Origin of the sequence: Lysobacter hankyongensis, from assembly GCF_039543145.1 — a bacterium.
GTDB classification, from domain to species: domain Bacteria; phylum Pseudomonadota; class Gammaproteobacteria; order Xanthomonadales; family Xanthomonadaceae; genus Lysobacter_I; species Lysobacter_I hankyongensis.
The window spans coordinates 57672-113776 of the sequence record NZ_BAABJE010000017.1 but is presented as its reverse complement, the minus strand read 5'-3'; the positions used below and the strand labels follow the sequence as shown (position 1 = coordinate 113776).

Below are 56105 nucleotides of genomic sequence, written 5' to 3'. Positions count from 1 at the left end.
GACGCTGGTCGACATGTTGTCGCCGACCATGATCGCGTCGGAAGACGCCGCGCCGCTCGTGGCCCGGCTGACAGACCTGCGCGCGCATCCAGATCCGCAAGTGCGGGCCGCGAGCGTCCTGCAGACCTCGCAGTGGGATCGCGGCGACGGGCTGGAGAACGTACTGCACGAGGCCATGCGCGACCCCGACGAGCGGGTGAGGCTGGCGGCCATCGGCGGCATTACCGCCGAGCGCGTGCGTTCGGATCGGCTGAAGGAGATCCTGCTGGCGATCGCCAGCGATCCGCGGACCGGCGGCGAGGAGCGGAATCGCGCGCTGTTCGCCCTGGAAGGCTTCGCGTTGAATCGGGCCGAATACGAGATCTATCGGCAGGCCGCGCAGCTTGGCACGCCCGGCGACGGGCATGGGCATTGAGCGCACGCGGATCGGCGTTGGGGGTGTTCCCGTGAATCGCTCCCGGGGAAAGCGCAGGTCGGGTCCGCGGGTCTGGCCGGATTTCGGGCAGCGGTGCGTATTGGCTGGAACGGAATGAGGAGGCGTCGCGCATGGCGAAGATCACGCTGATCAACAGGACCGACGAGATGGTGCGCCTGGCGCTGTTCATTGCGCCGGTGCTCAATCCCAATCTGGCCGCCATCGCATGGAAGATCGTGTCGCCGCCTCCGGGCGGTTCGACGACGGTGAACATTCCTCCCGATTTCGCGGTGCAGGCCCGCTATGCCGGCGATCCATCCAGACCCTCCGAACTGGATACCACGACGGCGACCGTCGCCTTCGCCGAGACCACCGCCGCGTTCTCGATCGACAGCATCACGTCCGAGGATCGGCAGGCCACCGGCGCGGTCATCCACCAGATCTTCACGGATCTGGTGGTGAACGAGGTGCGCATCGCCAACCGCTTTCCGATCGGTGTCGAAGTGTCGATCCTCAAGGGCGGCGATCCGATCTATCCGCCGCAGGTGGTCTGGCCCGGTGGGATTCTGATGGAGGACGTCCGCGGATCGATCTCCGTCGCCGTGGTGTCGCAGTTCGCGACCAGGGGCCAGCGGCTGGTGCAGGAGGAAATCAGCCTGAGCCGGACCGAGGTGATCGATGGCGGGACGCTGCAGGTCACGGGATCGCAGTGGACGGGATACGCGCTGATGGCGTTGTAGCCGTCAAGCAGAAAGACCCGCTCTGCGAAAGGCGACGGCCGAAATGAAGATCATTTGTGCGCAGAACGTAAGAAATGAATCGATGATCGAATTCGTTTCGGATGATGTGTCCTTGCACGATTCTCCGGAAAGGTTCTATGCGGCCGCAATGCGCGCCCTGTTCCGTGGCACGGACTCGGATGAGAACTTTGAAAAATATCTATCGAGCGCCAGACAGAAGTCGCGCAGTGCTGCAGAACTCCGATCGGCGATTGCTCAACTCCTGAAGATCACGCCAATGCCGGACTACACGCCGGAGCTTGGCGACGTATCTTCGGTCTGCTCATTCAGAACCGAATGGAATGCGGAAGCGTATGTCTGGAGATCGGGTCAGCTGTATTGGCTGGTGTGTTGGGGGACTGCTGCCTAGTGCGCCGGGGCGACTGTATTGTGGCGATGGCGCGCACAGGGTAGGCTCGCAAGGTGGCGATGAGCACGGCGAACTCCGCCAGGATCACGTAAACGGCGGTAATACTTCGAGGTGCTGATGATTCAACTGGACAAGGCGCCGCCGTATTACCCGAGCGGCCATCGCGACTGTCTCGCCTTCAAGTTGTCTCACGGGGATATGGTTCGCCGCTTCGGTGAGGCGCATCGACGGATGGATGCGGAAGACGGCGAGCCGGGTCCATGCGAGTACTGGGGATATCGTGTCGATGACCATGATGTGCTGATCGTGTTTCATTTCGCGATTCCGGATGGGCCGGAGGCCATTGTCGAATCGGCGATGACGGACATCGACCGGCTGATCGATGTTCTGGATGTTCGTGAGATCGTTTCTTGGCGGCCCGACGCGGCGATGTGACCCGCGGGCTTGAATTCAGCCGATCGCGCGGTGTGGGTTGTGGGGTGGTATCGAATGCAGCGCCATGTCGTTCCGCACGGTGCTGACCGCCATTCGAGAGGGCTTACTGATCCAGCGCGTGATGGATCAGGGTCACGCATTGCGACGCGAACAGCATCGTCGGTCCCAGCGTGATCTTCTTCGCGCCCATGCGTTCGAGGCCGGGGATGATCTTCTTCGGCATCGGGATATGGTCGGTGAGCAGGAAGCACGGGTTGTCCGCGAACGCGACGTCGCGGATCGGCGTGCCCTTGCGGTCCATCAGGAACAGCTGGTGGTCTTCGGCCAGCGTCTGCACCAGTTTTTCGAAGCTCAGCGTCCGCACGTCGACGCCCGATTCCACCGGGCGGGTCTCTTCCTTGCCCATGCCCCGCGATGCATCCAGCGCCTTGGCCACCTTGCTCAGCAGGGCGCGCTCGTCGAAGCCGCCGAGCTCATGCATGGCGTTGATCTCGAACCGGATCGTGCGCGAGAAGTCGCGGGTGCTTTCCAGCACGAGGTAGACGACGACATCCGGGCGATGCGACTGGGCGATGAAGAGCGCGTTCATCAGCGTATGCGCCAGGATCTCGGTGTGGGCCTCTCCGCCGACCGATTCCCACAGTTTCTGGCTCTCGGTCGGTGCCGCCCGTGCCCTGAGTACGAAAGTCCGCATGTCTGTTCGCCGCCGTCCGATCCTGCGCGGCACCGCGCGTGCCGTGCGGCCATTGTCGCGCGAAACGGCGCCTGCGGTCATGCCACGGGGTGGCCGGCGCAACCCCTCGGGAACGCGCGCGCCCGAGCGCTATTCCGTGTATCCCAGTTCGATCGCCAACTGCTGGGTTTCCGGTTCGAGCTTGTCCCACAGATGCGCATGCCGCTTCCATTCGCCCGCGCGCGAGGACTCGATCTTGCCGGCCATGAAGATCTGGTTCGGGTCGCCGATCTCCCAGTTCCAGAACGCGCCCAGGATCGATCCGATCGTATCCGGCGCCTTCTTGCGTTCGTAGGCATCGATGGCCTTGCGCGGGTCCGCGTCGATGCCGAGAAACGCGTACAGCGCGGCCAGGGTGCCTTCCGGATCCCGCACCAGCGATTCGAACGCGTAGACGAACTTCCGGTCTTCCGGGATCCGCTTCAGGTACTCGACCGTCCGCCGGTTCTCGTACAGCCACCACGATTCCAGGATCTTGAACTTGTCGAAGTCGTACTTGACCTGCGCTTCCATCTTGTAGTCCTGGAATTCCTTGAAGGCTTCGCGCTTCGCGAACGCCATCGCGAACAGTCCGATCTCGCCGCGCTTGTGCTTCTCCTGCGCCTGCATCCCGAACTTCCGGAACCGCGCATCGGACAGCGAGTCGAGCTGCGTCTTCTGCGACTGGATCACCGACAGCGGATGGCGATAGACGTAGATGTACTTCGCTTTCGGATAGCGCTGCAGGAACAATTCGTCCGACAGGTACGACAGATAAAACGGCGTCTTGTCGATGAAGACGGGCGCCGCACGGGCCTGCAGGTAGGCGTAGAGGTCGGCGGTGGTGCGGTCCTGTCGTTCCGCGTCCTTCATCTTCGCGTATCCGGCGGCCAGCGAGGTGCGATCGGCGCGGGAGAGCGCCTGCGCGAGCCCCATCCGCACCGCCTTGTAGATGGTCTGCTCCAGCATGTCCTTGCGCTGGCGCAGCGTGTCGTACGTCGCCAGGTAGAGTTCCGGCGGGCTGGTGATGCCGTCGGTGTAATCGAGCAGGATCGAGGACAGCGTGGTGCCGCTTCTGGGCGAGCCCAGCAGGAAGCAGAGGGTCTTGTCGTCCGCGGCGGCGGCCGCGGGCTCGAACCGGCTGGACGAACGCTTGAACAGCGCGCCGATCTCCAGAAAAGGGCGTTTGACCAGATTGTGGAACACCAATGCGTTCAGGATCGACGAACTGAACTTGATCAACGCCTGCTTCATCCCTGCCCCGGCTGTCCTTGTGGTCCGGACAGTGTAAGGGGGAACCCCGTACCGGGGAATCGCGGTGGGGGCGTGGGTGCTCTCCCGCGGCCCCGGAGCCGAGAGCCCGCACGCGGGAGGCGCATCCGCGAAGCGTCGTTTTGCCATGCGATGGCGCACGATCGCATGCTCCGATGCCGGGGCATGTCTCTTCCGCATGCCGCCGTACGGGCATCATCGGAGGGCCTGTTCATCTTCATCGTTCGCATGTCGGGCGACGCGCTGCGTTCGGGAATCCCACGGCGATCGCATGAACGACGGGGGCCGATATCGCGTGCACGATGCGATGTCGTCCGAAACGCCACGGCGATGTTCAAGTGCTTGTGCGCATCGTCGACTGTGTCCGTTCAGTTTTGCTGCCTGGCGTGTGTCGATGCCTGTCGTCGTCGGATAAGCGCATCATTTCCGTGCGTGCGTTCACACCTTGACGTGCGCGCGCGACGCGGCTGTTGGCGATGCGCATCACGTCGAAGGATAATGCGCGCACTGGCGCTGCCCATGTGCATGTGCTCGGCCATCGATGGCATCAATGCGCGATGACGGTCCGGGTCTTCGTGGTGCGCATTCGCCGGAACCTGCGCAAAACCGTCGTTGGCCCGTTGGCCACCCGTTTCCGCCTTTGTTCACGACACCTCTCTTTTTTCCACTTCTGCTGTCAACCGCGCGTCCTGCGGGGCGTTCCATTGCGATGGCGTTCCGCGACGCCGCCGACGCACCGTAGACATGGCGATACCGACCCGAATCATGCGTTCCAGCGAATATTCTTCGATCCTGCGTTTTGTGTCCGCCACCATCCCGTGGATGTCGATCCTCGCGGTCGCCGCGGTGTTGTTCGGTCTGCGCGCGACACTGGTTTCGATTCCGCTCTCGGAAGAAATCAGCTGCGATGGCTGTCTGGTGACACTGCAACTGATGGAAGACCTGCCGCTGGTCCTGCTGGCGCTGTGGGCGTACGCGCTGTCCCGATTCGTCGGGACGCGGGCATGGGTCGTGCTGCTGCGGCTTTTCGCGCTCGCCATCGCGATCGTCTATCTGCTGGATGTGGCGATCTACCGCAACTTCTTCGTGCGCCTCGATCTGCGCGATGTGGTCGTCTACGGCCAGCAATTCGACGTGGTGTGGAGACAGTTGCTGCATGCCGCCGGTCGGCCGGTCGTTTACGGCGCTGGCGCGATGCTGGCGGCGATCGTCCTCGGCTGCGTGCTGATCGGGCCTGCGCGAAACGTCGCGGCGAAGCGGGTGGTCGTGGTCCTGACGGTGGCGCTGCCGGTCGCGCAGACGGTCAGGGTGATGGTGCCCTACGAATCGCCCAGCATCTGGGCGATCCGCAACGTGATCGCCCACAACATGACGGAGGGCGCTTCGACCGCGTACTCGGACGACATGCGGGCGCAGATCGAGCGGCAAGTGGCCGGCGGCCCCGCGAGTTGCCTCGCCGGCAGCGCGCGGCGGCCCAACATCGTCGTTCTGATCGCGGAGTCGTGGTCGACGTATCACAGCCGATTGTTTTCGGGCCTCAACGACTGGACGCCGCGACTGGACGATCTGGCTCGTCAGGGGCGTTACTACCCGAACTTCCATGCGGGCGGTTCGAATACCAATGCGGGACTCGTCTCGCTGCTGCTCGGGCGTCCGATCTACTCGCCGATCAAGGCACCGCTGCAGTTGGGGCCGTTCGAAGGCGCGTGGTCTCCGGATTCGAGTCTGCCGAGGATCCTCGGCATTCTCGGCTACGAGACCGTGTTCATGACCAACGGAAACCTGGCGTTTTCCGACAAGGGCAAGTGGCTGGCCTCGATCGGCTTCTCCGACATCAGCGGACACGACGCGCCGGAATACGAGGGGCTGCCCCGTTTGGCGTTCGATGCGCCGGCGGACGATCATCTTTATCGCAAGGCGCTCGCGATGCTGCAGCGGGATGGCGACAAGCCGCGCCTGTTGGTGGTGGAGAACGTCTCCACGCACCATCCGTACGTGCATCCCTACACGCTGGAGAGCAGCGAAAAGGCCGTCTTCGACTACATGGATCAGTCGATGAGCGAGTTCGTCCGGCGATTGGCGCAAAGCGGGTTTCTGGACGAGAACGTGCTGGTGGTCGTTTCCGATCATCGGGCGATGACGCTGCTCACCGGCGCCGAGCAGCGGATGTTCGGCATGGCGGCGGGCGCGCGGATCCCGGCTTTCGTGCTGTCGGGACTGGTCCCCGCCGGCCGCGACGACACGCCCTTCCATCAGGCCGATCTGTTGCCGAGTCTTGCGGCCCTCGTGTCCGACGGTGCCTGCACGCCGCGCCGGACCGCGGACCTCTTCGGCTTCACGCCGCCGTCGGCGCGATGCCTGTTCCACGCGCCGATGTCGGACTGGAATTCGGTGCATGCCTACTGCGGCCGCGCGCAGGCCAGAATCCGGCTCAAGGGCGACGATTCCCGGGTCGAGTGGGTGGTGGGGCGCGATGCGCAGGCCGATCTGTTGATGGAGACCGCGATGCGGCGGCTGTCGACGAAGTATTCCGATGTCTCGCCCGGCACGCGTCGGTCTGCGACGGCCGCGCCTCCCGCCGCGCCGCTGGTCCTGCGCCCCTGGACGCCGGATGCCGCGCGTGCGCATGGAGGCGCGACGGCTGTCGATGCGCTGCCTTCGCGCAGACATCGTGAGTGCAACATCGAGTTCATCAACGGCAGGCCGATGGAAGGCGCGATTCCGGAACTGGATCCCTTCGCCGATCCCGTCGTTGCGGGCTGGGTGTCCGACCCGAAGGCGAAGACTTCGGCGCCCGATGCCCGGCTGCTGCTGCGCGAGCGGAGCACGGGCAGACTGTGGCGCTTGCCCGCGCTGCAGCGGTCGCCGCGCCCGGATGTCGTGGATGCGCGGAATGCGCCATGGCTGTCGGATTCGGGATTCCTGGCGCGTGTTCCGCGGGAACTTCTCACCGCGGGCGAATACGCGTTGACGCTCGCCCATGGCGACGGCGCGCATGCGGCGGCCTGCGGCGAGGTGGCCTTCCGACTGTTGGCGCCGGCCCGACCGGCGGCCGTCGTCGAATAGCCGCACCGGACGTCCCGCATCGCCGCCCATTCCATTCCCCGTGGCGACCGGGGAAAATGGCGGCGCCGTATTTTTCCACAGGGGACATTCCGATGACGATCCGCAAGGCGTTCGTGCGCCTTTCCTTCCTGCTCGCGTTCGCGAGCGTTCCGCTGCAGGCCCTGGCCGGCACGCCCAAGGCCACGCTGGTGGCGCCGTCCTTCGACGGCCCGACCCAGATCGAGTTCTCCACCGACCAGGTCTCGAAGTGGACCGATCTGCCGCTCGGCACCTACCGCGTGCCCAACAGCGATCTGATCATTTCCGGCCACCAGAAGGGCGGCGCCGCGCCGATGCTGCTGTTCGGACTGGTCGGCGTGGCCGTGCAGAGCGGGATCAATGCGAGCCAGGGCAAGAATGCGATGGCCTCGGCCGAGCAGGCGCTGACCTTCTCGATCGACGAGGAAGCGAAGGCGAAGCTGCTGGCAGCGATGGCGGATCCGGCATACGCCGGCAAATTCACCGCCGACGCGACCGCCGGCCGCAAGTTCGAAGTCACCGGCGCGGTGGTCATGAGTTTCGCCAACGAGCAGGACGTGCTGCCCTACGTCACCCTGCGCGTGAAGCTGATGGGCAACGAAGGCAAGTCGAAGCTGTGGACCACGCGTTACATCGCGTCCACCGGCGCGCGTCGCCCGCTGGTGGGCGAGGGCAGTTGGACCGAGAACGACGGCGCTGCGCTGCGCCCGCAGGTGAGCAGGCTGCTCGATCTCGCGATCGGGACGATGCTGAAGGACATCGCCAATCCGTATCCGCGCGAGGAAGCGTCGCTCACCAACGTCCACGGTTATTTCGTGCACGTCAACAAGCCGCTGCAGGTCGTGGGTTACAAGCTGGCCGAGGAAGAGGGGCGCATGCTGTTCCTGCCGAAGTTGGGCACCACCATCGTGTTCGCGGGCGTGAACATCATCGATACCGATTCCGTGTGGCAGCAGCCGGCCGGCAAGAAGGACAAGCCGCTGAAGCTGCTGAAGCCCGACGACCCGACCCTCGCGGCCATCGCGCCCAGAACGCCCGCGCCTGCCGCGCCCGTCGTCGCGGAGGCCGCGACCGCCGATGCCGCCGCTATGCCCGCAGCGGTCGAAGCGGTTGAGGCGGAGGCTCCCGTGGCCGAGGTTCCGGAAACGGCGCCGCCGGCAGCGGAGACCACGGGCGAAACCCCGGACAAGGGCACGCCGTAACCGCATCGATCCGCAGGGCGGGCCCGTGCCCGCCCTGCGGTCCGCTGTCGATGGTTCGCCGCGGATGACGATCCGCCGAAGTTCAGATTTCGGCGAACATCAGCTCCATCATCTTCTTCTCGACCTCGTAGAGCAGCTTGAGGAAGGTGTAGATCAGCGAGGGATCGACTTCCATCACGTCGATCGAGACCATCGCCCGCTCGGGCAGGATGGTGAGGGTCATGTTCAACTGCACCATCGATGGCACGAACATCGCCCACTGCACCAGCGGCGCGGTCACGACGATCGGCGCGATGTCGGAGCCCCCGCGCGGGCCCGCGCCGGCGACGAGGTACATGGTGTTCATGTAGACGTACACGCCGGCGGCGAACGCGCCGGCGCCGAGACTGCCGTCGGGATTCTTCGGCTGCGCGACGACGCAGAGCGTGGCGTTGCTGCCGCCGACCATCATCTGCCAGAGATTCTGGGTGGACTGCGGCGTCATCTGGGCGGGATTCGGGGCGCCGTTGTTGTTCAGCGGCGTGAGCGCACGGATGGGGCCACCGTAGCCCTGCGTGTTCACCCAGTCCTGGCCCGGCGGCAATTCCGGAATCGCGGACATGTTCGTGATCACGATGCTGCGGTTCAATCCGGCCGGCAATTCCAGCATCAGCAGGGTTTCGCCGGGATTGTCGGCGGGTGTCGGCAGATGGTCGGTGGTGCCGCTGCCGGCGGGGAACGTCTGCGAGAAGTAGCTCGATGCGAACGACGGCGTCATCAGCAGCGCGACGTAGAGCGCTGCGGCCTGGTTCACCTGCAGGGCGAACGTGCCGTCGGTCGCGATGTCGACCAGCCAGGCGCTGTTGCCGGTGTACTCGCCGCGCGCTTCCACCGCGAACAGCGCGACCTTGTACTGCGATGGATCCGCGAAGCCGATGACCTCGCCGTTGACCGTGCGCGGCGTCGACAGCGCGGTCCACGGGCCATAGGGGAGGTTCTCGAAAACGACGGTGGGCTGCTGGCTGGAGAACCCCGAGCCGTTGGCGACGCCGTTGAGGCTGATGACGGTCTGGACCTGTTGCGACATGAAGGGCGTTCCCTGCGATTTCGCGCGATCTTGCGCCGGACGAGCATACGCACGCCTGCGCTGACGACCGGTGCGCATGACGATCCGCTTCGGTGTCGCTGCATGCCGGTGCGTTTCGACCGCGATGCTGGCAGGATGGGGCGCATGCCTTCCGTCCCGATTCGTCCTTCGCAGCCCGCATCCATTCCGGTGTCCGGCATTCAGATGTACGGGATGGCATGAGCGATCGTCATCGGATTCTGGCGGACGCCGAATTCTGGCTTGCGCTGGAGTTCCGCCTTTGCGGCTGGTTCCGATCGGACGGAGGGGCTTCGCTCGGCGGTTTCTGGTGCGATGGTTTCCTGCCGCACTCGGCGCACGATACGAAGTCGGGTGTCGAGATACGCGGAAACGCATGGATCGTCGACGAGCGACAAGGGCAGCGTCAGTACGCGTTCGCGGTCGCGGTGCCGCAGCGAATGCTCCATCGTCGACGCGATGATGTCGCACTCAGGGATGTCGAAATCGACGTGGCGCATGCGACCATCCGGTTCGCCATCGAGCCGGGGACGGACGCGCAGATCAGCCGTCCCTGATCCGCTGCACGCGCTCGCGATACGCCGAGACGTTGTCGCCTTCGACGCGCGACCGCTGGGTGCCGGTGATCTCGTCGACCTTCTCGTCCGACCCGGTCACTGGCTTCGCGTCGACTTTCGTCTCGCGCTCGAAACCGTGCGACTTGTCGGTGTTGCGGTAGTACCGGTACAGGGTCCAGTACAGCGCGGTCGCGCCGACCGGGCCGGCCAGCAGCAGCCAGAGTCCGCCGTCGTCGCTCATGAGGAACCTGCCAGGATCGCGATGGCGATGCTTTCGATGATGGTGCCGGTGGTGAGCGCTGCCAGCAACAGCTTCCACTGCTGCACCGGGACGCTGCCCATGGTTTCGCCGGTGCGGCCGTTGACCGCGATGTAGTGCAGCATGCCGCCGTTGGCGCCGGGCTGGTGGTACGAATACAGCCAGACCGGCAGATACATCGAGACCCAGCGCGTGCCGTGGACGTCGAGCCTTTCCTGCTCCCAGCGCACGCCGCGGTCGTAGCGGCGTACCGACGCCTCGACCTGCGCGCGGGCGATCGACAGCAGTTGGTCTTCCAGCCGCGGCTGCAGCTGGTCGACGTTGCTGTTGCGCTTTTCCGAGGTGAAGCCGGACAGATACGACGCGTTCCACTTCACCGCGTTCTTGGTGTCGAACGGCAGGATGGTGTTGATGATGTTGTTGGTGTTGACCCGGGTGTCGAGATTGCCGCGCTCGGTGGACGACTCCAGCGGCAGGTCGTCGACGGTGAAGTCCACATGACGCTGAACATGGTAGATGTCGGCGTCGTAGTAGGTCTTCTTGTTGTTGTCGGTGCCGCGGGTGTATTCGCGGGTCTTGATCTCGCCCTTGCCGGCGACGTCGGCGCTGGCGTTGCCGTCGACGATCATGTAGGGCAGATAGACGCCGACGACGTTCTCCGGCGTGAACTGTTCCTTGAATTCCTTCAGCGCGAACAGCCGCCGCTTGTCGACGAACTGGCGGATGCGCGCGACCGCGTCGTCCTTCCTGATGTGGAAGGGCAGGACCGCGTCGGGCACCGCGCCGTTGGGCACCTGTTCGTTCACGCCGAAAACGTGGCGGCACCAGTGGCAGCGCGCGGTCATCGCGCTCTCGGTGTTGACCGTGACCTCGGCGCCGCAGCCGCTGCACTTGAAGGTCTTCAGCACCGCGACATCGGCGTCGATGTCGCGCGCGCCGGATGCGACGACCGTCCCGCGGAGCTGGTCGATGCCTTCGCCGAAGCCGAACAATTCCTCGACCCGCGTGCCGTCCCATTCGTTGCGGCAATACAGGCACACGAGCCGATCGGTGCCGCCCCGGTGGCGAATGTCCGTCGACCCGCATTTCGGGCAGCGGTGCATGCCGTCGGCGAGTTCGGCCGAGGCGGTGTCGATGGCGACCGGATCGGGCGCTTCGAGTTCCTCGCGGATCGCGTCGGGCAACTTCGACGTGTCGATCGGATGCGTGCCGGGCAGCGGCGGGACGTCCCGGGGCGAACCGGGACCGTCCACGGGCGGCAGCGGCGGCGGCGTCTTGGGGTCGGACATGATCGCTGCGCGCCCGGCGCTTACAGACCCAGCGCCTTGGCCTTGAGCGCGTCGTAGTCGTCCTGGGTGATCAGGCCGAGGTCGAGCATCTCCTTGGCCTTCTTCAGCTTGGCGACCGGATCCTCCGCGGCCGGTGCGGCCGGCGCCACCGGCTGCTGCAGGCCGGCGATGCCGCCGGTCATGCCGGTGGCCATGCCGATGCCGACGAGGCCTGCGGCGCCGCTGTGTTCGCCCGCCGACTGGATGCCCTGCGCCACGCTGGCCTGCAGGTTCGCGTTGCCGCGCGCGCCGGACAGCGCGTCGGCGCGCTGCACGGTCTTCAGCAGTTCGCGGGTATTGGCGTCGTACTCGATCGAGACGATGGCGGTCTTGACGATCGCCAGGCCACGGTCGGATTTCCACTGGTAACCCTGTTCGACCGCATCGGACAGGCTCTTCGCGAAGCCGATCGAGTCCTGCTGGATCTTGGTGATGCGGTTGCCCTTGCTCGGATCGTTCGTGTACAGGCTGAACGCCGGGGCGAGCGAGCCGACCACTTCGTTGAACAACTGGCTGGCCGCGGCGTTGTCGAGATCGGTGAAATCGAAGACCTTGCCCGGCTGCAGGTAGCTGGCCGGCACGAAGTTCTTCACGAACAGGATCGGGTCGACGATCTTCAGCGTGTACGAGCCGCGCGTGACCGCGCCGACCTGGGTGTTGAGGAAGCCGTCGTCCCAGTAGATCTCGGACTGCGTGCCGAAGCGGTTGTCCGGCAGCTCCTTCAGCGAGACGAAGAACGCGGCCTGCTGCGAGCCCGGCTGGCCGCCGAACTTGAAGCGCTCCCAGCTCTGCTTGATCAGCGGGCTGACGATGCCGTCGCCGGCGAAGATGGACTGCGAGTTGAGGTCGTCCGATCGCCACTCGTAACCGCCCGGTTCGGCGACGAACGCGGTGATCTTGCCGTCCTGGAACAGCAGCAGGCCGTAGCCTTCGGGGACGACGATCTTCGAACCGTTGGTGATGATGTTGGAGGAGCCGCTGGTGTTCGACCCGCGTCCGGCATTGGTGCCCTGCGGCACGGCCGCGAACAGCGCCGCCGTCGACGGCAGGCCGGCCGGCACCGTGTAGAAGTCTTTCCACTGGTCCGCCAACATGCCGCCGACCGCACCCGTGACCGCCTGTACAAGACCCATGATTGCTCTCCGCGATTCGTGGCCGGGCGCCATGCCCGCCATGCCGACGAACTATACACGCGCGTCGCGGGCGCGAACGGCCATGCATGACCGATGGCGGGATGGCGCGTCGGCGGATCAAACTCTCCGGCATGGGCTGGTGCCCGGCATGCGAGGCGACGCATGCGGCGCGGCGTTTGCCGCGCCCCGTCGGCGAGGCGCGCATCGTTTTCGCGGACGCTCACCCGCGCCGCGCGGCCTCGATCGCGGCGATGTCGATCCTGCCCATCGTCATCATCGCGTCGAATGCGCGCTTGGCCGCGGCGCGGTCGGGATCGGTATAGGCTTCGATCAGCGCGCGCGGCGTGATCTGCCACGACAGGCCCCATCGGTCCTTGCACCAGCCGCAGGCGCTTTCCTGGCCGCCGTTGTCGACGATCGCGTTCCACAGGCGATCGGTTTCGGCCTGGTCTTCGGTCGCGACCTGGAACGAGAAGGCTTCGCTGTGCGGCCTGCCCGGGCCGCCGTTCATGCCGAGGCAGGGGATGCCCAGCACGGTGAACTCGACCGTCAGCACGTCGCCCTGTTGGCCCGACGGATAGTCGCCGGGGGCGTGGTGCACGGCCTTCACCGCGCTGTCGGAGAAGGTCTCGGCGTAGAAGGTCGCGGCGTCGAGCGCGGTGCCGTCGAACCAGAGGCAGACCGCATTCCTGGGAATCGTATGGCTGGGGGGCATGTCGTTGGTCATGAGGGTCTCCGGGCAAGGTGTATCGTGAAGGATGCGGCCTGTCTTCCTCGACGCTCGAAGAGCCCGGGAATCGACAGACGCCGCGCAGAAGGAAGCCTGGCCCGGTGCAGGGCGACGGACGACGGCCCGTGAAGGCACTTCGCGCCCGCTTCACGGAACCCCCGTCGTGGGCTCACCTGTCCGGCCGACCCTGACGGCCACCCCTCTTCCGGAGACCGTGCCATGCCCGACCACGCCGCCAGCGGCAACGACCGCCCCGGGAACCGGCTGCGACCCTTCATCTGGAGCGCGGCATGCCTGCTCCTGCTGCTGCCGGCGGTGGCGATGCAGTTCACCCGCGAGGTCCAGTGGACCACTCTCGACTTCGTCGTCATGGGCGCGATGCTGGCGACGGCCTGCGCACTGTACGAACTGGGCACGTGGTTGAGCGACCAGTTCGCGTACCGCGTCGGCTTCGGGCTCGCGACCGCGACCGGCTTTCTTACGGTCTGGGTGACTCTGGCGGTGGGCATGCTTGGCGACGAGACCGATGCGATCAATCTGATGTTCGCAGCGGTGCTGTGCGTCGCGGCGGCCGGGGCCGTCTTCGCCCGCTTCCGCGCGCGCGGCATGGCACATGCGATGTTCGCGACGGCGGTCGCGCAAGTCTTGGCGGTGGGCGTCGCGTTGCCGATGGGTTTCGCGTCGCTCGAACTCGCGCTGACGGCGATGTTCGCGCTGCCGTGGCTGGCGTCTGGGCTGCTGTTCCGTCTTGCGGCACGGCGCCGGGAAACGTCGGGCACCGCGTCGGCGTGATCCCGGAAGGGATCGCGGCGCGGGCCTGTCGCGGCGATCATCGAGCAGGATCCTGCATGCACAATTGTGGCATGCACGATACGAGGCGCGGCATGCGCAATGCACGAAAAGTCGGCGCTTTTTCGCGCGCATCGCAATCGGGCGTGAACCCTTCGCGGCTCTTCGTGCCGGTTCATCCGGCGGCCAGAAGCGATGCCCACACTCGTCCTCCAAATCATCGGGAGATCGAGTGCCATGTCGGACAATGGAACCTTCGGTGCGCAACGCGTTTCGACCCTGCCGAGGACGGATGCGTCGGCGCGCGTCGATGTCGGCCGCGCACTGGCCGCGGCGAAGGCGCATTTCGTGGCCCGGGGGTGGCGCCCGCTCGCGATCCAGCCACCGTCGCTGCGCGAGCGATGCGAGGACGTCATGGTCTCTCTACTGATGAGCGATGCGGGCGAGACGCTCTGGCTCAGTAGCCGCGACTGGTCGGCGTTGCCGCATCCGCAGGATGCCTTCCGCCGGGAGATGGCCTGTGTGCGAGAGGCGCGAGTGGACCAGACGATCCTGGTCCATGACGGCGATTTTCCGGACGGCGTGGTGGAGGCCGCCGCGCATACGCCGCGGCTCAGACTGATCGATGCCGCGATCCTGCGTGAGATGCCGGCCGCCGGGCCTTCCCGGAACGCCGCGGGCGCTGCGATCGCCGCCGCCACCGGTGCGCCGGCATCGGCGGTTCCCGCGGCGACGTATCGGCAACGCCTCGCGCAGCCCGCACGGAGGGCGGCGCGCTATCTGTCGCAGGTGGTCGACGCGCGCCCGGTGGCGGCCGCGGAGCGCTATTTCCACGACACGTTCGCGCGCAGGTTGCGCCAGGTCGACGGCGAACGTCGTCGCCTGAAAACGCTGGGCACCGCGGCGCTGATGGCGATCGGCGCTTCGATCGGATTCTTCGCGTTCAATCTGGTGTGGTTGAAGCATGCGCCCGAAGGCGACGACAACGCGTCGCTGCGCGTGGCCCAGGCCGAGACCCGGCCGCTGCCGCAACCGCTGCCGCCGCCCCAGGGGTATGTCGCACAGGCGGCCGGCGTGTCTTCGCCCATGCAGCGCACCATGCCCGCCCATGCGGCGTTCGGCGGGGAGGCTTATCCCTCCAACGCGACGCGGTCGGCGACCGCATCGGTCGCGCCGGTGCAGGCGACCATGGTCGCGATGGCCGGCGATGCGGGCACCGCGCACGTGCAGTACCCGCTCGATGTCGGCGAAGCGCGGCGCCGCGCGGACGAGGCCATCGACGTGATCGCGTCGTCGACGCCCGAAGTCCGTGGATCGTATCCATCCGTGGCTCCGGCGCCGGACGCCGTCGACATGGACCCTGTGGCCTTGCCGGAGGATCCCGCCCGGGTCGACTGAACCTGCGCCGTGCGCGGCTTCGACGAACGGACCGTCGCGGCCTCGGACACAGGTTTGATACCCTTCCCGGCCTTCGTCGCCTGGGCCGATGGCCGGTGTCCCGCATGGTGTGGTTCCGCGTCGCCCCGATCCTGCTGCTGATCGTGGCCAATACTCTCGTCCATGCCCTGCCGTTGCTGGCGGTGGCGGTGGTCAAGGCCCTCCTGCCGTTCAAGCGGGCGCGGCTGGCCTGCAATCCGGTGCTGATCGGCTTCGCGGAAGGCTGGATCGCGGTCAACAGCCGGATGATCGATCACCTGACACGCACCCGGTTCCGGGTCGAGATGCCGCCGTCGCTGCAGGCGGACGGCCACTATCTCGTGCTGGCCAACCACCAGAGCTGGGTGGACATCGTGGTGCTGCAGAAGATCTTCAACCGGCGCATTCCGTTCCTGCGCTTCTTCCTGAAGCGGCAGTTGTTCTGGGTGCCGGTGCTCGGCCTGTGCTGGTGGGCGCTGGATTTCCCGTTCATGGGCCGCTACACGCGCAAGCAGATCGCGAAGAATCCGGAGCTGGGCCGCCGCGACATGGAGGCCACGCGCCGCGCCTGCGAGAAGTTCCTCGACATTCCGGTGTCGGTGATGAATTTCGTCGAAGGCACGCGTTTCACGCCGCAGAAACATGCCACGCAGGCGTCGCCGTATCGCCATCTGCTCAAGCCGAAGTCCGGCGGCGTGGCGTTCGTGATCGGCGCGATGGGCCAGAGCCTGCAGGCCGTGCTGGACGTGACCATCGTCTATCCCGGCGGCCGGCCGACGATCGTGGATCTGATCGGCGGGCGCATCCCGGAAGTGCGGGTGATCGTGCGCCAGCGTCCGATCCCCGAGGCGCTGATCGACGGCGATTATCAGGAAGACCGCGCGTTCCGCGCACGATTCCAGCAGTGGATGAACGGGCTGTGGGACGAGAAGGACGCGGAGATCGAACGCCAGCAGGGATGACGCCGGCGAGTCTCGTTCGACGGTTTCAGCGCCGCATCGCCAGCACGCCGTCCAATGCCGGCTCCGCCCTGAATCCGGCCTTTTCAAGTCGCTTCGCGACTTCGCGCGGCACGTCGCGGCCGCTGGTCAGCGCGTTCGGCGTGCCGGTGTAGTGGAACAGGCGTCCGCCGCGGCGCAGCACGCGCGCGAGCTGGTCGTAGAACGCCTGCGAATACAGTTCGCCGGCGATGCCGAAGCGCGGCGGGTCGTGGAGCAGGGCATCCACGGACGCGTCCGGGATCTGCGCGATCGCCTGCGAGACATCGCCATGCGTCAGTTGCAGGCGGCCGCCGTGTTCGGGCGCGTCGGGATCGGGCGACCACGGATTGAGCGTGCGCAGCCAGAGCACGTCGGCATTTTTCTCGAACGACAGGATGCGCGCCGCGCCGGCGTCGAGACAGCAGGCGGCGAAATAGCCGAGGCCGCCGCAGGTATCGAGCACGGTCCTGCCCTGCGGCTGCACCAGCGCGACCTTGCGCCGCGCGTCGTCGATCGGCGAGGCCTTCGCGGTGGGCAGCATCTTGATGCCGTCGATCTCGAAGGTCGGCGCGCCCCATTCGGTGGGCACCAGCTTGATCAGCGCGCCGTCGTAGCGCGAGACCGCCGAGAACGCCTCGCCGTCCCAGTGGTGGATCGTGCGGTCCTTGAGCTTGCCCGGATAGGGATAGCGCTGCCCGCGCCAGGTCCATGCGTCGGCGTCGAGCGACACATCCTCGGTGGAACGGCCGAGATCCAGCGAGCCGCGCCAGGTTGGCGCACCGGCATCGCGTGCGGCGATCAGCGCCTCCGCGAGCGGGCGGGTGAGCAGCGGGCCTGGTTTGTGCGGGCCTGGTTCGTGCGGCATGACGGGCGAAGCTCGGGACGGGCGAGCAGAGTACCGGTTGCGCCGTCGGCATGCGCGCCGCCGGCGGGCATGGGCCCGTGCGGCGGCGAGGTCTTCCGGTGGGGACGTTCCCCGCGGATCTCGGGTCAGCGGTTGAATGCGGGTCCGTTCACGCCCGCATACCCGCTGGCGCAGCCGGTGGTGCAGGTGGTCGCGAGCATGTTGTAGACGATCCGTCCGGCGTTGGTCTTCGAGCGAAAATGGCCGACGCCGCTGCTGGTGTCGCCGCCGCCGGCGTTGTACGGACTGCCGTCGGCCCAGTCCCAGTCGTAGGCGTAGGCGCTGCTGCCGAAGCCGATGTCCACCTGCGCCTTCACGTTCGTGCCGGCGTTGAACAGCGCGCCGTTGCTGCAGCCGCTGCTGTAGCTGGTGGTGAAGCAGTGGACCTGGTCGTAGAGGCCGGCGGTGATCGTGTAGAAACCGATGCCGGTGTAGCTCGCCGGGGTCGCGCGCAGGCTGGTGCTGCCGCTGCCGGTCCAGCGGTTGTAGCCGTAGAAGCTCACGCCGGTGCTGGGGTAGTAGCCGAAGGTGTAGTAGTCGTAGGGCCAGACGTAGGCCTCGGCGTTGCAGGTGGGCGCGTAGGGCGACTGGTAGCCGGTGGCGTAGCAGGTGTTGAGCCCGCGCAGGCCGCCGCCGATGTTGATAAAGCGGCGCACGCTGCCCTGGTAGCCGTAGTAACGCACCATCGCCAGCGCCATGCTCGATCCCATCGAGTGCGCGACGATGTCCACCTGGCTGCGGCCGGTGTGGGTCTTCACCGCGTCGATGAAGGTCTTGAGGATCTGGTACTTCGCCGGGCTGTGATAGTTGTTCTGCGGCGACCCGCGCTCGCTGGCGTCGAGATAGGTCACGCCGAACAGTTCGCAGTCCTTGTAGCCGCGCGACTTGAGTTCGTCGTAGATCGAGTACGTCGGCGTGGCGTAGCCGCTGACGGCGCCGGGCGGCATGTCGAAGCTGATCGCGCTGTCGCCGTTGCCGTGGATGTAGACCACCGGCGTGCGCGTGGGCGTGCAGGCGGCGGCGCCGCCGAACCCGCCGCTGCCGACGCCCGGATTGAAGCCGCCGGCGTACTGCGTGGCGGTGCCGGTGCAGGTGAAGCCGTTGTTGGTGCCGCAGTCCAGCGCCTGCGCGCGGCCGGGCAGCAGCAGGGCTGCGGTGCCCAGCACGGGCAGGGCGAGCGCGAACAGGGCGGTGGATGCGGTGGACAACAGAGCCGGAATGACGCGGAGCGTGCGGCGGTGCATGGGTATCCTCCCCGGAGAGTCGGTGCGACAGATGCGAAGACCGATCTTCCGAGCATGCGCCCGGGTCGCAGGGGCAGCCATTGCACGAAAGGGCATGATGCGGTGCGTCATGCCGGCGGCGATGGTGATGGCTGTCGCAGTGTCGGGGCTATACTCGCGCGTCCCCATGCGCAGACGGTCCATGAAGTACGACGACGCCGAGTATTACTTCCTCGATTTCGAAACCGATCTGCCGAACGAGAACGGCGGGCGGCACATCGGGCTGTTCCTGGAATGGGCGATCCGGCGCGGACTGGCGAACGACGAGCTGATGGCAGAGGCCGATGCCCTGCGCAGCGGGCAGACCACCGGCCTCGACCTGCTGTTCGACCATTGCGACGGCAAGCTGTTCGACGACGACCTCAACGAAGAGGGCAATGCGTTCGCGGCCGATGTCTACGAGCGTTTCCACATGGCCGATTTCATCGCGGCGATGAACCTGAAGCCGAACGCTTCGGTCGACGAGATCTTCGGCGCGGAACTGACCGCGCAGCGGCATGCGCGGGTGCTGTGGCAACTGGATCGCCGCTATTCCGACTGGCGGCGAACATTCGGCCTGCCCGACAGGCAGACGCTGCTCGACCGCTGCCTCGACACGCTCCAGCCCGCGATCGAAGCCGCCGGATTCCGGCGCGTGGAGGCCAGCGTCCTGGGCTCGCACGAAGTGCATGCCACTTTCGAGCGACGCGGCCCGTGGGGCTATCAGCGACTGGGCATCGTGGCGGTCGACAATCCGGAATGGTTCTACGGCGTGCGCGTCGAATGCAGCGTGCACATCAACGGCTTTTACGATCTGCTGTGCGCCGAGAAGGAGCTGGACCTGGGCCTCGGCGTCAGCGCGCTGCAGAATTCGGCCGAGATCCCGTTCGCGCGCGTGGCGGAGGGATGGTCGGGGCCGATGAACGACTACGGCGCGAACGACTGCGGTTTCTGGATCTTCCGCGAAGACGACATCGCGCCGCTGGTCGCGTGGCTGGTGCCGCGCCTGCGCGATTTCGTGCTGCCGCTGCTGCGCGATCTCGATGGTGTCGATGCGCTGGCGCTCGCCTACGGGACCCGACCGATGTCGGCGTCGCCGATCTACCGTTCCCATGACCCCTATGCGGCGCTGCTCTCGGCCGAGCGGGCCAGGCATCCGCGGCTCGGCGCGATGCTCGACGACACCGAGGCGATGATCCGCGGGCTTCCGCCGCGCATGCAGAGCCAGAATCAGCGCGGCGCGATCGATCTCATCGCGCGCATCCGCCAGCGCGCGAAGGGCTGGATCGGTTGACGCGCTGCAGCGTGCGGTCGCGATGACCGCAGGCGTTCCCGGGGCATGCGCCGGAGATGCGGGGCCCGGGGACGATTGACCCTGTCGCAGCGGCCATGCTGTGATGCGTCCGGGGCGACCGCATCCGCCGCAGTCGCACGACTCCGAAAAGGATTTGGAAGATGACCCATGCCACCCGAGCCGGGCGCATCGCCCGCGCCGCCGTCGTTCTGACGCTCGCCTGGACCGCGCATGCCGCAGCGCAGCAGACGTTGACGCCGATCAACTACATCTCGGCGTCGCCGCAGTCCTCCGGTGTGTTCGTGACCGCCAACTACAACGGCCAGTGCCCGTCGCGCCCGATCCGCGCGCAGTTGTTCCTGGTGTCCGGCGGCGTCGCCACCTATCAGTCCACCTGCTTCATCAACCCCGCGTGGAACAGCTACGACAACAGCACCATCGCCGATGCGAACGTCGGCTTCTGCCCCTATCGCGTGCCCAGGACCCAGAATCCCGCGAACACGACCCTGCTGCGGCTGTGGCGTTCGACCGCCGATTGCAACCTGTATGCCGATCAGGCCGGACGGCTCGATCCAGGCGCCTATCAGGACGTATGGGTGAACGGCTATTCGCCTTCGACCTACTTCTACGGGCTCAACGCCGGCAGCCTGATCACCGTCGACAAACCCGCGTATCGGCTGAAGATGGATCGCAACGGCGGCGCCACCTACGAGTTCTACAGCAAGCGCGCCCGTCTCAACGGCGTGCCGTTCGAGGCCAATGCGCTGTTGCCGGACGTGGGCGCCGCGCTGCAGGTGGCGCTGCATCACAACATCCAGAACGGCGGCGGCATCGGCATCGGCAGTTGCGATCCCGGGCAGGGCTACTGGAACCCGACCCAGGCCGGCAATTTCTGCGCGTCGGGCGGCGGCCTCGGCGCCGCGCAGCCGGCGGCCTCGGTGATCTGCGACGGCGTCAACGCCCCGGCCTGCACCACGGCGAACGCCAGCGTCCAGCTCGGCGCCCAGGTCGTGCGCAACTGGGACTACGGCACGCAGTATCCAGGGCCGGTGAATCCCGGAGACACCCTGCGGCTGTCGCAGACCCTCACCGCCACCGACCACTACGCGATGTACGACGTCACCATCACCCATGTCGGCACCGGCACGAGGACGGGCGCGTTCATCGAAATGCCGACGTTCTATTTCAACGGCGACTACCGGCGCTGGACGGTGTCGCGCGGCGGTACGAGGATCGTGCATACCGTGCCGGACCGGCTCGGCAACCTGCCGCTCACGCCGCAGCAGCTGGGCCTGACCCTGGCGGACTTCAATCCGAACGATCGCTTCAACCACGAGGACGTGTCCTGGGTCGGTTTTGAGAACGTCCGCGGCACCACCAGCGATGCGTACACGATCGCGTGGTTCTACAAGCCCGTGTTCCGCGCCGATGTGGCGCATCCGCGCTATGCCTACACCATCAGCGAGACCGAGGTGTATCGCAACATCAAGTTCTCGAACGTACCGACGTTCAATCTGGCGCCGGGCAAGGCCTATCCGTTCCGTTACGTGGTGTTTCCGTACCGTCACGATGCGGTGATCTCCGGGCCCTACGGCGCGAACATCACCGTCGAGGAGACCATCGCGCGGATGAAGGCGGATTACGAACGCTGATCGGCGTCCACACGGGCGGTAGCGTCGGTCACGCTGTCGCGCGGTCGATCAGGCGAGGCAATGTTCGGTCGCGCGCGTGGTCCCGACGTCGGCTTCGAGCGTTCGGAGCCGCGCATCGAGCATCCGCCAGCGCGGCGTACCGCGCCGCGCCAGCACCGTGGCGGAATGCGCGCGGAAGCCGGCATCGCCGATACGCAGGTCCGGCAGGTCGATGCCTGGGTAGAGTGTTTGCAGCGCGCTGGCGAGCGCGTCTTCGCCGCGCATGAGCGCATCGAAGTCGATCTCCACCGCGGCCGGTTCCGACAGGGCGTCGCGGGCCTGCAGCAGACCCGACAGCAGGCGGTCGATGTCGTGTTCGCCGGTCGCCGCGGCGCGCGCGGGATAGCGCCAGCCCGCTTCCAGCATCGACCACGCGACATCCGCGAGCGGGCGCCGCACGCGCAGCACGCGCGGCGCATGTCCACGCATCTGTGCCTGCGCGAGCCAGCGTGCGCAGACGAACGGCTGCACCACGTCCTTGTAGGCGCGGCCGTGCGGCTGCACGACATCGTCGAGGAATCGCGTCCAGTGTTCGAAACGCGCGACCTCGTGCGCGGTCGTGAAGCGATCGCCGTCGTCCTCGCGCGCGAGCATGCGCCAGCGCCCGCTGTTGAGGATCTCGCCGGCGCTGGTCCACACCGGAGCGGCCAGCGACAGCGCCGAGCGCGCGCGTTCGAAGATCGCGGTCGACAGCGACCGCGGCAGGGCGACGACGAACAGCGACGGCGTCGTCGATCCGGCAGCGGAGTCGTCGGGCATCGCGTTCATGTCGGCACCGCGTCGCGGCGTGCGGCCAGTGCGGCAAGATCCCGACGCACCTGCAGCAGCGGCGTGGACCAGTCGCCGGGCGTCGTCTGCCGATACAGGCGCATCGACGGATACCACGGCGAGTCGTCGCGCCCGCATTGCCAGCGCCAGTCGCAGGGCGTCGACAGCAGGGTCCAGACCGGATGCCCGAGCGCGCCGCACAGGTGCGCCATCGCGGTATCGACGGTGATCACCAGATCCATCGCCCGGACGATCGCCGCGGTCTGCGCGAAATCGCCCAGCATCGGCGCGAGATCGACGATCGGCCAGTCCTGCGCACGCACCACCGCGCTGGCGTCGGCGCCGAACTGCAGGCTGTGCAGCGCGACCTGCGGAACGTCCGACAGCGCGCGCAGCTGCGGCAGCGGGCAATCGCGTCGCGTCGCCGCGGGATGATCGGCACGGCTGGCGAACACCACGCCGACGCGCAGGCCGCCCGCGTCGGCGGGCAATCGCGCCGCGTCCGCAGATGGCGTGTCCACGGACAGATAGGGTGCGCGCGGGATGTCCGGCACGGTGGTGCGCAGGGCATGCGGCAGGCTCAGCAGCGGGATCTGCAGATCGAAGCCCGCGGGGACTTCGCCTTCGTCGACGAAGCGCTCGACCGCGCCCAGCGAAGCCAGCAGCGGTTGCAGCACCCGTGGCGCCTGCAGCCAGACCCGCCCGCCCGCGGCGGCGATCGCCGGCAGATAGCGGCAGAACTGCAGTTGATCGCCGAGCCCCTGTTCCAGCCAGACCATCACGATCTCGCCCCGCAGCGGGCGGCCATCCCACACCGGCGCATCGGTGCCGGGATAGGCCGGCACCTGTCCGCCGTGGCCGAAGCGCCAGTCGTAATCGCGCCAGCCGTCCGCATGGTCGCCGTGCTGCAGCCGCGTTTCCGCGAGCGCGACCCGCGCCGCCGCATCGGCGGGATCGCGCGTCGTCGCGTCGAGCAGCAGCGCGATCGCATCGGCGGTGCGGCCGCGATCGCGCCACAGCCGCGCCAGATTCAGCCGCGGGGCATTCCACGGTCCCGCGCAGGCGACTGCGCGTTCGAGCGCGGCCGTCGCCTTCAGGGAATCGACGCCTTCCAGCAGACAACCGAGGCGATTGAGCGCCTGCGCCCAGTCGTCGCGCAGGGCCACGGCCGTGGCCGCGGCGTCGATCGCCTGCGCATGATCGCCGGTCCGGTGCAGCAGGCCAGCGAGCCGATGCCATCCTTCCGCCGATCGCGGCGCATGGGCGACGAAACCGCGCAGCGCGGCGATGGCGTCCATCGTCGCGCCGGTCGCTTCCAGCAGATCGGCGAGCGCCGATGCGAGCGGCCAGCAGGCGGGGGACTCCTGCAGGTGCGGTTGGATCGTCGCGATGGCGTCGTCCCATCTGCCCGCGCGCGCCAGCGAGGCGGCCGTGGCCAACACCTCGGGCGCAGGCGATGCATCGGCGGCGCGCGCATCCGGGGGAAGAGCGCTCGCCGGCACGATGGTCGACCGTTGTGGATCGGCAGTCATGGGGGACATCGATGCGGCGACTGGGGCGGAGGAAGGCCGACATCGCCGACCTTCCCGCCCGTCGTCGGGGCCGACCGGCTTACTTCTGGTTCGCGAAGACGAAGGTCTGCGGATGATTCGGGCCGGCCGGGAAGGCCATCCAGAACGTCACCATCGCGTCGTTGCTGTCCACCATCACCGGCTGGGCCTGGTACGAATGGTTCACGTAGCCCAGGGTCACCTTGTACGGGCCGTTGCCGGTCGCGGTGGCGTCGATGCTCTGGTAATGGCCCGCGGCGACTTCGCCGCTCAGCGTGCTCTTGGAGCCGCTGACGCTGTAGGAAATGGCGCGGAAGTTGAATTCGACGAGCTGGTTGGACGTGACCTGGCCGTCCGCGATCGAATTGATGATCATGAAAACGCTCCCTGTTGATCCGGCGCTGGGAAGAATCGGGGCGCGCGACCCGGAATCGCCCCGCGCTGGATGATACGCGCCGCGTTTTGCGTCTGGCGCAGATGGCAGCCTGTTACAACTGACAGGTGTCGCCGCATGCCCGTCCGTGTTTCGCATGTGCGGGCGTCTCGCCGCTGCACGGCGGTTCCTGCGAGAATATGCGCCCGGTCCGGGCGTTCGCGCCGCGACCTTCGTCCAGGCATTCATGAAGACCCCCACCGCGCTGCAGGCGCTGATCGACGACGGCGTGATCGACGAGGTCCTGCGTCCCCTCAAGAGCGGCAAGGAAGCGGCGGTCTACGTGGTCCGCAGCGGCGACGACGTGCGCTGCGCGAAGGTCTACAAGGACATGGCGCAGCGCAGTTTCCAGCAGCGCGTGCAGTATCAGGAAGGCCGCAAGGTCCGCGGCAGCCGTGAGGCCCGCGCGATCGGCAAGGCCACGAAATACGGCCGGAAGCAGCAGGAGACGGCCTGGAAGAACGCCGAGGTCGATGCCCTCTATCTGCTGCGCGACGCCGGCGTGCGCGTGCCCGAGCCGTACGGCTACTACCACGGCGTCCTCGTGATGGAACTGGTGACCGACGCCGACGGCTTCTCGGCCCCGCGACTGGGCGAAGTCGAACTGACGCCTGAACAGGCGCGCGAATTCCACGCCGTGCTGATGCGCCAGGTCGTGCGCATGCTGTGCTGCGGCCTGATCCACGGCGACCTGTCGCAGTACAACGTGCTGGTCGGACCGGACGGCCCCATCGTCATCGATTTTCCGCAGGTGGTCAGCGCCGCCGGCAACAACGCCGCGCGGCGGATGCTGCTGCGCGACGTCAACAACCTCACCGCGAGCCTCGGGCGCTCGGCGCCGGAGCTGCTCGAGACCTGGTACGGCGAGGAGATGTGGGCGATCTTCGAAGCCGGCGCGCTGCTGCCGGACACCCCGTTGACCGGTGCATTAGAGCACGACGAACGCGAGGCCGATCTCGACAGCGTCCGCGACGCGATCAACGACGCGCGCCAGGAAGCGCTGATCCGGCAGCAGGGACGCGAGGCCGCGGCGCAGGACGATTGATCCGGCGCCGCCCGGCGCATGTACAGTGTCCGGTACGCTCCAGGCGTGTCGAACCTCCGAACCTTTGAACTTCCGACCTCAGGCGTGCCCCGTACTCCATGATCAACAACGATGTGCTGCGCAGCATCCGCTACATGCTCGATCTGGGCGACGGCAAGGTCGTCGCGATCGCGAAGCTGGTGGACCCCGCCTTGCCGTTCGAAAAGGAAGAGGTGCGGGATTTCGTGCGCAGGGAAGACGATCCCGAGTACGTGGCCTGCAGTGATCGCGTCCTCGCGCACTTCCTCGATGGGCTGGTGATCCACTGCCGCGGCCGCAACGACAGCCTGCCGCCGCGGCCGGTGCCGACGCGCATCACCAACAATCTTGTGTTGAAGAAGTTGCGCGTCGCGTTCGAACTGAAAGACGTCGATCTGCATGCGATCTTCGCCGCGGCCGGTTTCCCGATCTCGAAACCCGAGCTGAGCGCACTGTTCCGCCAGCCCGGACATCACAATTACCGGGCCTGCGGCGACCAGCTGCTGCGCAATTTCCTCAAGGGCCTGACCCTGCGCATCCGCGGCGAGTGAGCGGATGCCGGCGGGCTCGGGTCGAACGTCGGCGTCGCGGGCATCGGCGCGTTCGTTCCCGGTGACGCGGTCAGAACTTCTCGCCCACCGGCAGGTAACGCCATTCGCCCACCGGCAGCTTGCCCAGCGGAATCCGGCCGATGCGCAGGCGCCGCATCGCGACCACCCGCAGCCCCACCTGCGCGCACATGTCGCGGACCTGCCCGGGCTGCACGGCCTTGATCGCGAAACGCAGCCGGAATTCGTTCTGCCAGCTGACCTTGCACGGCGGCAGCGCCTGTCCGCGGAAACTGAGGCCGTGGTTCAGGCGGTTCAGGCCGTAGGGCGCGATCTCGCCGTCGACCTCGACGACGTATTCGTGTTCGATCTGCTCGGCATCCTCGGTCAGCCGCCGCCACACGCGGCCGTCCTGGGTCAGCACCATCAGGCCGCTGGCCTCGGTGTCGAGCGGCACCAGCGGGGTCAGCCGCACGAAATGCCGCTGCAGCAGGCGCAGGCCGCTGGGATCGTCCGCCCAGCGCGAGGCCGGTGCGACCAGCGCGGCGGCCGGTTTCCGGCCGCCGATCGCGTCGAATCCCACCGGCTTGTGCAGCAGCACGGTCGCGGGTTCCGGCGTTTCCAGCACCGCGGCAGGATCGAGTTCGACGCGCTCGGTCGAGACCATCCGCTGCGGCGATTCGACGATGACGCCGTCCACCGACACCCAGCCGCCTTCGATGTAGCGCTCGGCATCGCCGCGCGAGCAGCGCGCGAGTTCTGACACGCGCCGGGAGAGTCGGATGGGTTCGGACATGGGCGGCCTCGGTCGGGGCGGTTACTGTGCACGAGAATCGCGGAAAAGGGGCGGGTTGGCGCATCGCGGCAGTACACTGCGCGCTTCCAGTACCGACCAGCAGCGAGCGACGCGATGAACGACACGGCCTCCTACCCGATCGGCACGCCAGGCCAGCCCTGGGGCCCCGCCGAAGTCCAGGCATGGCGCGCGCGGCAGGTCCGCCATCGCAGTTACGAGACCGACGTGGTGCGCGCGATCGAAGGTCTGCACGAACGCTTCGACGTGATCGAGTACGGCCGCCTGGAATACCCGCCGGATTTGTATCCGCTGTTCGCGATCCGCAGCCGCGACTGGAACGATGCGCTGCCGTGCATGCTGGTCACCGGCGGCGTCCACGGCTACGAGACCAGCGGCGTCCACGGCGCGCTGCGCTTCGTCGACCTGCACGCGGCGGACTATGCCGGCCGCGCGAACCTGCTGGTCGCGCCCTGCATCAGCCCATGGGCCTACGAGCGCATCCATCGCTGGAATCACGACGCGATCGATCCGAACCGTTCGTTCCGCGAGCCCAGCCCGGCGCAAGAGTCTGCGGCGCTGATGCGGCTGGTCGCGCCGCTGCGCGACCGCATCCTCATGCACATCGATCTGCACGAGACCACCGATACCGACGAATCCGAATTCCGGCCGGCGCTGGCCGCGCGCGACGGCAAACCCTTCGAGCCCGGCACGATTCCCGACGGGTTCTATCTGGTCGACGACACCGAACGTCCGCAGCCGGCGTTCCAGCAGGCGATCATCGCGGCGGTCGAACGGGTGACCCATATCGCGCCCGCCGACGAACGCGGCGAGATCATCGGTTCCACCGTCGTCGCGCCGGGCGTCATCCGCTATCCGCTGGCCGCGCTCGGCCTGTGCGCCGGCATGACCGGCGCGCGCTACGTCACCACCACCGAGGTCTATCCCGACAGCCCGCGCGCCACGCCCGAGCAGTGCAACGCCGCGCAGGCCGCGGCGGTGTGCGCGGCGATCGACCACGCGCTGGCGCATTCCTGATCGACCCTGCGCAGCCCCCGCACACGCAGGAGGTCCCCATGCGCGGTCTCGATTTCAGTTCCTGGCAATCGATGCTCTCGACGCTGGCCGCACTGGCGGCGATCACCCTGATCGGCGTCGGCATCCGCCTGATCGTGATGCAGACGGTGCAGCAGCGGCGTGAGCGCGAAAACCGCCAGATCAACGAGCGTCTGCGCACGCTGATCGCGGCCTACAAGACGCTCGGCGGTTCGTTCACCGGCGATCTCGCGGTCGATCCCACCCACCTGCGCGACCTGCGCCGGCGCGGCGTTTCCGCCGATGCCGGCATGGTCGTGGACGATGCCCTCGAACGCGATGCGAACAGTTCCGACCGCTCGCGGCGCATCCGCGATGCGGTCGAAGCGGCATTGTCGGACATCCTGCTGCTCGGCACCGACGAACAGGTGCGGCTCGCCGCGCGCGCGGCGACCGAACTGGCCGAAGGCCGCCCGGTGCGCACCGCCGAACTGGTGGTCTCGCTGCGCGACTTCATCCGCCGCGTGCTCGATCTGGAACCGGTGCCGGCTGATCTGTCGATTCCGATGCAGGGACCGACGCGCCCGCCCGGCGGCGCGAAAGGCAAGGGCGAGAGCGGCGGCCGCGACGGCCAGGGCGGCGGTGCTCGCAGCGGTGGCGGTGGTGGCGCCATGGGCGCGGGCGGCGGTGCCGCCGCCGGCATCGGCGTCGGCGGCATGCTCGCGGACAACGACGAGCGCACGCCCGCTCCCTGAACGGACGCGCGTGTACCGCCCCGCGGCGACGGGTTGACCCGTTCCGCCGCCTTCCGTAGCGTTGGACGGTCGAATCGTCGACAGGGAGTGCGTCGCATGACTTTCCGGTACCTGTTCGCTGCACTTTGTCTATCGGCCTCGTTCTGTCTGATGACGCCCAGACCCTTGCAAGCGGCCAAGCCCGCGTTCGACGGCGCCTGGTCCGTACGCTTTTGCGACAAGGCGGCCCCGTCACGCGATTGCGGTGGTTTCTGGTTGTATCTGGTGCAGGACGGCGACCGTCTATGCGGAGACTTCTATGCTGCTACGCCCGGACTTTCGCGAGTCGACGAAGGCGGCGGACGCTGGGTGCTCGGCGTCTCCACCGGCAATGTCGCCAGCGTCGTCATCGAGAGCACGCGAAACAACGCCACTTATCTGGCGACTGCGCAGAAGAAAGGTGGCCGTCTCGAATGGCGCCTCATTGGCCCGATCGAAGCTGGTTCGATGCAGGAGGCGCCAGTTATCCCCCTTAAAGCGACCATGATGCGCGATACGGGCGCGACATCGTCCGAGCGGATGCGTCAGATCAGGGATGCACCCTGCGCGTGGCCGAGTGACGCCGAAGGATGATTTGCATCGGCTGCGTTGCCGCGTCTCGCATGCCGCGCCACCAGAGGAAAGGAGAATCCAATGCCGATTGACTATCATGATCTTGCCGACCAGGAATATCGCCGTCGCGCCAGTATCCTGATCCAGAATTTCGAGGGTTACCGGGCTGCGCCCTATGACGCCAACGACAACATGGCGACGATCGGCTTCGGTTACACCTTCAACCGCGCCAACAACGTCGAACTTTGGGACCGGGCAGGCGTCCAGCTTTCGCCGGCAGAGCGTCGGCAACTGGCCGCCATCGACGCGGCGCCGCCGGAGCAGCGTACGGCGATGGGACTCGCGTTCCCGGTGCAGATCACTCGCGAAGAAGCCCGCAGCCTGCTGGAGAATGCCAGTCTGCCCCGTTATGAGGGTCCGGCCGACAACTTGGGTTTGCCTTCATCGGATGAGCGCGCAGCCGTTGTATCAGTGACCTACAACCGCGGCACTGGTCGGATGGCGACTCACATGCAGGGATTCAACGACGCAATCGCTGATGGCGACCGCGCCGAAGCTTGGTACCAGCTCCGTTACAACAGCCGCGGCACGAACCCGGACCCCGACGTTGAGTTCGGCTTGCGTGCGCGCAGAAACATGGAAGCGCAGGCCTTCGGACTGTACGACGATCCGCGGAATGTCACTGCTGAAGAAGCGCGCAGCGTCTATCGCATGTTCCAATTGCACCGGGACGATATCCAGCAGAACGAACGCAACTGGGGCGTCGATTTCGATGGTACGCAGGCGGCACGGAACCGCAACGCGATAGCGCAGGCCAACGGAAACTGGCCTGATCTCGTCCAGGAATACGGCCGGGTACCGACCATCGCCGCTGCCTTGGAGCCCGCGCGTCAGCGCCTGCTGACCGATCTGCGGGCGGAGCATCCTGATCTTGCAGACCGCTTGCGCGACCAGGACTTTGCTACCACAGCGATCTATCTCGACCCCGGGCGCGATCTGCGGGCCGGAAATGGTTTGCGTGCGGATCAGCGCAATAACACCACCCAGGACGTCGATCCCGATCACGCCGCCACCATCGATTCGCGGCGCACCACCCGCGGCAACAATCCGCGCGAGATCGACAGCAACGACCTGCTGATCGGCGAGGGCGGCAACGACACCCTGCGCGCCCATCGCGGCGACGACATCCTGATCGGCGGCGCCGGTCGCGATCGCATGGAAGGCGGCGTCGGTCGCGACACCTACGTCGTCGGCGCCGGCGATACCGTGATGGACAGCGACGGCCGCGGCGAACTGCGCTGGAACGGCCGCGTGCTCACCGGCGGCACCCGCACCGACGCCGATCCGGCGAACACCTGGCGCAGCGCGGACGGCAACGACACCTATGCCTTGAACGGCAGCACCCTGACGATCACCAATCGTCAGGGCGAATCGATGCAGGTCGAGAACTACGCCCGCGGCGATCTCGGCCTGCGCCTGCAGGACCCGCCCGCGCGCGCGACGCCCGGCAACGGCGACGCACGGCCCGAGGATCGCGCCGGCCAGGCGCAGGACCCGCTGTCGATCGAACGCCTGAGCCCGCAGGACCGCGCGCTGTACGATCGCATGCACGCGGCGGTGCAGGCCCGCGGCGGCTACACCGCGGAACAGGCGCAGAACATCGCCGCCGCCGGCCTCGCCGAATATCACCGGCGCGACAGTCTCGTGCGCGAACCGCAGGAGGTCGGGATCTACGGCGACCGCCTGTTCACCGCCTATTTTCCGAACGGACAGGGCCGCGAACCGAACTTCCATGCCAACGTTCGCCTGGACGACGTCGCCAACACCCCGGCGCGCGAAAGCCTGCAGCAGATCGACGCGCAGAACCGCGAACGCGCGATCGCGGCCCCGACGCAGCAGCAGGATCCGCAGAACCAAAGGCAGGATCAGGAGGGGCCGACGCGCGGCGGTCGCTGACGGATGCGGGCGGGATGATCCTGTTCGCGGCCCGATGCCGCTGACTGGATGGCAGAGCCGGCGCGTCGCGCCGTTCGCGTATATTCCCGATCGCCCGCTCACCCACGGTGCCACGATGCCCGACATGTCGTTCGTTCCCATCCGCTTCGCGCTGGTCCCGCTGCTGTCGTTCGGCCTGGCGGCCTGTTCGGAGGCGGGCCCACCGGCGCCGCAGGCCGCGCATCGGGCGCCTGCACCGCGCGTGCCGTCGCCGCCGACGCTGGTGATCGACGAATCCATCGACTGGGATGCGCTGCTGCTGCGGATGCAGGAGGCGGACAGGATCGACGACGACGTCGAGCGCTGCCTGAACTATCCGGACGTTCCGGGGATGGTCTGGGATCGCGCGATCGTCGAAGCGCGCTGCGCGCTGCAGCGCAGGCCGAAGTACGATCTCGAGGCCATCGGGCAGCGGATCGCGAGCGCGCAGGGCCGCGCCGCGCTGGAAAAGGATTTCGCCGCACTGCTGCAGGCGCATTACGACACGCCGTCGGAGCGCGACCAGATCGGCAACGCGTTCGAGATCTTCGACGCGAGCCCGGAGGCGCAGGACATCGCCAGACGCTGGCATGAACTGAGCCCGGACAGCGCCTACGGCCGACTCGCCTACGGCAACGCGCTGTTCGCCGCGGCGCAGGCGATGCGCGGGACCCGGAGCGCGTCCGCGACGGCGGACGTGGACATGCGCAACGCGCGCGAAACCGCCGCCCGGGCGGCGAAGCTGCTGGCGGAGGCGCACGCCGCCGAGCCGCGGCTGACCCCGGCCTGCAATGCCCGGGTCGCCGCGCTGCGGCTGTCCGGTGGCGACGAGGATGCGTTCGCGCTCGGCCGTCGCTGCGCGCAGAACGATCCGATGTCCTACAGCGCGGCGGTGGGTTGGAAGACCGCCGCCGAGCCTCGCTGGGGCGGCAGCGAAGCGCAGTTGAGCGAGGTCGAACAACACCTGCTGAAGCATCGTGGGGCCGCGCCGCTGCTGAATTCGGTGCTGGCGTCGCTGGCGGCGGACCCGCTGTTGAACCGCGAGCCGGATCCGGACGACGCCGTGGTCGCGGCGCTGGAACGCGCGGCGCGCATCGCCCCGCACGGACTGGTGCTGAACCAGCTGTCGGCGTCCTGGTTCGCCCGCGGCGACGAGAAGCGTGGATTGGCCTATCTGTCGCAGGCGGTGCGCTTCAATATCGGCAGCACCAGCTATCGCGGGTTCCGCACGCATCAGAACCTCTTCACCCGGCCGGCGTGGGCGAAGCTCGACATCGAATACGTGCTGCGGCGCTTTCCGAATTCCATCTACCACAAACAGCAGCTGGTGCAGGTGGAAGAGAACCTCCGCAACGACACGCCGGCGCTGCTGGCGCGCGATGGGACGGTCCGCTTCGACGACGGCGGCCAGGGGCGGAAGGCCACGCTGATGGCCGAATGCGAGCAGTACGGGTTGTCCGGCCAGCAGTCGTCCGAGGTCATGAACGACTGCTCCGACAGCCTGGTGATGGAATGGCCGGAAGATCCGGAGGTCTGGCGCGTGCGCGCCGACGTGCTGCACGCCCGCGGCGATCCGCGCGCGCTGGATGCGGCGCGGAAATATCTGGAGATCGCGCCCGCCGATGCGCCCGATCATGCCAAACGCGCCGCGCGCTACCGCCAGTGGTTGAAGGCGGACCGTTGAAGCTGCATCGTTGAAGCCCGCAGTGGCCGAGGGCGCGCTGCGCATGACCTGAGCCGCAGGAGGCGTCCTGCCGGCGCCTGACCGCCGGGAACGGCATTCGCCGTTCCCAGCACTGTCGATCGCTCCGTATCGTTCCATCACCGGCCCGCGGACGGCCGCCGTCCCGGGAGAACGTGGTCCCATGTCCAAGAAACGTGCGGTTGTGGCGGCCCTCGTCGGCCTCGTGCTGCTGGTCGCCGGCATCGTTTACGTCAAGGCGCAGGACCGCTTCGGCGACTGCGACACCGTCGAGTACCTGCGGCAGTTCGACGCCCGCCTCGGCACCGGACTCGGGGCGCTGGGGCGCGACGATTTCCAGTGCACGGTGACGCTGGAGGTGCCGGTCGACACGCCCGACGGCGAGAAGCACATCCGCGTGATCCGGCATGTCGTCTCCGACTGGGCCGAAGCCCCGGGCGTGGGCGCGGCGGTGGCCGCGGGCGTGAACGCCAGCGCGGCGGCGCTGCCGCGACTCGACGATTACCGTCTCGGCAACACCACCATCCTGCTGCTCGACGATCTCGGCCCGGCCGGCGAGCACGAGAATTTCGGCGCGATCGCCGCGGAGACCAGCCTCGGCGCCAACGACGAATGCCTGATCGTGTTCTGGCTCATCGGTGCCGCCGATGCGTCCGAGGTGGGCGGGCTGATCGCGCACGAGCTGTTCCATTGCGTGCAGATCGCATCGCTGAGCAATGCGCAGATGACCAGCGCGGCCGCGGGCGGCCATGGCGGCGGCGGGACCTGGTGGATGGAGGGCTCGGCCGACTGGTTCAGCACCCTCGCGCTGCCGGCGGCGCCGTTCATCCCCGGCCGCGTCGCCACCTTCGATCGCGATTCGCCGACGGTGCCGCTGAACAGGATGAGCTACGAGGCCTTCGTGTTCTTCGCGTGGATCGGCACGACCTCCGGGCCGCAGCGCATGATCCCGTTCCTGCGCCGCATGGCCGGCAGCAGCGACGAGTCCGCGCAGCGCGCCGCGATGCGCGATGCGATGCCGGCGGCGGAGTGGCTGCAGTTCGCGAAGGATTATCTCGACCAGCGCATCCGCGACGGGCAGGGCGCTTCGATCGATTCGGCGCCCGCGGGCGGCGACGACTGGACCTGGACCGATACCCGCACCGAACGCGTGACGCTGGCGCCGTTCGTGCTCAAGCGCGGTTACGCCAACCTCGAATGCGGGCGCTGGGCGTTCCGCGCGACGCCCGCCGAACACCATGCCGCGAAGCCGTCCGGCGCCGGCGGCGCATGGGCGCCGTTCCCGGCGACCATCGATGCGCTGGACGGCCGGCCGCGGCAGTTCCGGTTCGCGGCGATGGCCGCGCCCGATGACGTGGTCGCGCTGTCGCTGGCGGCGACCCGCGAAGCCGCCTGCGAGGCATGCGCCGGCAGCCGCGAGATCGATCGCTGCCTCGTCGGCACCTGGCGGATGACGAACAGCGGGATGGCCGAGTTCGCCAACCGGATGATGGGCGGGCATGCGCGGGTGGCTGGGGTGGCGCCCGACACCACGATGGTGCTGCGCGAGGACCGGACGTTCGCCAACACCACCGGAGACGCCACCAGCACCATCGTGGCGCCGAAGGGCCGCGCGGACGGACGCATGCGCGGCACCACCACCGGGCGATGGTCGGCGGCGGGCGGCATGCTCAACGCCTGCCCCGACAGCCATGCCACCGCCGGCACGATCACCGGCAGCGGCGCCGGGACCAGCGCGACCATGCCGATGCCGGCGTCCACGGCGCGGCCGATGCGCAATGCCTACACCTGCGACGGCGACACGCTGCGGATCCGGCTCGACCTCGGCCGCGCCGGCAGCCTCCACAACACCTTCGAACGGGTGTCTCCGCCCGCGGAGGCGTCCCGCCCCTGAGACCTTCGTCGCGGTCTGCCTTGTCCGGCCCCGGCGAGGCCACAGCCGAACCTGAATGTGGCACACTGCGGTGGAGACCGGGACGTGTGGGGGACATGCGTCGTACCGGTCGCAACAGGGGTTCGAAGCCGGTCCACGGATGTCTGTCGCCTGTCGGGCGACCCGGGTGATCCACGGCTGCCACAGATAGGTCTGGGGGACAAACAACATGAGTCGCAGTTCGATGATGACGCGCCTGCAGCGCGTCGCGCGCCTCGCCGCGCAATGCGAAACCACGGGACAGAGCGCGCAGGAAGCGATCGAAGTAGAAGCCGCGCGCCGCGGGGCGATCGCGCAGGACGGCGTCCGCGACGCCGGCCGCCGGCGCTTCACGCAGGGCGCGATGGCGGCGGCGGTGACCGCCGCGGCGGGCGCGGGTTCGATGAGCCCGGTGGCGATGGCCGGCATGGCGCGGCTGCGCCGTGCGATGACCGGGAGCGGTTCCGGGATCGCGGTGGTCGGTGCCGGTCTGGCCGGTCTGAGCTGCGCCTTCGAGCTGGCCCGCAATGGCGTCAACGCCAAGGTGTTCGAAGCCTCGGGCCGCGTCGGTGGCCGCTGCTTCAGCCTGCGCGGGCATTTCCCGGGTCAGGTCGCCGAGCGCGGCGCCGAGTTCATCGGCAATTCGCACCACACCATGCTGGGCTATGCGCGCGCCTTCGGCCTGCAGCTCGAAGACGCCTCGATGCTGCCGGGCGCGAGCTACTACCACTTCGACGGCCGCACGTATTCCGAAGCCCAGGTCGTCGAGGAATACCGCGCGTTCTCCGCGTCGATGCAGCAGGATCTGGCCGCGATCGGTTCGCCGACCGCCGACCGCCACAGCGAGGCCGACGCGCTGTTCGACCTCATGAGCCTCGACGATTACCTGCAGCTCAACGGCGCCGGCGGCCTGCTGCGCAAGGTCATCGGCGCGGCTTATTCCGCCGAGTACGGCGCGGGCATCGACGAGCTCAGCTCGATCAGCTTCCTGCGTTTCCTGCACGGCGACCGTCGCGGCAAATTCGCGCAGGTCGGTGCGGGCAACGCGATTCCGGGCGGCGAAGGCTTCCACGTCGTCGACGGCAACGATCGCATCGCGACCGAACTCGCCGCGCGCCTGCCCACGCCGGTGCAGGTGGGCCACAAGCTGGTGGCGATGCGCAAGCTCGCCGACGGCCGCGTCCGCCTGACCTTCGATCTCGGCGGCCGCACCCTCCAGACCGATCACGATGCGGTCGTTCTGGCGCTGCCGTTCAGCGTGCTGCGCGACGTGAAGCTCGATCCGAGCCTGGAACTGCCGGCGTGGAAGCGCTACGCGATCAAGTACGCGGCGATGGGCGACAACGCCAAGCTGATGGTCGGTTTCAACCAGCCGTACTGGTACATCCAGCACGGCACCAACGGCAACGGCTTCAGCGATCGCTCGCGGCTGCAGTCGACCTGGGAAACCAACGCGTTCAACGGCAACGAGAATCGTGCGGTGCTCACCAGCCATCTCGGCGGCGAAGCGGCGCGCGCGCTCGATGCCCGCAACGTGCAGGCCGACGCCAACGTCTTCCTCGACCAGCTCGAGATCGCGCTGCCGGGCGCGAAGCGCGCGGCCATGCGCAACGCGAAGGGCGAGGTGGTGGCGTTCTCGCAGAACTGGAGCCGCAACCCGCTGAGCAAGGGCGCCTACAGCTGCCAGCGCCCGGGCTACTTCACGACCATCGCGCACAACGAAGCCAAGGCCGTCGGCAACGTGCTGTTCGCCGGCGAGCACACCAGCAGCTTCTACGAATGGCAGGGCTTCATGGAAGGCGCCGCGCTGTCCGGCCTGCGCGCCGCGGCCGAAACCCTCGCGCTGTCGCGCACCGGCCTCGGCAGGCTCCGCGCGATGCTCTGAGTCGAGATGTTCTGAGTCGAGATGCCTGCGTCCGATCGCAACGCCCTCTCCGGCAACGGGGAGGGCGTTGCGTTTTGCGCGCCGCGCATGTCGCGACACTGACAGAAACGACAGGTCGACGCGGCTTGACCCTGTCGCCGCCCGCGCCGTAGCGTGGGCACAACGCACATGGGGAGCGCAACGATGCAGGACGCAACGCGACGCGGCACGGCCGACAACACGCTGCACGAGGGTTCGCTGCAAGAGATCCACCGGTTCGCATTGTCGCGTCGCGCGTTCCTGCGCGCCGGCGCCGGTGCCGCCCTGGGGCTCGGCCTGCCGGCGTGGCTGGGCGGCTGCGCATCGCTGCCGGAACACGCGTCGCCGGCGTGGAAGGAACTCGCGGCGAGTCTGCAGGGCACGCTGCTGATGCCGGGCGCGGCGGCGTTCGCGAAGCGCGCCGCGCCGTGGGCGCTGCAATACGCATCGACGCTGCCGCAGGGCATCGCGCAGTGCGCGGACGAAGCCGACGTGCGCACCTGCCTGCGCTGGGCGCAGGCCAACGACATGCCGCTGGTCGCGCGCAGCGGCGGGCATTCCTACGCGGGCTATTCCACCACCACCGGGCTGATGATCGACGTGTCGGCGATGCACGCCGTCGACATCGATCCGTCGACCGGCATCGCCACCCTCGGCGGCGGCGCGCGCAATCGCAACGTGTATGCCGCCTGCCGGCCGTTCTCGCGCGCGGTCACCCATGGGCGCTGCAAGGAAGTGGGCGTCGCCGGGCTGGTGCTGGGTGGTGGCATCGGCTTCAACATGCGCCTGCACGGACTCACCTGCGACGGCCTGAAGGCCACCCGGATCGTGCTGGCCGACGGCCGCGCGCTGGCGTGCAGCGAACGCGAACACGACGACCTGTTCTGGGCCTGCCGCGGCGCCGGCGGCGGCAATTTCGGCATCCACACCGAGTTCACCTTCGAGACCTTTCCGGTCGGCGAATACACGGTGTTCGAACTGACCTGGCGCGACCGTTTCGCCGAGGTGTTCGAGGCGCTGCAGACGATGGCGCTGTCGGCGCCCGACAGTCTCGGCATGAAACTCAGCGTGAAGGCCGAGGCCGGCAAGCCCGGCCTCGCGCTGACGATCCTCGGTCAGCTCGCGGATTCGAAAGACGCGCTGATGGCGATGCTGGCGCCGGTGTTCGCGGTGCGGCCGCCATCGACATCGAAGATCGACGCGTTGCCGTACTGGGATGCGCAGGAACTTCTGTCCGAGCAGGGCGATCCCGAGTTCTCGCACGAACGCTCGCGGTTCGTGAAGGGCGCGCTGTCGACCGGGGCGATCCACGCCATCCTCGCCAACCTCGGCGCCTGGCCGGGCACGCACGTCGCCGCGACCTGGAAGTTCTTCCTGATGGGCGGTCGCATCGATGCGAAGCGCCCTGCCGACATGGCGTTCGTGCATCGCGGCTGTTCGATGATCTCCAGCATCGAGCTGGAATGGACCGAGGCGGATTCGCCGGAAACGCTGACGAAGAATGAGGCGTGGCTCACCGGCTTCCACGATGCGATGGCGCACTACACCACGCCGTACTGCTACCAGAACTTCATCGATCCGAGTCAGCGCGATTATCTCGACGCCTACTACGGCGAAAACCTGCCGCGGCTGCGCGAGGTCAAGCGCCGCTACGACCCGACCGATGTGTTCCGCTATCCGCAGTCGATTCCGGTGTGATCGGCGGCGTCGGCCCATCATGCGTGCAGGTGCGGGTCACGGAAATTTCGCGGGGGGCGGAATGTCGGGTCTGAAGAATGTCAGGGAGCGGCGCGACGACGCGCTGAGCCGCATCGGTTGGGACGAACTGGAACGCGTGCTCGCGGCCTATTACCGCGACGTGGGCTGGTGGGTGGAGCACATCGGCACCGGCGGCACGGGCGCGAAGACCGACGGCGGCGTCGACCTGCGGCTGCGCCGCAACGACGAGGTCGTGCTGGTGCAGTGCAAACACTGGAACGCGAAGCAGGTGCCGCACAACGCGGTGCATGAACTGCTGGGCGTGATGGTGAACGAGGGTGCGACCGGCGCGATCCTGATCACCAGCGGCGAGTTCACCCGCGCGGCGATCGACGCCGGGAATCGGCAGGGCAAGGTGAAGCTGATCGACGGCGACGCGCTGCGCGCGATGCTCGGCACCCTGCCGGAGACGCCGACGCCCGGAGATCCCTTCGCGGGACCGTCCATGCGCACCGCGACGCCGCGTGCGGCCGCTCGTCCGCATCCGCGCCCGGCGCAGGGCCGGCCATGGCTTTGGCTGATCGCGCTGGTCGCCGCGATCGGTTTCCTGCTGATCGTCCGCGCGATGCTGGCCCGCACCGCCGACACCGCTATCGAACCGCCGGCCGATCCGCCGCGCGCGGTCACGCCGACCATCGTGATCCACGCACCGGTGCCGGTGGCCGCGCCCGACGCGCCGCCACCGCCCCCGCCGCGCGCGCAGACCGAAGCGGAGATCCGCGAGTCGCAGCGCAAGGCGGACGAAGCGATGAAACTGATCGAAGACAGCACGCCGGAGATGTGAAGCCACGGCTGCAGCGTGCCTCGGCGTCAGACGCCCCGAGAGGGTCGGCTGCCCCCTGTGGGAGCGACGGAAGTCGCGACAGGGTCAGCGGAAATTTTTGGAAAAGCGTCGCGACTCCCGTCGCTCCCACAGGGGGCTCGGTGGCATGTCGGGCGCAGCGGCCTGAAGGCCGCTCTACCAGGGCAGCGACATTCCGTTGCCCTCAGCCCTTCTTCGCCTTCGCCATGCAGCGGGTGTAGCGCTGGTTCACGCGCGTCGCGAACCATTCGGTGGTCAGCTTGCGGGTGATCTTGGGGCTGTGCAGGCGGATGCGCGGCAGCGTGGCGCGCGGCAGCGGTTTGCCGCTGCGGCGGTCGGCGATCTCGAACACGCCGGTGTACAGCGCGCTGTCTTCGAAGCGGCGCAGATGGCTGTCTTCCAGCCCGTCGCGGATCTGCGCCGGGGTCATGCCGAGCTTGTCGGCGAGGGTGAGCACCGCGCGCTCGGTCGCGCTGGCGTCGCCGCGCGCCTTGCCCTTGCGATAGCGGACCAGATCGCCGTCGAGATCCAGCGGAATGCCGGTGGCCACCGCGACCGCGTTCTGGAAGGCGGCGTTGCGGCTGGCATAGCGGCCGGCGTTGAAATCCGCGAAGCGGAACAGCGGTTTGTCGTAGGCGGCCGGGTAGCCCAGCAGATGGGCGATGCCGAAATACATGCCGCCGCGACGGGTGAAGACTTCGTGGCGGATCGAACCGTCGACCGCGTACGGATAGCTGCGCTCCTGCGCATGCGCTTCGGCGAAGGCGATGCTGACCTGCATCGGCCCGCCGGTGCGCACCGGATTCGCCCGCGCGAGAAGCCGCGAACCCATCGGCACCTTCGCGATCATTTCCTCGAACAGATCGCTCAGTTCCTTCTCGGTGCGCACGCGCGCGATCCGCGTCTCCCAGCTCTCGCCGTTGGGCGATTCCAGCTTCAGCGCGCCGCGCACGACGAAGGCCGGAATCCTGTAGCGGGCGGCGCGGGCCTCGATTTCGCCGATCGCGATCTTGCCCAGCCCGGGTACCGCCGGATTGGCGGTGTAGGTGGATTCCTGTTCGGTCACCGCCAGCACCGCGCAGAGATTCTGCGGCGAGGGCTCGATCTCCAGCGCCGCGAGCGCGCCCTGGATGTCCGCGGCCCAGCCGGCGCGATCCGGCACCGAGGCCGGGATCAACTGCCGCAGCTGCGCGCGCACCTCCTCGGGCGTGCGCTGCGATGCGGTGTCGGCGCAACCGCCGAGCCCGACGGCCAGGATCGCGATGAAGAGGGCATGGCGCGCGCTGCGCCACGCGGGGGGACGGGAGGCAGGGGAAGGATCGGTCATCGACCCGACTGTAGCCGCCTCGAGGCGAGGCGGGAAAGCGGCGGCGGATCGCAACCGCTGTCACAGCGTGCTGTCCGTGCGGCTGAACGGACCGCCGGTGCCGGGTCCTGCCGCCCGGTGCCGCAGGTATGATCGGCGCCAGCCGCGCGTCCGCCGCGGCGCATCGTTCCGCTCCGGAGTTTCGCCATGCCGCATCGCCGCCATCCCGTCCTCCACCGCCTGTGCGCGACTGTCGTGTTGAGTGTTGGCGCCTTGTTGAGCATCGCCGCGCTGCCCGCGATGGCGGCGCAGTCCAACAAGTGGCGGCTGCAGTTCAGCGGCGCCGCCGAGTCCGCGGGCGAGCTGGTGTTCGAGATCGTGCCGGTCGGCAAGACACCGGTGCGGGTGACGGTGGCGATCGAACGCAACGACGGCGAGAACCGGGTCGCGCGCAAGGTGAAGACCGCGATCGACCGTCAGGCCGGCGACTGGGTGGACGCGGAACTCGACGACGGCGAGGACGTGCTGGTGAAGCGGCACTTCTTCCGCCGCTTTTCCATCGTGCTGGTCTCGAGCACGGTGAAGGACGTACGGATCAACTTCGATCAGGAATGATCCCGGAAAATCCCGGCGCACGTCCGTGTGCGCCGGTCCGGTCGCATCGAGGGAACCGTCTTCATGAAAGCGGAATCCGGCGGCGAAGAGGATCACGGGGCCGTCATGCGGCCGCATCGCGGTGAGGTCGCCGGCAGGCCGGAAGATCTTCGAGTCGCGATCCGCCAAGCCCGGCCATGACAACCGCCGTGGCGAGGCAGAGAATCGGCGGACACGCGATGTGCCCCGCCACCGCGACCATCGCATCTATCCGGAGGCTCCGTCATGGCCATCGACCCGCGCGTTCCGTCGCCCCGCCGCGCATGGCCGCTGATCGTGGCCTGTCTGCTGGCGTCCTGCCTGATCGCGTCCTGCGACCGTCCCGCCGCGGATCGCACAGCAGCGCATGCGCCGTCCGCGGGCGCCACATCGGCCCACGTTGCATCAGCGACCGCGGCCGAAAAGCCGCGCATCACCGGCGGTCCGCAGCGTCCGGGCGCGGTGGGGGCCGTGGCGTATGTCGCGTCCGGGACGTCGCCGCTCGCGGCGGGCTGCGACGGCACGCTCGGCTCGGGCGTGCTCTACGCCGGCGCCGAAGTCGAGCCGCATCTCGCGATCCATCCCGACAATCCGCACATCCTCGTCGGCGCATGGCAGCAGGACCGCTGGTCGAACGGCTCGGCGCGCGCGCTGGTCGCCGCCACCTCGCTGGACGGCGGCCGCAGCTGGATCCGCACGCCGCTGCCGTTCTCGCGCTGCGGCGGCGGCAACGTCCTCAACGGCGGCGATTACGAGCGCGCGTCCGATCCGTGGGTGTCCTATTCGCCCAACGGCGTCGTCCACGCGATGTCGCTGTCGACCACCGGCGGCGCGTACCAGCCGGGCTCCGCGAACGCGATGCTCGCCAGCCGTTCGTTCGATCACGGCCGTACCTGGACGGCGCCCGCGATCCTGATCCGCGACAGCACCGCGGCGTTCAACGACAAGAACGCGATCACCGCCGATCCCTTCGATGCGGCATACGTCTACGCGGTGTGGGATCGCCTGATCGCGGCGACCGATCGCGGCCCGACCTATTTCGCGCGCAGCACCAACGGCGGCGCGAGTTGGGAACCGGCGCGCGCGATCTACGATCCGGGCACCCGCAACCAGACCATCGGCAACATCGTGGCGGTGTTGCCCGGCGGCGTGCTGGTGAACGTGTTCAACCGCATCGACAATCCGCTGGGCGGGCCGCAGCGCGCGCGGGTGACGGTGATCCGCTCGACCGATCGCGGTGCGACCTGGTCGGCGCCGATCGATGTCGCGGAACTGCTGGCGGTCGGTACCCGCGATCCGGTGTCCGGGCTCGCGGTGCGCGACGGTGCGATCGTGCCCACCATCGCCGCGGGTCCGGGCGGTGAGCTGTACGTCGCCTGGCAGGATGCGCGCTTCTCCGCCGGGGTGCGCGACGGCATCGCCCTGTCGCGTTCGAACGACGGCGGCCTGAGCTGGTCGGCACCGGTGCGCGTGAACGGCGCGCCCGGCGTGCCGGCCTTCACGCCGAGCCTGCATGTCGCCGCCGACGGCACCGTCGGCGTGAGCTATTACGATCTGCGCAGCGACACCGCCACCGCGCCGCTGTCCACCGACGCGTGGCTGGCGCGCTCGCGCGACGGCGGCGCGACCTGGAGCGATCTGCGCATCGGCGACACCTTCGACATGACCACGGCGCCGTTCGCGAACGGCCTGTTCGTCGGCGACTACACCGGTCTGGCCGACATCGACGGCCGCTTCGTGCCGTTCCATGCGCGCACGACCGCACAGGGCGAGGACAACCTCACCGACGTGGTGGCGGTGTCGCTGGCGAAGGTGCCGGCCCCGGCTGCCGCGCAGACGCCTGCAGCGAAACGCGCCGAGATCCGCGCACGCCAGGCGAAGCCGGGGTTCGCGCCGGATCACCGGCTGCGCATGCGCGTCGACGCGAACCTGCGTCGTCGCCTCAAATCGCCGCCCGCACCGGGCGAACCTTCGCGCTGGATGCCGCACTACGCGACGCTGGCGCTGCTGCAGCGTTAGCGCGGAGGCACGAAGGCTTGTCGTCCCGGCGAAGGCCGGGACCCCGCTGATCTTCGCGATCGCATCGTTGTGGATGCAGAGATGGCGCATGTCGATGGTCGACATTTGCGCGGGTGCTGATCGGTGGCGCGAGAGAGAAGAACATCGTCATCCTCGCGCAAGCGAGGACCCATACATCAGCGATGATCGAGCCTTGGGTCCTCGCTTGCGCGAGGATGACCCGAAAAGCATGGCGGGGCGGTCGAATGCGCGACCGCCATCGTTCAATTCGCCATCGCCCGGTTTGCCGCGGTCGCCATGCGTTGCGAACTGCGTGGCCCGGCCTCGCCGGGGCGATATGTCCTGGTCATGTCGTCGCCAGGAATCGTCGTCCCGGCGAAGGCCGGGACCCCGCTGATCTTCGCGATGGCATCGTTGTGGATGCAGAGATGGCGCATGTCGATGGTCGGCATTTGCGCGGGTGCTGATCGGCGGTGCGCGAGAGAAGAACATCGTCATCCTCGCGCAAGTGAGGACCCAGGCTCGATCATCGCGGATGCTTGGGTCCTCGCTTGCGCGAGGAGGACGGAAGTGGCGTCATCGCTTCAATGCGGCAGCGTCGGCGGGCCCATTTCGGGCCGCAGCGCACCCGAGCATCGACTCACCAGAACTTCCAGAACGGTTTCTTCTTCACGCCTGCATCCAACGCCTCGGCGACCATGCGCTTCAGTTCGGTCTGCTGGTCCTGCAGTGCGGCGCGGTCGCGTGCGAAATCGGGGTTGTGCCTCTCGTGGCCGAGCCAGGGCACGCGGATGCCGTTGAATTCGTCCATGCCCGGATCGAGCCGGCGCAGATGCTGCGCGACCCACGCGGGATGCTGCGCGATGAGCGCGTCGGAGACCGCGTTCGACAGGATCAGGAAACCGTGGGTGTCGCTGCCGCCGATGCTGTCGGCATCGCCCCAGACGGTGTAGCGGTCCTTCACGATCTCGGCGACCGAGTGGATCATCACGTAGCGGTCGCTGCCGGTGCCGGTCAACGGAATGGCATGGGCCTCGCCGCGCCAGACGACCGTGCGCGCGTCGTCTTCGTCCGCGCAGGTCAACGCGTCTTCGGCCGTCATGTACTCGCTGAAGCCTTCGACGACTTCGCGCTCCTCCGAGCGCCAGTCGATCCAGCAGAAGCGTTCCTGCAGTGCCTCCTCGTCCAGCGCGACGAGTGCGGCGATATCGTTCGTGTTGATGAGGTTTTCAGTCATCGGCGGTCGTGCTCCGTTGCGGTGATCAGGCCCATTCGCCGGGATCGACGCTGGCCGCGCGCGTCAGCCGGTCCAGCACGTCGCGCCAGTCTTCGGACGGCGGCGGCGCTTCGATCCAGATCGCGTCCGCGCCCGCGGCATCGGCGTCGTGCAGCGCGTCGTACATCGATTGCGCGTAGCCGGCCTTGTCCGCGGGCAACCGGATGTCGCGGACCACGCCGCGCAGCGGTCCATCCGGCAGCTCGCTGCGATGGACCACCACGATCCGCGCGTCGTCGCCCTTCGCGCGCAAGCGCGATGGCAGCGCGGCGCCGTCGATGAGATACAGCGGCGTGCGCGGCTGGTAGTGCACCGCGACGTTGCCGGGCACCGCGGCATCGTGTTGTTCGGGGAAGGCGACCGGACGGCCGAGCACCGCTTCCAGCTGGCGACGGGTGATCGGGCCGGCGCGCAGGATCCGCGGCGTGTCGCCATCCGGACCTTCGCCGGTGAGATCGACGATGGTCGACTCCAGACCGACCGCGCACGGGCCACCGTCGAGTACGGCATCGATGCGTCCGTCGAGTCCGGCGAGCACCTGCGCGGCCGTGGTCGGGCTGAGGCGCTTGTGCGGATTCGCCGACGGCGCCGCGAGCCCGCCGCCGAGTGTCGCCAGCAGCCGCAGCAGCACCGGATGATCCGGCACGCGCAGGCCGATGGTGTCGCGGCCGCCGGTGACCGCGGGAGAAACGTGCGCGGCCTTGTGCAGCAACAGCGTGAGCGGGCCCGGCCAGAACGCCGCGGCGAGTGCGCGCGCGCTGTCGGGAATGTCGCGTGCCCATGCGTCGATGCGGCCGGCATCGGCCAGATGCACGATCAGCGGATGATTCGCGGGCCGTTGTTTGGCTTCGAAAATGCGGGCCACCGCGACCGGATCGCCGGCATCCGCGGCCAGCCCGTACACGGTTTCGGTGGGCACGGCGACCAATCGCCCGGCGCGCAGCAGGCGGACGGCGTCGTCGAAATCCCGGGGATCGTCCGCCCGCAGCAGGCGGGTGTCGAGAGGTGCTGACATGCCGGCAGGGTAACAAAGCCCCGACGCAGCGAACAGGAAGCCCCTACAATCCGCGTCCCTCTCGTCCTTTTCGGCCAGGTCCCGGCATGGCGCCCAAATCCACCGTGGTCAAGGTCGAGCTGCAGGTCAGCGACATGGACCGGCACTACTACGCCCAGCACAACCTGACGATGGCGCAGCATCCGTCGGAAACCGACGCGCGGCTGATGGTGCGGCTGCTGGCGTTCGCGCTGTACGCGGACGAGCGTCTGGAGTTCGGTCGCGGCCTCAGCGAAGAAGGCGAGCCGGACCTGTGGCAGCGCGATTACGTCGGCGACATCCTGTGCTGGATCGATCTCGGCCAGCCCGACGAAAGCCGCATCCGCAAGGCCTGCGCCCGCGCGCAGCGGGTGGTGGTGGTCAACTACGGCGGCAACGCCGCCGATGTGTGGTGGAACCGCAACGCCGCGGCGCTGGCGCGGTTCGACAATCTCACCGTGATCGACATCGATCCGCAGGCGATCGAAGGCATCGTCGGCCACGTCCAGCGCGGGATGCGCCTGACCGCGATGATCCAGGACACCGAACTGCAGTTGATGAGCGACAGCCTCAACGTCGCGCTCACGCCGCGCGTGCGCAAGGCCGCTACGGCGTAAGCACGGGGCCGCGTTCCGCTTCAATCGCGATCGGGCGCGCCCAGCGGGAAGTACGCGCGATACGGCCGTCCGCCGTCCACCGCGCGCATCACCGACGGCCTCGCCAGCAGGCGCTCGCGATAGCGGCGGACGTGCTTGAATCGTGCGTCGATCGCGTGGGTCCAGTCGGCGTAGAACAGGAACGGCGCCGCGCCGCAGTCGGCGAGGCTGAAGGTCTCGTTCGCCGCCCAGGTGCGGCCGGCCATGTGGCCATCCAGCCACGCATAGGCCGTTTCCAGCATCGTCCGCGCATCGGCGACGCCCTGCGGATCGCGCAGCGCGTCTTCCGCGCGCAGGCGGTCGAAGACCACCTTCTGCTGCGGCGTCGACACGTAGTTGTCGAAGAAGCGATCCAGCATCCGCACCTCCAGTGCCGCGTCCGCGTCGTCGGGGATCAGGCGCACGGGCCCGGGATGATGCAGATGCAGGTATTCGACGATGCAGGTCGCTTCCATCACCTGGCGCGCGCCATCCACCAGCAGCGGGAAACGACGGATCGGCCAGCGCCGCGCGAATTCCATGTAGTCCGGATGCTCCGGGTGTTCCAGCGCGCGGAACTCGAACGGCGTGTCGTTTTCGTACAGCGCGATCAACGCCTTCTGCGAGTACGACGAGAACGGGTGGGCGTAGAGCTGCAGGGGCATGGCGGGTCCTTCTGGGGCTGTACCGGATGCGACGAACGGGCAGCGCAGGAATCGACAGACATGCTCGACATCGCCCGTGGCGGCGACGCTATCATCGCCTTCCAGCGATTCGACCGGGAGGCGGCGATGGCAACGGGTTGGGCGGGCGACGGCGCCGTGCAGGATCAGATCGACGCGACCATCAAGGATGGCATCCAGCGGGTGCGCAGCCGCCTGCCGCAGGGGCCGGGGCTGGAGCGCTGCGAGGAGTGCGACGCACCGATTCCCGAAGCCCGGCGCAAGGCGGTGCCCGGCGTGCGCCTGTGCGTGAACTGCCAGGACGCGCACGATCGCGAGGAGACCGCCAGCAGCGGTTACAACCGTCGCGGCAGCAAGGACAGCCAGCTGCGTTGAGGGCCGGTCCGGTCACGGTGTGCCGGAACACCCCTGCAGAAGCGACGGCTTTCAACAGCCGTAGGCGGGTCGAGTCGCGACAGGCTGCGGCCGGAATTCCCGATGCGCTGGAACACCCCACTGTGGGAGCGACGGAAGTCGCGACAGGCTGCGGAAGGACTTTCCGCAATCCGTCGCGACTTCCGTCGCTCCCACAGAGGCTTCGGTGACAGCTCCGGCGGCTCCATCGCTGCCATCGGAACATTTTTAACGAGCTTCAAAGACGACGAAATCCTGCCTGCGCATCCGCACCCCTGTTCATCTCGCCGACCCGTCGCTGAACCCGTTCGCCGCTGGTCGGTCGATGGCGTGATCATGGTCACGGGACGTGTCGCGCAGGGCTCCCGGCATGGCCGTTGCCGCAGGGCCCGCGCGTTGGAACCGATGGCGGAGTCGCCGACTCCCCAGGCGGTTCGACGGACGGAGCGCCCTGCACGAGACAGTGCGAGACACCTCGACGCCGCGCACGGGACATGGCGGTCCCGTTCGGGCCTTCGTGCAGGGACGCGCGTTCCGTGGCCGCCTCCACGGAAACACGATCAAAAGGAAGAGATCCATGAATGCATACAGAAGAACGGCATTGACGCTGGCCTGCCTGTCGCTGATCCCGGCCGCACTGGTTCCGGTGGCCGCGATGGCCTCGAACTGGGAGATGACCTCCGGCCTGCCGACTGCCCGCGAAGTCCACCGCGGCACGAAGGAAGTCCGCACCTGCGTGTCGCCGGGCGGATCGATCAGCGTCGGCACCGCGACCCCGGGCGCCAACACCAACATGCTCGCCGAACGTCTGAACGTGTCGTCGGGCCTGATCTTCCGCTTCCAGTACGACACCGCGGGCCGGCCTGAACAGGCGGCGCAGGTGGTCGAATTCCGCGACGGCACCGGCTTCGCGATGGTCGGCAGCCTCGATCCGACCAGCGTCGCCACGCCGACCTCGCAGTTCGTCATCACCAAGATCGGGTGCAACGGCGCGCCGCTGTGGCGTTTCTATTACGGCGACACCACCGACTACAACACCGCTTTCGACATCCTGCAGACCGCCTCGGGCGACACCGCGTTCTCCACCCAGGCCGGTGATCTGGTCGCGCTCGGCAAATACTTCAAGCCCGCGACCGCGGCCACGCCCGCCGTGTATCGCCCGCGGATCGTGCGCACGCGTTCGACCGGCACGCTGATCTGGGCGCGCGATTACCAGAACGCGATCGCCGGCGATTTCGAGCTGCAGGCCATCGCCGAACTGCCGCCGGTCGCGCCCAGCCTCACCGGCGATCTGGTCGCGGTCGGTCGCATCGGCCCCGAGACCGCGCTGATGCAGGTCAACGGCAACACCGGCGCGGTCGTCTGCACCGCCCGCACCCGTGGCATCGGCACGGCGCTGTTCCACGACGTGGTCGGCGTACGCACCACCGGCGGCACGCCCGAAGTGCTGGCCGTGGGCGAAACCGCCGCCAGCGTCGGCGGTGCGCCGCAGGTCTATCTGGCCCGCTTCGTGCCGAACTGCCTGCTGCGCGTGCACACGCACTGGGGCAGCACCGCCGACCGCGAGATCGGCTGGGCCACGGATCTCACGTTGCCGACGACGTATGCCGGCGCGCCCGCGGGCGTGATGATGATCGCGGGCGAAGTGAACGGCACCTACGGCACCACCGCGCTGAGCCAGGACGCCTTCACCCACCTCGCGCATCCGCAGACGCTGTTGCCCTACGTGCTGCCGACTGGCCTGCCGGTGATCGGCAAGCGCTACGGCACCCAGGGCGTGCAGGCCGAGAAGGCGTTCTCGCTGTCCGCGGGCAACAATGGCGCGTACTTCGCCGGCTCCACTTCCACCGATTGGCTCGCGAACGGCGACCCGCTGCATGCGCTGACCTATCGCGGCGATGTCAGCGCGCTGAAGACCGTGTGCTCGGTCGACTGGAACCCGCCGGCGACGAATCTGTCCATCGCCAGCAACACCTTCGGCGTGACCCTCATCGCCAAGAGCTTCAACCAGCTGCCGCTGCCGACGCCGATCACGGTGCCCGCGCAGCAACCGTGCTGCACGGTGGTGCCGTGAGGGGGCATCGGGTGATGTGAGTTTTAGCGCTTCTCCTTCTCCCCGCTTGCGGGGAGAAGGTGGCCGAAGGCCGGATGAGGGGCGCAAGGAGATGTTGAGGTGATCTCGACGACGGGCTAGAAGCGAATCCCGGAAATGAAACTGACCCCATTTCTGAACTGGTGCGTATCAAGGCGGGCAAACCGCCCCAGAAAGCCTGCATCGAACGCTTCAACCGCACCTGTCGTACGGAGGTCCTCGTACGGTACGTCTTTGCCTCGCCCGAAGAAGTGTGCTGTATGGCCGAGATTGGCGGCACCGCTACAGCCACCAACGCTCCCATCGTGCTCTCGGCAGACTGTCGTCCATCCGATCGCCATAGCATCATCGAAAACTTCTAGTTATGCGTGAGGCGAAAAGCAAGGGCGCTTCCAGTCCATTAGATAATTGAGGGTGCGAAAATATACTCGCCACAATGCATTGTCATTTTTCTGATTCCATGGTGTCTTGATGTATGGGTTGCCATTCTTTGTGTTGATTGAGCAATAGTTTCAAGGCCTCCTTTAGGATCAATTTAAAAGCATCTTCTTTTTTTCCGTCTGGGTAATTATGTCCGTAATCGAATCTTTGCGTCCCGCGGACATCGAAAAAATCACCTCTTGAATCTCCTTTCGGATGCTCGAGTCGAATTATTGGTCGACCGAGCGCAACAAGAAAGCCCCATTCCCACTGAACGTTTCTCGAAGTGTCCGAGCTGAATACAATGCCAAAATGGGCCATCCTCATTTTCTCCATTATTTCCTCGACAACGGCTCCTACCGTCCCTAATCTAAGGACTTCAATGCCCGCATCTTCCAGTACGCTTTCTGCCCATCGGACGTGCTGTCTTACATCGAAATCTACGAAATCGTGAACGATGAAGCATCCAAGTTTTGCGCCCGGCTCAATTCGATTTTGAAGAGAAAGTTGCGTTAGTTTTCTAAGTTGTTGATTAGACCATGACTCGGCTGCTTGGGATGCGATCCAACGCGTGACTATCTGTTCGATTGTCTGAGCAAATCCGACGGCGTACATTGAAGCCATTTCCGTTCTCTGGATGTGTTCTGTGGATTCTATATTAACTATGCCTGATACCCTTTTTCCGCCTTTCGGTAAGGTTACGTGAAGAGGAATGCATATTTCAGTTCTTATTGTCTTCTGTGTGGCGTAGTGAAAAATAAGCGAGGATTCAATAAATTCGCTATCTGTAAACTGATTTAAATGTTGCTTTGATGATTTCAATCCGTCGCGATTTGTTATCCATATCTTTAAGTCGTTCTGGTAGGAATATGCTGTCAGCGATGTTGGCTTTCCATCTTTAAGAACAGCCCTTTTTGAGAAATTATTATTTTCATCTTCGGCTACTTTTAGTGGAAAAAGGGACGGCGAAAGGTTTCCTGAGTCTTCCCAGACAACATCAACTATATGTGCAGAAAAAACCTTCTTTATATAATGACAAAGGTCATGAAGAAGCTGGTTCAAATCTTCCGGATTGGCTGGTGCGCGTGCCGCGAATGCTTGGATGTGGCGCAACGCTTCTAGCTGAGGCATTCTAAATCTCCCTGCGTTCAATAAGCTCTTTTAGCTCGGATTCCAAGCGGCCGAAATGAATATCCCAAAGAAAATCAGGTGGCGGCCTGTAGTGTGGCTCAAATCGCGCATAAATAGCCTCGGAAATTGATCGATACGATCCCAGGAAGTCTTGGGTCCAATTTCCAGTTGAGGGTAATCTTAATCCGCGCTCGCAAGCGATTGCGTGAAAATTTTCTACGGCATGATCAATGCATTGATTATAGCTATGGGTTCTGATCAATTTTCGCTCTGGGTCATAAGCGGACAACTCTGCCGAAATTGATGTGTCATGAATTATGCACTTCGCTAATAGGGAAGAGGCCCATGGCGCCATTAATATTCCTTCTCGATAGAATCCGGTATATATCCAAAGGTTTTTGATTGAGGTTCTTCCGATCACCGGGAAGCCATCGATAGAAACGGGCCTATTGCCATGCTTGAAGTGCTCAATTTCACCTTCTATCCATTTTTTTCCAATCTGCGATGAAACGCAATCTATAATAAAACCTATATCTGTTGCGATTGGCGCCCTGCTTGGCATGGCCTGGACAGTATTAGTTGCGCCAAAATATATGGCGTCACTATAAGGGACTGCATGTAAGCCGCATGAAAATGCGCGATTCGGAGTGCGATATACGTATTTGATAGGATTGATTTTAGAGACGGTAATTGCTGCGCCATTCCCACTTATTATGGGTACAATTCTTTTCCCAAGATCAGGGAAAGATCGATCGATAATTCTGGTTGTTTCGGCGCCTGCTGCAACTGTTATTGAGGATGCGGTTATGTTCAGGCCGCCTTGCAATGCGAGTGCAAATGAGTTTTTGCTCGTTTCGGAGATGGAGAGTACGCTTTTTTCGACAATGCATACATTAGGGAAATTCCCTAATTCGTTAAATATTGAGCGAAGTAGTTGTCTGGCCTCAATGGCTGGCTCATTGCGGACTAGGACAATTCGGTCGGCTCTTGCATAGTACTCTGGTGCCAATTCGATTTCATCTTCGGTTAGTTCAAGCGCTTGCTCGCCTTGGGTAGACATGACTTGTTGAATAGCTTTTAAATTATCTGCGTCCAGTTGATTCGAGCAGTTATTTGTAAATAGTACGGTGGATTTTGCGCAGTAATCTAATTTTGCTAGTGTCTTCCGCCAAGATTCCCAGTAATCTGCAGCAATTATTCTGTTTCTGATTCTCTCTTTCCAGTGATCCGTTTCGGAATCTAAAGAAAATTTGGTTGTTTCACAATATCGACTCAACATAGCACCAGCAGCGAGCGAAGCGGTGCGGTTTATTTTTTTTTCATCAAGCAGTGCGATTTTTGCATTTGACGCGATTCGTGCAAGCTCTAGTGTTAGGGTCAATCCTAGGATTCCTGAGCCTATTACCACGAAATCGAATTTCATCGTTCGCTCCTAATTGGCAGGATTAAGTGAAATTTGAAAAATCAACCCGCATGCATTTTCTTAAGGGCAAGGCTCGATTAGAAATCTCTGCAAACAAGTCGAATAATTGTCCTCTGAGCATCCAATGCTGGTCGCCATACCCCAACGAAGCTGATTTGATCGGTGATGGTGTTGAAGCAACAGTGATGCAATGTCAGCAGCCGCTCCTGACAGCTTGACCATATGCCCAACTGGCGCTTCCTTAGAAACGCCGATTTCGGCAATCTCGCCCAAGCCCCAGCCACCGTCAACCTGTCGAAACCACCAGCCGACACACGGTCCAAACGAGGCGGGCCAAGCGGGATCCCGGCCTTCGCCGGGATGACGGCGGTGGGTGTGGTCGGGAGAAATGGCGGTTGCCGGAAACAGCGTTGGCGGCCGTACCCTCACCCCGTCCCTCTCCCGGTGGGAGAGGGAGAAGAGCAGGGCGCGCAGCGGTCTTACCCCCGACGCATCCACCACACGAGCAGGGCGAGCAGGACGCCGAGGGCGAGCGCGACTTTCATGACGGCGCCGAAGCGGGTCTTCTGGCCGGGCAGGGCGTCGCGGTCGTGGTCGCCGTAGAACAGGCGCGCGCGGATCGCTTTCGGGTCGAGGTTCCTGCGGTCCTGCAGCGCCAGGCGCACTTCGACGTAGGTGTCCTGCGGGAAGGTGTAGGCGTGGGATTCGCGGCCGATCCACGCGGCCTGCGGGGCGGGGCCGACGTTGACCACGCTTTCGCCCATGTATTCGGTGTGGATGCCGATGGTGCCGAGGGTGATCGGGATCGCGCAGGGGTCGCGGGCTTCGGGGCATTCGATGCCGACATCGATGATGGCTTCGCCCTTGTTCTCCGGGTCGGGCCAGGTGGCGGCGTAGTCGATCAGCAGGATCACCGGGCCCTGGCTGGCGTCGTACTTGAAACTGCCGACCTCGAGACGGCTGAAATCCTTGGCCTGGGCCTGGATTTCGGGCCCGGTCCAGGTCTGGTCGGCGATCACGGTCAGCGGTTTCGCCGGATCGCGGCTTTCCAGGGGCATCGGCAGCGCGTTGGACTGCGCGACGGCCGCGTGCGGGAGTGCGACGGTGGCGACGAAGAGGCTTGCGGACAGGCCGGCGAGCGCTGCGATGCGGTGGAGACGTGCGGTCATGGAGATGCCATCGAACAAGGGAAGGGAGATGCGCGCTGCGCGGGTCATTCGACCACGCGCCAGCCGCCGGGGCCGTCGAACAGCGTCGCCCGCGTGCGGATCGATTCGGTCTCTTCCTTGACCGGAGGAAAACTCGCGAGATAGGTGATGTCGCAGACATAGACCCGCTGCTGTCCAGTGCAGTCGTGCACGGTGACGTGGTGCAGGCGGATGTCGAAGCGGATCTCGCGGAACGCCCCTGCGGAGCCGAGGTCGATGCGGATGCCGCCGCGCTCGTTGCGGTGCTCGAAATAATCGCCCAGTGCGTCTTCGATATCGCCCGCGTCGGGCGGGCCGTCCCGCAGGCCGCAGCCGGCGAGCGCGGATGTCAGCAGGGCGGTCGCCAGCAGCATCGCCGGCCAGAAGATGTTCGTCCGCATCGCATCCCCGGTGCGCTGTGGTGAAGGTCGGAGCATAGCCGAGCCGCCGATGCCTGTCGCCACGGGCGCCCGGCCGCTTCCGCTATGCTGGCCGCGTGCGCGATGGCCCATCGGGGGTCTCCGCGCCGATGACGCCGGGGGAGTCGCGATGCGCAGCAGTTCCGTTCAGATCGTTCCGGGCCGGATCGGCCGTCGTTTCGCAGCGTGGTGGGTCTGCCTGCTGCTGTGCTGCGCGCTGCCCGCGCAGGCGATCATCCGCGAAGTCGATCCCGGCAAACTGCCGAAGCTCGATGCCGACGAGGGGCTGCTGCTGATCGCGGTGGACAGCGATGTGCAACTGCGTTCGGTGCGCATTTCGCGGCAGGGCGTCAACCTCGACATGCGCAGCATGCGAGGGGTCGAAGCCGGGCGCAGCTCGCAGCTCTACGTGCTCCCGGCAGGCCGCTATCGCTGGACCAGCGTCGGTTACATCGGCGAGTACCGGCTGTCGAAGGATCCGGAGTTCGGGTTCGAGGTGAAACCGGGCGTGTTGAATTATCCCGGCGATCTGCTGTTCCGAAGGACCAGTTGGTTCAGCGCCGTGGTCCATGTCAGCAATCGCGGGCTGCTGGCGCTCGACTGGCTGGAGAAGGAACATCCCGCGCTGTCGCGCAGCCAGCGCTTCGAATACACCGGGCACTATCCCGACCCGTTCCCGGCGATGTATCGCGAGGCGACCGCGCAGGGCCGTCCTGCCGAAGACAGGACGCTCGACCCGCCGCAGCCGGGCACGCTGCCGATCGCGCTCGACGAACTCTGGCGGCCCAGCCGCCTGCAGATGATCGAACTGAATCCCCGCGGCGATCTGTTCGCCGAAGTGGTGGTGTTCGAGGTCCCGGGCAGCGGGAAGAAGTCCTCGAAGGGCGGTGAGGGAGGCGGCGGCTGGCGCTGGGCGATCAATCTGGTCGACATCGAAAAGGGCTCGCTGGTGCGGCTGTACGAATCGCCGAAGCCGGTATCGCGGCTGGACTGGGCCGACGACCGTTCGCTGATCATGAGCATCGGCCGCAGCCACGAGCCGGATGCGCTGATCGTGGCGCATGTCGTCGACACGCCCGAAGGTCGCAGCTATGCCAAGGTGATCGTGCCGCGGGTCGGGGGCCTGGTGAAGGTGTTGGCGGACCAGCCCGGGCACATCCTGTTCGCCTCCGCTTCGTCGTCCGGAGGCGGTCGGGTTGTGGTCCATCGGCTGGACGTGCGCACCCAGAAGGCGCTGGATCGCTTCGATTTCGCCGCGACCGCACGCCTGAATCACGGCATCGACAATGGTCTGGCGTTCTTCGCCGACGCCACCGGTCGCATCCGCATGGCGATCGGCATCGACGACGACGGCAATCGGGTGTTGATCCACGGTGTCGACGGGCAATACCGCCAGGTGATGGTGCTCGACGAGGAGGCCGACTTCGATCCGAGGGGATTGTCGGCCGACGGCAACCTGATCTACGGCCTGTCCGAGCGCGACCGCGGCCAGCGCGAGCTGGTCGAACTGGACCCGGCGACCGGCAAGGTCACCCGCACCGTGTACGCGAAACCCGGGCGCGACATCGCATCGCCGATGTTCGCGCCGTCGGGCGAGCTGATCGGCGCGAGCTACCTCGACAACGGTCTGCTGGTCAGCCACTACTTCGAGGAGACCAATGCGAAGTTGTACGGCAAGCTGCAGGCCGCCTTCCCGGGCAAGGCGGTGACGATCCTGCAGCGCAATCCGGCCGGGCGGAAATTCCTGGTCGCGGTCAGCGGCAGCGACAAGCCCACCGACGTGTATTTCTTCGACGCCGACACGTCGAAGGCATCGCTGGTCAGCGAGACCAGGCCATGGCTGGCGTCGCACGCGTTCGCGCCGGCGACGACCCTGCACGCGAAAAGCAGGGATGGTCTGGAGATCGAGGCCTACCTGACCATGCCGCGCGGCGCGAAGGGCAAGGTGCCGCTGGTGCTGTTCCCCCACGGCGGGCCGATCGGCGTGCGCGACGATCTGTATTTCGATCCCGAAGTGCAGATTCTCGCCTCGCTGGGCTATGCGGTGCTGCAGGTGAATTTCCGTGGTTCCGAGGGCTTCGGCACCGCGTTCCGCAAGGCCGGCGAACGCAGTTACGGCAGCGCGATCGAGGACGACATCGACGCCGCGCTGGCCTTGGCGCTGGCCCGTTA

Annotated in this window: 50 protein-coding genes and 1 pseudogene (2 of these 51 cut by a window edge); 29 read left to right on the top strand and 22 right to left on the bottom strand. The window is 66.6% G+C overall.

The genetic code is table 11. The features are described 5' to 3' along the window. The 4 genes from ABD974_RS15735 to ABD974_RS15720 all read left to right on the top strand — a co-directional run. On the top strand, positions 1 to 415 hold the end of the coding sequence (locus ABD974_RS15735; protein WP_345304283.1) for a HEAT repeat domain-containing protein. It extends 467 nt beyond the left edge of the window; the window shows 415 of its 882 coding nt (coding positions 468–882); its start codon lies off the left edge, out of view; the stop codon is at positions 413 to 415. A 131-nt stretch (positions 416 to 546) separates the two neighbouring features. Continuing rightward, a complete protein-coding gene (locus tag ABD974_RS15730) occupies positions 547 to 1155 on the top strand; it encodes a hypothetical protein (RefSeq protein WP_345304282.1) in 609 nt (202 codons plus the stop codon). 82 nt (positions 1156 to 1237) lie between these two features. Further along, complete coding sequence (locus ABD974_RS15725) at positions 1238 to 1564, top strand: hypothetical protein (RefSeq protein ID WP_345304281.1); 327 nt, start codon at positions 1238 to 1240, stop codon at positions 1562 to 1564. A gap of 117 nt (positions 1565 to 1681) precedes the next feature. Further along, positions 1682 to 1999, top strand: coding sequence for a hypothetical protein (locus ABD974_RS15720; protein ID WP_345304280.1), 318 nt, complete (start codon positions 1682 to 1684; stop codon positions 1997 to 1999). A 103-nt stretch (positions 2000 to 2102) separates the two neighbouring features. On the opposite strand, the gene trmY is transcribed toward ABD974_RS15720, so the two are convergent. Then, positions 2103 to 2693: a tRNA (pseudouridine(54)-N(1))-methyltransferase TrmY gene (trmY, locus tag ABD974_RS15715; RefSeq protein WP_345304279.1), complete on the bottom strand. Its 591-nt coding sequence runs from the start codon at positions 2691 to 2693 to the stop codon at positions 2103 to 2105. 129 nt (positions 2694 to 2822) lie between these two features. Further along, positions 2823 to 3965, bottom strand: coding sequence for a sulfotransferase family protein (locus tag ABD974_RS15710; protein WP_345304278.1), 1143 nt, complete (start codon positions 3963 to 3965; stop codon positions 2823 to 2825). 783 nt (positions 3966 to 4748) lie between these two features. On the opposite strand from ABD974_RS15710, the gene ABD974_RS15705 reads away from it, so the two are divergent. Together ABD974_RS15705 and ABD974_RS15700 are read left to right on the top strand one after the other, a co-directional pair. Next, positions 4749 to 7049 carry an LTA synthase family protein gene (locus tag ABD974_RS15705; protein ID WP_345304277.1) on the top strand — a complete coding sequence of 767 codons (2301 nt, stop codon included), beginning with the start codon at positions 4749 to 4751 and terminating at the stop codon, positions 7047 to 7049. A 92-nt stretch (positions 7050 to 7141) separates the two neighbouring features. Then, positions 7142 to 8269 (top strand): hypothetical protein, encoded by a 1128-nt coding sequence (locus tag ABD974_RS15700; RefSeq protein ID WP_345304276.1) that lies wholly within the window; start codon positions 7142 to 7144, stop codon positions 8267 to 8269. A gap of 82 nt (positions 8270 to 8351) precedes the next feature. On the opposite strand, the gene ABD974_RS15695 is transcribed toward ABD974_RS15700, so the two are convergent. From ABD974_RS15695 to ABD974_RS15670, 6 genes are all read right to left on the bottom strand, one after another. Then, positions 8352 to 9335, bottom strand: coding sequence for a hypothetical protein (locus ABD974_RS15695; protein WP_345304275.1), 984 nt, complete (start codon positions 9333 to 9335; stop codon positions 8352 to 8354). Positions 9336 to 9535: 200 nt separating this feature from the next. Beyond that, positions 9536 to 9853 carry a hypothetical protein gene (locus ABD974_RS15690; protein WP_345304274.1) on the bottom strand — a complete coding sequence of 106 codons (318 nt, stop codon included), beginning with the start codon at positions 9851 to 9853 and terminating at the stop codon, positions 9536 to 9538. A 43-nt stretch (positions 9854 to 9896) separates the two neighbouring features. Next, positions 9897 to 10151: a hypothetical protein gene (locus ABD974_RS15685; RefSeq protein WP_345304273.1), complete on the bottom strand. Its 255-nt coding sequence runs from the start codon at positions 10149 to 10151 to the stop codon at positions 9897 to 9899. Continuing rightward, the gene (locus ABD974_RS15680; protein ID WP_345304272.1) at positions 10148 to 11458 is read right to left on the bottom strand and encodes a TFIIB-type zinc ribbon-containing protein; all 1311 of its coding nucleotides are present in this window, start codon (positions 11456 to 11458) and stop codon (positions 10148 to 10150) included. The genes ABD974_RS15685 and ABD974_RS15680 overlap by 4 nt, the downstream gene beginning before the upstream one ends. 20 nt (positions 11459 to 11478) lie before the next feature. After that, positions 11479 to 12630: an SPFH domain-containing protein gene (locus ABD974_RS15675; RefSeq protein WP_345304271.1), complete on the bottom strand. Its 1152-nt coding sequence runs from the start codon at positions 12628 to 12630 to the stop codon at positions 11479 to 11481. Between the two features lie 220 nt (positions 12631 to 12850). Further along, on the bottom strand, positions 12851 to 13357 hold the full coding sequence (locus tag ABD974_RS15670; protein ID WP_345304270.1) for a VOC family protein: 507 nt from the start codon (positions 13355 to 13357) through the stop codon (positions 12851 to 12853). 222 nt (positions 13358 to 13579) lie between these two features. On the opposite strand from ABD974_RS15670, the gene ABD974_RS15665 reads away from it, so the two are divergent. The 3 genes from ABD974_RS15665 (at position 13580) to ABD974_RS15655 (ending at position 16527) form a co-directional block, all read left to right on the top strand. Then, on the top strand, positions 13580 to 14152 hold the full coding sequence (locus ABD974_RS15665) for a hypothetical protein (RefSeq protein WP_345304269.1): 573 nt from the start codon (positions 13580 to 13582) through the stop codon (positions 14150 to 14152). A gap of 234 nt (positions 14153 to 14386) precedes the next feature. Beyond that, the gene (locus ABD974_RS15660) at positions 14387 to 15547 is read left to right on the top strand and encodes a hypothetical protein (RefSeq protein ID WP_345304268.1); all 1161 of its coding nucleotides are present in this window, start codon (positions 14387 to 14389) and stop codon (positions 15545 to 15547) included. A 104-nt stretch (positions 15548 to 15651) separates the two neighbouring features. Further along, positions 15652 to 16527: a 1-acylglycerol-3-phosphate O-acyltransferase, YihG family gene (locus ABD974_RS15655; protein WP_345304267.1), complete on the top strand. Its 876-nt coding sequence runs from the start codon at positions 15652 to 15654 to the stop codon at positions 16525 to 16527. Positions 16528 to 16552: 25 nt separating this feature from the next. On the opposite strand, the gene ABD974_RS15650 is transcribed toward ABD974_RS15655, so the two are convergent. Both ABD974_RS15650 and phaZ7 read right to left on the bottom strand, forming a co-directional pair. Beyond that, the gene (locus tag ABD974_RS15650) at positions 16553 to 17410 is read right to left on the bottom strand and encodes a class I SAM-dependent methyltransferase (protein WP_345304266.1); all 858 of its coding nucleotides are present in this window, start codon (positions 17408 to 17410) and stop codon (positions 16553 to 16555) included. A gap of 125 nt (positions 17411 to 17535) precedes the next feature. Beyond that, a complete protein-coding gene (gene phaZ7 / locus ABD974_RS15645) occupies positions 17536 to 18693 on the bottom strand; it encodes an extracellular native short-chain-length polyhydroxyalkanoate depolymerase PhaZ7 (RefSeq protein ID WP_345304265.1) in 1158 nt (385 codons plus the stop codon). Positions 18694 to 18874: 181 nt separating this feature from the next. Between phaZ7 and ABD974_RS15640 the strand changes: the two genes are divergently transcribed. After that, positions 18875 to 20005, top strand: coding sequence for a DUF7832 domain-containing protein (locus ABD974_RS15640; protein ID WP_345304264.1), 1131 nt, complete (start codon positions 18875 to 18877; stop codon positions 20003 to 20005). A gap of 161 nt (positions 20006 to 20166) precedes the next feature. Beyond that, on the top strand, positions 20167 to 21657 hold the full coding sequence (locus ABD974_RS15635; protein WP_345304263.1) for a hypothetical protein: 1491 nt from the start codon (positions 20167 to 20169) through the stop codon (positions 21655 to 21657). 48 nt (positions 21658 to 21705) lie between these two features. Here ABD974_RS15635 and ABD974_RS15630 read toward each other — a convergent pair whose 3' ends face one another. The 3 genes from ABD974_RS15630 to ABD974_RS15620 form a co-directional block, all read right to left on the bottom strand. Next, the gene (locus tag ABD974_RS15630; protein ID WP_345304262.1) at positions 21706 to 22464 is read right to left on the bottom strand and encodes a hypothetical protein; all 759 of its coding nucleotides are present in this window, start codon (positions 22462 to 22464) and stop codon (positions 21706 to 21708) included. Then, positions 22461 to 23996 (bottom strand): tetratricopeptide repeat protein, encoded by a 1536-nt coding sequence (locus ABD974_RS15625; protein WP_345304261.1) that lies wholly within the window; start codon positions 23994 to 23996, stop codon positions 22461 to 22463. The genes ABD974_RS15630 and ABD974_RS15625 overlap by 4 nt, the downstream gene beginning before the upstream one ends. 79 nt (positions 23997 to 24075) lie before the next feature. Next, positions 24076 to 24390: a hypothetical protein gene (locus tag ABD974_RS15620; RefSeq protein WP_345304260.1), complete on the bottom strand. Its 315-nt coding sequence runs from the start codon at positions 24388 to 24390 to the stop codon at positions 24076 to 24078. 244 nt (positions 24391 to 24634) lie between these two features. On the opposite strand from ABD974_RS15620, the gene ABD974_RS15615 reads away from it, so the two are divergent. Both ABD974_RS15615 and ABD974_RS15610 read left to right on the top strand, forming a co-directional pair. Then, complete coding sequence (locus ABD974_RS15615; protein ID WP_345304259.1) at positions 24635 to 25492, top strand: PA4780 family RIO1-like protein kinase; 858 nt, start codon at positions 24635 to 24637, stop codon at positions 25490 to 25492. Between the two features lie 98 nt (positions 25493 to 25590). Continuing rightward, on the top strand, positions 25591 to 26061 hold the full coding sequence (locus tag ABD974_RS15610) for a YehS family protein (RefSeq protein ID WP_345304258.1): 471 nt from the start codon (positions 25591 to 25593) through the stop codon (positions 26059 to 26061). Positions 26062 to 26131: 70 nt separating this feature from the next. Here ABD974_RS15610 and ABD974_RS15605 read toward each other — a convergent pair whose 3' ends face one another. Beyond that, positions 26132 to 26854 carry an rRNA pseudouridine synthase gene (locus ABD974_RS15605; protein ID WP_345304257.1) on the bottom strand — a complete coding sequence of 241 codons (723 nt, stop codon included), beginning with the start codon at positions 26852 to 26854 and terminating at the stop codon, positions 26132 to 26134. A gap of 114 nt (positions 26855 to 26968) precedes the next feature. Here ABD974_RS15605 and ABD974_RS15600 point away from each other — a divergent pair, with 114 nt between their 5' ends. From ABD974_RS15600 to ABD974_RS15560, 9 genes are all read left to right on the top strand, one after another. Continuing rightward, complete coding sequence (locus tag ABD974_RS15600; RefSeq protein WP_345304256.1) at positions 26969 to 27889, top strand: M14 family metallopeptidase; 921 nt, start codon at positions 26969 to 26971, stop codon at positions 27887 to 27889. 38 nt (positions 27890 to 27927) lie between these two features. Further along, positions 27928 to 28641 (top strand): hypothetical protein, encoded by a 714-nt coding sequence (locus ABD974_RS15595; protein WP_345304255.1) that lies wholly within the window; start codon positions 27928 to 27930, stop codon positions 28639 to 28641. Between the two features lie 96 nt (positions 28642 to 28737). Further along, positions 28738 to 29253, top strand: coding sequence for a hypothetical protein (locus ABD974_RS15590; protein WP_345304254.1), 516 nt, complete (start codon positions 28738 to 28740; stop codon positions 29251 to 29253). 60 nt (positions 29254 to 29313) lie between these two features. After that, a complete protein-coding gene (locus ABD974_RS15585; protein WP_345304253.1) occupies positions 29314 to 31188 on the top strand; it encodes a glycoside hydrolase family protein in 1875 nt (624 codons plus the stop codon). Between the two features lie 124 nt (positions 31189 to 31312). After that, positions 31313 to 32890: a tetratricopeptide repeat protein gene (locus ABD974_RS15580; RefSeq protein ID WP_345304252.1), complete on the top strand. Its 1578-nt coding sequence runs from the start codon at positions 31313 to 31315 to the stop codon at positions 32888 to 32890. A gap of 181 nt (positions 32891 to 33071) precedes the next feature. After that, complete coding sequence (locus tag ABD974_RS15575; RefSeq protein WP_345304251.1) at positions 33072 to 34802, top strand: hypothetical protein; 1731 nt, start codon at positions 33072 to 33074, stop codon at positions 34800 to 34802. A gap of 208 nt (positions 34803 to 35010) precedes the next feature. Continuing rightward, on the top strand, positions 35011 to 36705 hold the full coding sequence (locus ABD974_RS15570; protein ID WP_345304250.1) for a flavin monoamine oxidase family protein: 1695 nt from the start codon (positions 35011 to 35013) through the stop codon (positions 36703 to 36705). Between the two features lie 183 nt (positions 36706 to 36888). Further along, complete coding sequence (locus ABD974_RS15565) at positions 36889 to 38421, top strand: FAD-binding oxidoreductase (protein ID WP_345304249.1); 1533 nt, start codon at positions 36889 to 36891, stop codon at positions 38419 to 38421. Between the two features lie 61 nt (positions 38422 to 38482). Next, positions 38483 to 39265, top strand: coding sequence for a restriction endonuclease (locus tag ABD974_RS15560; RefSeq protein WP_345304248.1), 783 nt, complete (start codon positions 38483 to 38485; stop codon positions 39263 to 39265). Between the two features lie 202 nt (positions 39266 to 39467). Here ABD974_RS15560 and ABD974_RS15555 read toward each other — a convergent pair whose 3' ends face one another. Then, complete coding sequence (locus ABD974_RS15555) at positions 39468 to 40610, bottom strand: DUF1615 domain-containing protein (RefSeq protein ID WP_345304247.1); 1143 nt, start codon at positions 40608 to 40610, stop codon at positions 39468 to 39470. Between the two features lie 186 nt (positions 40611 to 40796). Between ABD974_RS15555 and ABD974_RS15550 the strand changes: the two genes are divergently transcribed. Then, a complete protein-coding gene (locus tag ABD974_RS15550; protein ID WP_345304246.1) occupies positions 40797 to 41204 on the top strand; it encodes a hypothetical protein in 408 nt (135 codons plus the stop codon). 264 nt (positions 41205 to 41468) lie between these two features. Further along, positions 41469 to 43241: a hypothetical protein gene (locus ABD974_RS15545; protein WP_345304245.1), complete on the top strand. Its 1773-nt coding sequence runs from the start codon at positions 41469 to 41471 to the stop codon at positions 43239 to 43241. 640 nt (positions 43242 to 43881) lie between these two features. Here ABD974_RS15545 and ABD974_RS15540 read toward each other — a convergent pair. Both ABD974_RS15540 and ABD974_RS15535 read right to left on the bottom strand, forming a co-directional pair. Continuing rightward, a complete protein-coding gene (locus ABD974_RS15540; protein WP_345304244.1) occupies positions 43882 to 44478 on the bottom strand; it encodes a hypothetical protein in 597 nt (198 codons plus the stop codon). A 25-nt stretch (positions 44479 to 44503) separates the two neighbouring features. Continuing rightward, entirely contained in the window at positions 44504 to 45532 is a 1029-nt protein-coding gene (locus ABD974_RS15535) for an L-threonylcarbamoyladenylate synthase (RefSeq protein ID WP_345304243.1), read from the bottom strand. Between the two features lie 86 nt (positions 45533 to 45618). Between ABD974_RS15535 and ABD974_RS15530 the strand changes: the two genes are divergently transcribed. Then, positions 45619 to 46167: a YaeQ family protein gene (locus ABD974_RS15530; protein ID WP_345304242.1), complete on the top strand. Its 549-nt coding sequence runs from the start codon at positions 45619 to 45621 to the stop codon at positions 46165 to 46167. A gap of 20 nt (positions 46168 to 46187) precedes the next feature. On the opposite strand, the gene ABD974_RS15525 is transcribed toward ABD974_RS15530, so the two are convergent. Then, the gene (locus tag ABD974_RS15525) at positions 46188 to 46850 is read right to left on the bottom strand and encodes a glutathione S-transferase family protein (RefSeq protein WP_345304241.1); all 663 of its coding nucleotides are present in this window, start codon (positions 46848 to 46850) and stop codon (positions 46188 to 46190) included. A gap of 126 nt (positions 46851 to 46976) precedes the next feature. Between ABD974_RS15525 and ABD974_RS15520 the strand changes: the two genes are divergently transcribed. The 3 genes and pseudogenes from ABD974_RS15520 to ABD974_RS15510 all read left to right on the top strand — a co-directional run. Next, positions 46977 to 47243 carry a DksA/TraR family C4-type zinc finger protein gene (locus ABD974_RS15520; protein ID WP_345304452.1) on the top strand — a complete coding sequence of 89 codons (267 nt, stop codon included), beginning with the start codon at positions 46977 to 46979 and terminating at the stop codon, positions 47241 to 47243. Between the two features lie 595 nt (positions 47244 to 47838). After that, positions 47839 to 49335, top strand: a complete 1497-nt coding sequence (locus ABD974_RS15515) for a hypothetical protein (protein WP_345304240.1) — start codon at positions 47839 to 47841, stop codon at positions 49333 to 49335. A gap of 155 nt (positions 49336 to 49490) precedes the next feature. After that, positions 49491 to 49584 (top strand): annotated as a pseudogene (locus ABD974_RS15510) (integrase core domain-containing protein); the annotation flags it as partial. Positions 49585 to 49797: 213 nt separating this feature from the next. Here the strand turns inward: ABD974_RS15510 and ABD974_RS15505 are convergent. The 4 genes from ABD974_RS15505 to ABD974_RS15490 form a co-directional block, all read right to left on the bottom strand. Further along, positions 49798 to 50904 carry a hypothetical protein gene (locus tag ABD974_RS15505; RefSeq protein WP_345304239.1) on the bottom strand — a complete coding sequence of 369 codons (1107 nt, stop codon included), beginning with the start codon at positions 50902 to 50904 and terminating at the stop codon, positions 49798 to 49800. A gap of 1 nt (position 50905) precedes the next feature. Then, positions 50906 to 52327, bottom strand: coding sequence for an NAD(P)/FAD-dependent oxidoreductase (locus ABD974_RS15500; RefSeq protein WP_345304238.1), 1422 nt, complete (start codon positions 52325 to 52327; stop codon positions 50906 to 50908). A gap of 479 nt (positions 52328 to 52806) precedes the next feature. Beyond that, on the bottom strand, positions 52807 to 53496 hold the full coding sequence (locus ABD974_RS15495) for a hypothetical protein (RefSeq protein WP_345304237.1): 690 nt from the start codon (positions 53494 to 53496) through the stop codon (positions 52807 to 52809). Positions 53497 to 53540: 44 nt separating this feature from the next. Further along, complete coding sequence (locus tag ABD974_RS15490; protein ID WP_345304236.1) at positions 53541 to 53915, bottom strand: hypothetical protein; 375 nt, start codon at positions 53913 to 53915, stop codon at positions 53541 to 53543. A 148-nt stretch (positions 53916 to 54063) separates the two neighbouring features. On the opposite strand from ABD974_RS15490, the gene ABD974_RS15485 reads away from it, so the two are divergent. Then, a protein-coding gene (locus ABD974_RS15485; RefSeq protein WP_345304235.1) for a S9 family peptidase crosses the window boundary here: on the top strand, positions 54064 to 56105 show its 5' portion. The gene runs 565 nt beyond the window's last position; 2042 of the gene's 2607 nt are visible here — the first part of the coding sequence; the start codon lies at positions 54064 to 54066; its stop codon lies beyond the right edge, outside the window.

What these genes read in the sequence shown, in the direction of transcription:
- ABD974_RS15730 (WP_345304282.1), top strand. Translation starts at nt 547, where the DNA reads ATGGCGAAGATCACGCTGATCAACAGGACCGACGAGATGGTGCGCCTG.
- ABD974_RS15725 (WP_345304281.1), top strand. Translation starts at nt 1,238, where the DNA reads ATGATCGAATTCGTTTCGGATGATGTGTCCTTGCACGATTCTCCGGAA.
- ABD974_RS15720 (WP_345304280.1), top strand. Translation starts at nt 1,682, where the DNA reads ATGATTCAACTGGACAAGGCGCCGCCGTATTACCCGAGCGGCCATCGC.
- trmY (WP_345304279.1), bottom strand. Translation starts at nt 2,693, where the DNA reads ATGCGGACTTTCGTACTCAGGGCACGGGCGGCACCGACCGAGAGCCAG.
- ABD974_RS15710 (WP_345304278.1), bottom strand. Translation starts at nt 3,965, where the DNA reads ATGAAGCAGGCGTTGATCAAGTTCAGTTCGTCGATCCTGAACGCATTG.
- ABD974_RS15705 (WP_345304277.1), top strand. Translation starts at nt 4,749, where the DNA reads ATGCGTTCCAGCGAATATTCTTCGATCCTGCGTTTTGTGTCCGCCACC.
- ABD974_RS15700 (WP_345304276.1), top strand. Translation starts at nt 7,142, where the DNA reads ATGACGATCCGCAAGGCGTTCGTGCGCCTTTCCTTCCTGCTCGCGTTC.
- ABD974_RS15695 (WP_345304275.1), bottom strand. Translation starts at nt 9,335, where the DNA reads ATGTCGCAACAGGTCCAGACCGTCATCAGCCTCAACGGCGTCGCCAAC.
- ABD974_RS15690 (WP_345304274.1), bottom strand. Translation starts at nt 9,853, where the DNA reads ATGCGCCACGTCGATTTCGACATCCCTGAGTGCGACATCATCGCGTCG.
- ABD974_RS15685 (WP_345304273.1), bottom strand. Translation starts at nt 10,151, where the DNA reads ATGAGCGACGACGGCGGACTCTGGCTGCTGCTGGCCGGCCCGGTCGGC.
- ABD974_RS15680 (WP_345304272.1), bottom strand. Translation starts at nt 11,458, where the DNA reads ATGTCCGACCCCAAGACGCCGCCGCCGCTGCCGCCCGTGGACGGTCCC.
- ABD974_RS15675 (WP_345304271.1), bottom strand. Translation starts at nt 12,630, where the DNA reads ATGGGTCTTGTACAGGCGGTCACGGGTGCGGTCGGCGGCATGTTGGCG.
- ABD974_RS15670 (WP_345304270.1), bottom strand. Translation starts at nt 13,357, where the DNA reads ATGACCAACGACATGCCCCCCAGCCATACGATTCCCAGGAATGCGGTC.
- ABD974_RS15665 (WP_345304269.1), top strand. Translation starts at nt 13,580, where the DNA reads ATGCCCGACCACGCCGCCAGCGGCAACGACCGCCCCGGGAACCGGCTG.
- ABD974_RS15660 (WP_345304268.1), top strand. Translation starts at nt 14,387, where the DNA reads ATGTCGGACAATGGAACCTTCGGTGCGCAACGCGTTTCGACCCTGCCG.
- ABD974_RS15655 (WP_345304267.1), top strand. Translation starts at nt 15,652, where the DNA reads ATGGTGTGGTTCCGCGTCGCCCCGATCCTGCTGCTGATCGTGGCCAAT.
- ABD974_RS15650 (WP_345304266.1), bottom strand. Translation starts at nt 17,410, where the DNA reads ATGCCGCACGAACCAGGCCCGCACAAACCAGGCCCGCTGCTCACCCGC.
- phaZ7 (WP_345304265.1), bottom strand. Translation starts at nt 18,693, where the DNA reads ATGCACCGCCGCACGCTCCGCGTCATTCCGGCTCTGTTGTCCACCGCA.
- ABD974_RS15640 (WP_345304264.1), top strand. Translation starts at nt 18,875, where the DNA reads ATGAAGTACGACGACGCCGAGTATTACTTCCTCGATTTCGAAACCGAT.
- ABD974_RS15635 (WP_345304263.1), top strand. Translation starts at nt 20,167, where the DNA reads ATGACCCATGCCACCCGAGCCGGGCGCATCGCCCGCGCCGCCGTCGTT.
- ABD974_RS15630 (WP_345304262.1), bottom strand. Translation starts at nt 22,464, where the DNA reads ATGAACGCGATGCCCGACGACTCCGCTGCCGGATCGACGACGCCGTCG.
- ABD974_RS15625 (WP_345304261.1), bottom strand. Translation starts at nt 23,996, where the DNA reads ATGACTGCCGATCCACAACGGTCGACCATCGTGCCGGCGAGCGCTCTT.
- ABD974_RS15620 (WP_345304260.1), bottom strand. Translation starts at nt 24,390, where the DNA reads ATGATCATCAATTCGATCGCGGACGGCCAGGTCACGTCCAACCAGCTC.
- ABD974_RS15615 (WP_345304259.1), top strand. Translation starts at nt 24,635, where the DNA reads ATGAAGACCCCCACCGCGCTGCAGGCGCTGATCGACGACGGCGTGATC.
- ABD974_RS15610 (WP_345304258.1), top strand. Translation starts at nt 25,591, where the DNA reads ATGATCAACAACGATGTGCTGCGCAGCATCCGCTACATGCTCGATCTG.
- ABD974_RS15605 (WP_345304257.1), bottom strand. Translation starts at nt 26,854, where the DNA reads ATGTCCGAACCCATCCGACTCTCCCGGCGCGTGTCAGAACTCGCGCGC.
- ABD974_RS15600 (WP_345304256.1), top strand. Translation starts at nt 26,969, where the DNA reads ATGAACGACACGGCCTCCTACCCGATCGGCACGCCAGGCCAGCCCTGG.
- ABD974_RS15595 (WP_345304255.1), top strand. Translation starts at nt 27,928, where the DNA reads ATGCGCGGTCTCGATTTCAGTTCCTGGCAATCGATGCTCTCGACGCTG.
- ABD974_RS15590 (WP_345304254.1), top strand. Translation starts at nt 28,738, where the DNA reads ATGACTTTCCGGTACCTGTTCGCTGCACTTTGTCTATCGGCCTCGTTC.
- ABD974_RS15585 (WP_345304253.1), top strand. Translation starts at nt 29,314, where the DNA reads ATGCCGATTGACTATCATGATCTTGCCGACCAGGAATATCGCCGTCGC.
- ABD974_RS15580 (WP_345304252.1), top strand. Translation starts at nt 31,313, where the DNA reads ATGTCGTTCGTTCCCATCCGCTTCGCGCTGGTCCCGCTGCTGTCGTTC.
- ABD974_RS15575 (WP_345304251.1), top strand. Translation starts at nt 33,072, where the DNA reads ATGTCCAAGAAACGTGCGGTTGTGGCGGCCCTCGTCGGCCTCGTGCTG.
- ABD974_RS15570 (WP_345304250.1), top strand. Translation starts at nt 35,011, where the DNA reads ATGAGTCGCAGTTCGATGATGACGCGCCTGCAGCGCGTCGCGCGCCTC.
- ABD974_RS15565 (WP_345304249.1), top strand. Translation starts at nt 36,889, where the DNA reads ATGCAGGACGCAACGCGACGCGGCACGGCCGACAACACGCTGCACGAG.
- ABD974_RS15560 (WP_345304248.1), top strand. Translation starts at nt 38,483, where the DNA reads ATGTCGGGTCTGAAGAATGTCAGGGAGCGGCGCGACGACGCGCTGAGC.
- ABD974_RS15555 (WP_345304247.1), bottom strand. Translation starts at nt 40,610, where the DNA reads ATGACCGATCCTTCCCCTGCCTCCCGTCCCCCCGCGTGGCGCAGCGCG.
- ABD974_RS15550 (WP_345304246.1), top strand. Translation starts at nt 40,797, where the DNA reads ATGCCGCATCGCCGCCATCCCGTCCTCCACCGCCTGTGCGCGACTGTC.
- ABD974_RS15545 (WP_345304245.1), top strand. Translation starts at nt 41,469, where the DNA reads ATGGCCATCGACCCGCGCGTTCCGTCGCCCCGCCGCGCATGGCCGCTG.
- ABD974_RS15540 (WP_345304244.1), bottom strand. Translation starts at nt 44,478, where the DNA reads ATGACTGAAAACCTCATCAACACGAACGATATCGCCGCACTCGTCGCG.
- ABD974_RS15535 (WP_345304243.1), bottom strand. Translation starts at nt 45,532, where the DNA reads ATGTCAGCACCTCTCGACACCCGCCTGCTGCGGGCGGACGATCCCCGG.
- ABD974_RS15530 (WP_345304242.1), top strand. Translation starts at nt 45,619, where the DNA reads ATGGCGCCCAAATCCACCGTGGTCAAGGTCGAGCTGCAGGTCAGCGAC.
- ABD974_RS15525 (WP_345304241.1), bottom strand. Translation starts at nt 46,850, where the DNA reads ATGCCCCTGCAGCTCTACGCCCACCCGTTCTCGTCGTACTCGCAGAAG.
- ABD974_RS15520 (WP_345304452.1), top strand. Translation starts at nt 46,977, where the DNA reads ATGGCAACGGGTTGGGCGGGCGACGGCGCCGTGCAGGATCAGATCGAC.
- ABD974_RS15515 (WP_345304240.1), top strand. Translation starts at nt 47,839, where the DNA reads ATGAATGCATACAGAAGAACGGCATTGACGCTGGCCTGCCTGTCGCTG.
- ABD974_RS15505 (WP_345304239.1), bottom strand. Translation starts at nt 50,904, where the DNA reads ATGCCTCAGCTAGAAGCGTTGCGCCACATCCAAGCATTCGCGGCACGC.
- ABD974_RS15500 (WP_345304238.1), bottom strand. Translation starts at nt 52,327, where the DNA reads ATGAAATTCGATTTCGTGGTAATAGGCTCAGGAATCCTAGGATTGACC.
- ABD974_RS15495 (WP_345304237.1), bottom strand. Translation starts at nt 53,496, where the DNA reads ATGACCGCACGTCTCCACCGCATCGCAGCGCTCGCCGGCCTGTCCGCA.
- ABD974_RS15490 (WP_345304236.1), bottom strand. Translation starts at nt 53,915, where the DNA reads ATGCGGACGAACATCTTCTGGCCGGCGATGCTGCTGGCGACCGCCCTG.